50 protein-coding genes, 1 tRNA gene and 2 pseudogenes (1 of these 53 cut by a window edge) are annotated in these 57,671 nt (G+C 38.3%); 15 read left to right on the top strand and 38 right to left on the bottom strand.

Features of this window, described 5'->3' with window-relative positions; genetic code table 11:
- From V7121_RS06410 to V7121_RS06390, 5 genes are all read right to left on the bottom strand, one after another.
- Positions 1–870: the 5' portion of an MFS transporter gene (locus V7121_RS06410; protein WP_335495185.1), read on the bottom strand. The gene continues 402 nt to the left of window position 1, outside the view; 870 of the gene's 1,272 nt are visible here — the first part of the coding sequence; it begins with the start codon at positions 868–870; its stop codon lies off the left edge, out of view.
- Between the two features lie 142 nt (positions 871–1,012).
- Positions 1,013–2,917, bottom strand: a complete 1,905-nt coding sequence (locus tag V7121_RS06405) for an alkyl/aryl-sulfatase (RefSeq protein WP_335495187.1) — start codon at positions 2,915–2,917, stop codon at positions 1,013–1,015.
- 147 nt (positions 2,918–3,064) lie between these two features.
- Positions 3,065–4,273 (bottom strand): iron-containing alcohol dehydrogenase, encoded by a 1,209-nt coding sequence (locus V7121_RS06400; RefSeq protein WP_335495189.1) that lies wholly within the window; start codon positions 4,271–4,273, stop codon positions 3,065–3,067.
- A 36-nt stretch (positions 4,274–4,309) separates the two neighbouring features.
- On the bottom strand, positions 4,310–5,830 hold the full coding sequence (locus V7121_RS06395; RefSeq protein ID WP_335495190.1) for an aldehyde dehydrogenase family protein: 1,521 nt from the start codon (positions 5,828–5,830) through the stop codon (positions 4,310–4,312).
- 60 nt (positions 5,831–5,890) lie between these two features.
- Positions 5,891–7,402: a long-chain-fatty-acid--CoA ligase gene (locus V7121_RS06390; RefSeq protein WP_335495191.1), complete on the bottom strand. Its 1,512-nt coding sequence runs from the start codon at positions 7,400–7,402 to the stop codon at positions 5,891–5,893.
- Between the two features lie 145 nt (positions 7,403–7,547).
- On the opposite strand from V7121_RS06390, the gene V7121_RS06385 reads away from it, so the two are divergent.
- Complete coding sequence (locus V7121_RS06385; RefSeq protein ID WP_335546055.1) at positions 7,548–8,474, top strand: LysR family transcriptional regulator; 927 nt, start codon at positions 7,548–7,550, stop codon at positions 8,472–8,474.
- Positions 8,475–8,626: 152 nt separating this feature from the next.
- Here V7121_RS06385 and V7121_RS06380 read toward each other — a convergent pair.
- Positions 8,627–9,517, bottom strand: a pseudogene (locus V7121_RS06380) (FGGY-family carbohydrate kinase); the annotation flags it as partial.
- Between V7121_RS06380 and V7121_RS06375 the strand changes: the two are divergent.
- Positions 9,469–9,762: a substrate-binding domain-containing protein gene (locus V7121_RS06375; RefSeq protein WP_335546053.1), complete on the top strand. Its 294-nt coding sequence runs from the start codon at positions 9,469–9,471 to the stop codon at positions 9,760–9,762. The pseudogene V7121_RS06380 and the gene V7121_RS06375 overlap by 49 nt on opposite strands.
- Positions 9,763–10,029: 267 nt before the next feature.
- Here V7121_RS06375 and V7121_RS06370 read toward each other — a convergent pair whose 3' ends face one another.
- Both V7121_RS06370 and V7121_RS06365 read right to left on the bottom strand, forming a co-directional pair.
- Positions 10,030–10,215 (bottom strand): hypothetical protein, encoded by a 186-nt coding sequence (locus V7121_RS06370; RefSeq protein ID WP_335495195.1) that lies wholly within the window; start codon positions 10,213–10,215, stop codon positions 10,030–10,032.
- Positions 10,216–10,488: 273 nt separating this feature from the next.
- Positions 10,489–11,898, bottom strand: coding sequence for a PLP-dependent aminotransferase family protein (locus V7121_RS06365; protein ID WP_335495196.1), 1,410 nt, complete (start codon positions 11,896–11,898; stop codon positions 10,489–10,491).
- Positions 11,899–12,011: 113 nt separating this feature from the next.
- Here V7121_RS06365 and gabT (V7121_RS06360) point away from each other — a divergent pair, with 113 nt between their 5' ends.
- Both gabT (V7121_RS06360) and V7121_RS06355 read left to right on the top strand, forming a co-directional pair.
- A complete protein-coding gene (gene gabT / locus V7121_RS06360) occupies positions 12,012–13,313 on the top strand; it encodes a 4-aminobutyrate--2-oxoglutarate transaminase (RefSeq protein WP_335546051.1) in 1,302 nt (433 codons plus the stop codon).
- A 76-nt stretch (positions 13,314–13,389) separates the two neighbouring features.
- Entirely contained in the window at positions 13,390–14,781 is a 1,392-nt protein-coding gene (locus V7121_RS06355) for an NAD-dependent succinate-semialdehyde dehydrogenase (RefSeq protein ID WP_335546049.1), read from the top strand.
- 138 nt (positions 14,782–14,919) lie between these two features.
- Here V7121_RS06355 and gucD read toward each other — a convergent pair whose 3' ends face one another.
- Positions 14,920–16,371, bottom strand: coding sequence for an alpha-ketoglutaric semialdehyde dehydrogenase GucD (gene gucD / locus V7121_RS06350; protein WP_335546047.1), 1,452 nt, complete (start codon positions 16,369–16,371; stop codon positions 14,920–14,922).
- Between the two features lie 129 nt (positions 16,372–16,500).
- On the opposite strand from gucD, the gene V7121_RS06345 reads away from it, so the two are divergent.
- Positions 16,501–16,809 (top strand): DUF3870 domain-containing protein, encoded by a 309-nt coding sequence (locus V7121_RS06345; protein ID WP_335495202.1) that lies wholly within the window; start codon positions 16,501–16,503, stop codon positions 16,807–16,809.
- A 44-nt stretch (positions 16,810–16,853) separates the two neighbouring features.
- On the opposite strand, the gene V7121_RS06340 is transcribed toward V7121_RS06345, so the two are convergent.
- From V7121_RS06340 to V7121_RS06330, 3 genes are all read right to left on the bottom strand, one after another.
- The gene (locus V7121_RS06340) at positions 16,854–18,065 is read right to left on the bottom strand and encodes an acyl-CoA dehydrogenase family protein (RefSeq protein WP_335495203.1); all 1,212 of its coding nucleotides are present in this window, start codon (positions 18,063–18,065) and stop codon (positions 16,854–16,856) included.
- Between the two features lie 20 nt (positions 18,066–18,085).
- A complete protein-coding gene (locus V7121_RS06335; protein WP_335546045.1) occupies positions 18,086–19,273 on the bottom strand; it encodes a CaiB/BaiF CoA transferase family protein in 1,188 nt (395 codons plus the stop codon).
- Positions 19,274–19,556: 283 nt separating this feature from the next.
- A complete protein-coding gene (locus V7121_RS06330) occupies positions 19,557–21,404 on the bottom strand; it encodes a sigma-54 interaction domain-containing protein (RefSeq protein ID WP_335546043.1) in 1,848 nt (615 codons plus the stop codon).
- 316 nt (positions 21,405–21,720) lie between these two features.
- On the opposite strand from V7121_RS06330, the gene V7121_RS06325 reads away from it, so the two are divergent.
- The 5 genes from V7121_RS06325 (at position 21,721) to V7121_RS06305 (ending at position 27,522) form a co-directional block, all read left to right on the top strand.
- Positions 21,721–22,707: a heme-dependent oxidative N-demethylase family protein gene (locus tag V7121_RS06325; protein WP_335495207.1), complete on the top strand. Its 987-nt coding sequence runs from the start codon at positions 21,721–21,723 to the stop codon at positions 22,705–22,707.
- A gap of 25 nt (positions 22,708–22,732) precedes the next feature.
- Positions 22,733–23,251, top strand: a complete 519-nt coding sequence (locus tag V7121_RS06320) for a hypothetical protein (RefSeq protein ID WP_335546040.1) — start codon at positions 22,733–22,735, stop codon at positions 23,249–23,251.
- Positions 23,252–23,306: 55 nt separating this feature from the next.
- Positions 23,307–24,281 (top strand): PDR/VanB family oxidoreductase, encoded by a 975-nt coding sequence (locus tag V7121_RS06315; RefSeq protein ID WP_335495210.1) that lies wholly within the window; start codon positions 23,307–23,309, stop codon positions 24,279–24,281.
- Between the two features lie 88 nt (positions 24,282–24,369).
- On the top strand, positions 24,370–25,869 hold the full coding sequence (locus V7121_RS06310; RefSeq protein WP_335495211.1) for an aldehyde dehydrogenase family protein: 1,500 nt from the start codon (positions 24,370–24,372) through the stop codon (positions 25,867–25,869).
- 117 nt (positions 25,870–25,986) lie between these two features.
- Positions 25,987–27,522, top strand: a complete 1,536-nt coding sequence (locus V7121_RS06305; protein ID WP_335495212.1) for an APC family permease — start codon at positions 25,987–25,989, stop codon at positions 27,520–27,522.
- 353 nt (positions 27,523–27,875) lie between these two features.
- Here the strand turns inward: V7121_RS06305 and glaH are convergent, their stop codons facing one another.
- The 10 genes and pseudogenes from glaH to V7121_RS06250 form a co-directional block, all read right to left on the bottom strand.
- Complete coding sequence (glaH, locus tag V7121_RS06300; RefSeq protein ID WP_335546162.1) at positions 27,876–28,814, bottom strand: glutarate dioxygenase GlaH; 939 nt, start codon at positions 28,812–28,814, stop codon at positions 27,876–27,878.
- Positions 28,815–29,107: 293 nt separating this feature from the next.
- Positions 29,108–29,443 (bottom strand): DUF3870 domain-containing protein, encoded by a 336-nt coding sequence (locus tag V7121_RS06295; RefSeq protein WP_335495213.1) that lies wholly within the window; start codon positions 29,441–29,443, stop codon positions 29,108–29,110.
- Positions 29,444–29,493: 50 nt separating this feature from the next.
- Entirely contained in the window at positions 29,494–30,708 is a 1,215-nt protein-coding gene (lhgO, locus tag V7121_RS06290; RefSeq protein WP_335546038.1) for an L-2-hydroxyglutarate oxidase, read from the bottom strand.
- A gap of 137 nt (positions 30,709–30,845) precedes the next feature.
- Complete coding sequence (locus tag V7121_RS06285) at positions 30,846–32,195, bottom strand: amino acid permease (RefSeq protein ID WP_420490562.1); 1,350 nt, start codon at positions 32,193–32,195, stop codon at positions 30,846–30,848.
- Between the two features lie 283 nt (positions 32,196–32,478).
- Positions 32,479–32,748 (bottom strand): annotated as a pseudogene (locus tag V7121_RS24900) (aldehyde dehydrogenase family protein); the annotation flags it as partial.
- Between the two features lie 174 nt (positions 32,749–32,922).
- Positions 32,923–34,269: a 4-aminobutyrate--2-oxoglutarate transaminase gene (gene gabT, locus V7121_RS06270; protein ID WP_335495217.1), complete on the bottom strand. Its 1,347-nt coding sequence runs from the start codon at positions 34,267–34,269 to the stop codon at positions 32,923–32,925.
- A gap of 734 nt (positions 34,270–35,003) precedes the next feature.
- Positions 35,004–35,441: a GNAT family N-acetyltransferase gene (locus tag V7121_RS06265; RefSeq protein WP_335546037.1), complete on the bottom strand. Its 438-nt coding sequence runs from the start codon at positions 35,439–35,441 to the stop codon at positions 35,004–35,006.
- 56 nt (positions 35,442–35,497) lie between these two features.
- On the bottom strand, positions 35,498–35,740 hold the full coding sequence (locus V7121_RS06260; RefSeq protein ID WP_335546036.1) for a hypothetical protein: 243 nt from the start codon (positions 35,738–35,740) through the stop codon (positions 35,498–35,500).
- A gap of 112 nt (positions 35,741–35,852) precedes the next feature.
- Positions 35,853–36,563: an ABC transporter ATP-binding protein gene (locus V7121_RS06255; protein WP_335546034.1), complete on the bottom strand. Its 711-nt coding sequence runs from the start codon at positions 36,561–36,563 to the stop codon at positions 35,853–35,855.
- 153 nt (positions 36,564–36,716) lie between these two features.
- Positions 36,717–36,813, bottom strand: a tRNA-Sec gene (locus V7121_RS06250).
- Positions 36,814–37,136: 323 nt separating this feature from the next.
- Here V7121_RS06250 and V7121_RS06245 point away from each other — a divergent pair.
- Positions 37,137–37,562: a DUF2621 domain-containing protein gene (locus V7121_RS06245; protein WP_335495219.1), complete on the top strand. Its 426-nt coding sequence runs from the start codon at positions 37,137–37,139 to the stop codon at positions 37,560–37,562.
- A gap of 369 nt (positions 37,563–37,931) precedes the next feature.
- Here V7121_RS06245 and V7121_RS06240 read toward each other — a convergent pair whose 3' ends face one another.
- Together V7121_RS06240 and V7121_RS06235 are read right to left on the bottom strand one after the other, a co-directional pair.
- Positions 37,932–38,411 (bottom strand): CcdC family protein, encoded by a 480-nt coding sequence (locus tag V7121_RS06240; RefSeq protein WP_335546032.1) that lies wholly within the window; start codon positions 38,409–38,411, stop codon positions 37,932–37,934.
- Between the two features lie 171 nt (positions 38,412–38,582).
- Complete coding sequence (locus V7121_RS06235; RefSeq protein WP_335495222.1) at positions 38,583–39,290, bottom strand: cytochrome c biogenesis CcdA family protein; 708 nt, start codon at positions 39,288–39,290, stop codon at positions 38,583–38,585.
- A gap of 277 nt (positions 39,291–39,567) precedes the next feature.
- Here V7121_RS06235 and V7121_RS06230 point away from each other — a divergent pair, with 277 nt between their 5' ends.
- On the top strand, positions 39,568–39,744 hold the full coding sequence (locus V7121_RS06230) for an aspartyl-phosphate phosphatase Spo0E family protein (RefSeq protein ID WP_335495223.1): 177 nt from the start codon (positions 39,568–39,570) through the stop codon (positions 39,742–39,744).
- Positions 39,745–39,787: 43 nt separating this feature from the next.
- Here V7121_RS06230 and V7121_RS06225 read toward each other — a convergent pair whose 3' ends face one another.
- From V7121_RS06225 to yneA, 8 genes are all read right to left on the bottom strand, one after another.
- Positions 39,788–41,581: an ABC transporter ATP-binding protein gene (locus tag V7121_RS06225; RefSeq protein ID WP_335546030.1), complete on the bottom strand. Its 1,794-nt coding sequence runs from the start codon at positions 41,579–41,581 to the stop codon at positions 39,788–39,790.
- Position 41,582: 1 nt separating this feature from the next.
- Positions 41,583–43,334 (bottom strand): ABC transporter transmembrane domain-containing protein, encoded by a 1,752-nt coding sequence (locus V7121_RS06220; protein ID WP_335495226.1) that lies wholly within the window; start codon positions 43,332–43,334, stop codon positions 41,583–41,585.
- 181 nt (positions 43,335–43,515) lie between these two features.
- Entirely contained in the window at positions 43,516–43,728 is a 213-nt protein-coding gene (locus V7121_RS06215) for a YneF family protein (RefSeq protein ID WP_373561664.1), read from the bottom strand.
- Positions 43,729–43,799: 71 nt separating this feature from the next.
- Positions 43,800–44,240, bottom strand: a complete 441-nt coding sequence (sirA, locus tag V7121_RS06210; protein WP_335495227.1) for a sporulation inhibitor of replication protein SirA — start codon at positions 44,238–44,240, stop codon at positions 43,800–43,802.
- Positions 44,241–44,494: 254 nt separating this feature from the next.
- Positions 44,495–46,501 carry a transketolase gene (gene tkt / locus V7121_RS06205; protein WP_335495228.1) on the bottom strand — a complete coding sequence of 669 codons (2,007 nt, stop codon included), beginning with the start codon at positions 46,499–46,501 and terminating at the stop codon, positions 44,495–44,497.
- Between the two features lie 181 nt (positions 46,502–46,682).
- The gene (locus V7121_RS06200; protein WP_335495229.1) at positions 46,683–46,913 is read right to left on the bottom strand and encodes a DUF896 domain-containing protein; all 231 of its coding nucleotides are present in this window, start codon (positions 46,911–46,913) and stop codon (positions 46,683–46,685) included.
- 79 nt (positions 46,914–46,992) lie between these two features.
- Positions 46,993–47,640: a YneB family resolvase-like protein gene (locus V7121_RS06195; protein WP_335495230.1), complete on the bottom strand. Its 648-nt coding sequence runs from the start codon at positions 47,638–47,640 to the stop codon at positions 46,993–46,995.
- Positions 47,641–47,653: 13 nt separating this feature from the next.
- The gene (gene yneA, locus V7121_RS06190; protein WP_335495232.1) at positions 47,654–47,980 is read right to left on the bottom strand and encodes a cell division suppressor protein YneA; all 327 of its coding nucleotides are present in this window, start codon (positions 47,978–47,980) and stop codon (positions 47,654–47,656) included.
- 156 nt (positions 47,981–48,136) lie between these two features.
- Here yneA and lexA point away from each other — a divergent pair, with 156 nt between their 5' ends.
- Positions 48,137–48,760, top strand: coding sequence for a transcriptional repressor LexA (gene lexA / locus V7121_RS06185; RefSeq protein ID WP_335495233.1), 624 nt, complete (start codon positions 48,137–48,139; stop codon positions 48,758–48,760).
- 102 nt (positions 48,761–48,862) lie between these two features.
- Here lexA and V7121_RS06180 read toward each other — a convergent pair whose 3' ends face one another.
- From V7121_RS06180 to hflX, 5 genes are all read right to left on the bottom strand, one after another.
- Positions 48,863–49,123 (bottom strand): hypothetical protein, encoded by a 261-nt coding sequence (locus tag V7121_RS06180; RefSeq protein ID WP_335546027.1) that lies wholly within the window; start codon positions 49,121–49,123, stop codon positions 48,863–48,865.
- A gap of 275 nt (positions 49,124–49,398) precedes the next feature.
- Entirely contained in the window at positions 49,399–50,733 is a 1,335-nt protein-coding gene (gene glnA, locus V7121_RS06175; RefSeq protein ID WP_335495236.1) for a type I glutamate--ammonia ligase, read from the bottom strand.
- A gap of 37 nt (positions 50,734–50,770) precedes the next feature.
- Positions 50,771–51,172 (bottom strand): MerR family transcriptional regulator, encoded by a 402-nt coding sequence (locus V7121_RS06170; protein ID WP_335495238.1) that lies wholly within the window; start codon positions 51,170–51,172, stop codon positions 50,771–50,773.
- Between the two features lie 137 nt (positions 51,173–51,309).
- The gene (locus V7121_RS06165; RefSeq protein ID WP_335495240.1) at positions 51,310–52,581 is read right to left on the bottom strand and encodes an aminotransferase class I/II-fold pyridoxal phosphate-dependent enzyme; all 1,272 of its coding nucleotides are present in this window, start codon (positions 52,579–52,581) and stop codon (positions 51,310–51,312) included.
- Between the two features lie 15 nt (positions 52,582–52,596).
- The gene (gene hflX, locus V7121_RS06160; RefSeq protein ID WP_335495241.1) at positions 52,597–53,856 is read right to left on the bottom strand and encodes a GTPase HflX; all 1,260 of its coding nucleotides are present in this window, start codon (positions 53,854–53,856) and stop codon (positions 52,597–52,599) included.
- Between the two features lie 197 nt (positions 53,857–54,053).
- Here hflX and V7121_RS06155 point away from each other — a divergent pair, with 197 nt between their 5' ends.
- Positions 54,054–54,662, top strand: a complete 609-nt coding sequence (locus V7121_RS06155; protein ID WP_335495242.1) for a trimeric intracellular cation channel family protein — start codon at positions 54,054–54,056, stop codon at positions 54,660–54,662.
- Positions 54,663–54,708: 46 nt separating this feature from the next.
- Positions 54,709–56,460, top strand: coding sequence for a M14 family zinc carboxypeptidase (locus tag V7121_RS06150; RefSeq protein ID WP_335546025.1), 1,752 nt, complete (start codon positions 54,709–54,711; stop codon positions 56,458–56,460).
- 45 nt (positions 56,461–56,505) lie between these two features.
- Here V7121_RS06150 and spoVK read toward each other — a convergent pair whose 3' ends face one another.
- Entirely contained in the window at positions 56,506–57,459 is a 954-nt protein-coding gene (gene spoVK, locus V7121_RS06145) for a stage V sporulation protein K (protein WP_335495245.1), read from the bottom strand.
- Positions 57,460–57,671 lie beyond the last annotated feature (212 nt).

Below are 57,671 nucleotides of genomic sequence, written 5' to 3'. Positions count from 1 at the left end.
TCGTGACTTCCATAAATTTAGAGTTTTTTTGTATATTCGATCTGAAATTATTGCCAGTACTAATGAAGATAAAGCGCCAATTAATCCGGAAATAGCAATAATTTTTCCAGCTTGTTGTTCAGTGTACCCCTTAACTTTTATTAAATAGGCGGGATTAAAGGTAAGTCCAAAAACAATAAAAGAAAAGCCGATACATGCCGCTAAGGATGTAAAAATAAAAATAGGAGATCGTAACGCTTTCCAGATGTCTTTCCTATTTGTCTCTTGTTTGTTTTCCTGTTTACATCCCTCTTCTTCAAACCGAACATCTGATTTCAGCCGTCCGAGCCAAAGCCAACCAATTAACCAGACAAAGCTAAGAATGCCTGAAATAAAAAACGTTTGTTTCCAACCATAATTTGACATTAGAAAAACCACTATCGGGGCTGTAACAGCCATGCCCACAACATTGCCAAAATTTAAGATTGATATGGCTAATCCACGTGATGCCGGTTTAAACCATTTACTAATATGACTGACAGCAGTTGCTTGAAAAGGACCTTCTCCAACACCTAGTAATACTCTTGTAAATAAAAGTAATGGAAGGCCTGAAACAAACATCACTATTGATTGTGAAATGGTCCAAATAATCGCCATAACAACCAATAACTTTCCAGTTCCATAACGGTCTGATAAAGAAGCCCCTATTATTCCTGCTAATGAGAATAACCAAAAAAAACTGCTTCCAACTATTCCAAATTGAGAGAAAGTTAGATTCAAATCCTTCATAATATGAATTCCGGCTAAACCTGTAATGGATTTATCGGCAAAATTAACTATAGACATAATAAAAATTGCAAGTAAAATAATCCATTTCGTCCAACTTTTCATTTAAAATCCTGCCTCTCACCAAATATATTCATATTTTTAAATAACAATCGCTTTCTTAGCTTAAGAGGTGAAACACCTGCCTTGTTCCTTTGTACTGAATAAGGCAGGTGAATTTTATTGAATTATTTCTATTGTTTGTTAATTAAGGTGTTACGATATTTGGAAAGGGGTTGAACTCATCCATAAGTGCTAAAAATTCATCCAATCTTGTTTGGTCACCGGAAACAATTAATTTACCTGCTGCAACTGCTTGTTCAGGTGAATGAAGGCCAAGACCAATTCCAAATAGTGTTAGTCGATCAAGAGTTAAAGTAACATCTGCGTTGGCTTCTACCTTACCCGCTTTATAAGTCAAAACAGAATTTTCTAAATAAATTGCATAATTTTGATTAGAATCTGATAGGTTTACATTCAACGTTATTTCTTCACCATCAGCTTTTGGCCCGTTTAGTTTAATCGCGATCAACTTTAAGAAATCCTCTACTGGCATATAGTTAATAATTCCGGAAACATCTAACGGGGTATTCGCTTGATTCAGACCATTTCTTAGTTCGGCAGCACCAACAAGATAAATATTACGCCAATTGGCTGATTCGGCTTGGTAACCCAATTGTTCGTATGCATCTGCTAATAAACTCTTGGCTTCCGTATTTTCCGGGTCGGCCATTACAACATTTTTTAATACTTGAGCTACCCAGCGATATTCCCCATTATCAAAGTCGGCTTTTGCTTTTTCCAAAATAATGGTTGCACCGCCCATGTATTCTACATACTTATGACCGGTTTCCACTTGTGGTAATGGATCTAAATCTGAAGGATGTGCACTATAATAGCCTAAATAATAATTGTATATCCCCTTTGAATTATGCTTTAACGTACCGTAATACCCGCGATTCCCCCAATACGTATCTAATGATTTGGGAAGTTTGATCGTTTCAGCTATTTCCTCCATCGTATATCCATGGTTGGCTAAACGTACGGTCTGGTCATGCATATATTTATACAGATCACGCTGCAATTTTAAATGTCCTAAAGCACGATCTTTTCCCCAAACAGGCCACGCATGAATCATAAGCAAGGCATCAATTTCTTCAGTTTCAAATAAATCAATGGTTTTATTGAGTGAATTAGCCCAATGCAGGGCATCCCGTGTTTTTGCCCCTCTAACCGTATAAATTTGATGCATCAATTGATTGGCGTTCTCTGAGACAAACAACGCTTTGTAATCCCTTATATAAAAATGCATTTCAGCAGGTGCTTCCGTGTTCGGGGTTAACAAGAATTGAAAGGTTACCCCATCGATTTCCAGCGTTTCGATTTCATCTTCTATTTCAACCGTAGGGAGCGCAAAACTCATCGTACCGGAACTCATCGTATTCCCTATACCGATTGAAACCGAGCCTTCCCTGCCATCTGGAATATTTTTACCAAACTGATACTCAGCCCTGCGCGCCATAATGGTACCTAAAAGTACATTTTCACTTAAGGCTTCTTTTGTAAAATGTTGCGGAACAATAATAGGAATAGCTGGATTTTCTGCATATTTTAAAACGGCTTGAATGCCGCCAAAGTGGTCCGCATGACTTTGACTAATAATGATGGCTGATACCTTTCTTCTTGGACGATGTTTATAATATAATTCCATTGCAGCTTCAGCCGTTTCCGTACTTCCTAATGCATCACAGACAATGACTCCTTGTTTCCCTTCAAAAAAGAACGTGGTGGCGATGGATTGCCCACGCACTTGATAAACTCCTTCTACCACTTCAAACAAACCGGATATTGCCTGTAATTGGGCATTTCTCCATAGGCTTGGGTTCACTGTTTCTGGAGCAGCGTCGGTAAGATAATCTAACTTATCGATGTCCCAAACGACTTCCCCAGAATGATCTTTTAGGAACTTAGATTCCAAGGGTGCAATAAAACCGCGTTTCGCGTCCTCGAAATCCTGTAGATCATTGAAATTTAATGAATCATATACTGCTAAATTTGCCTTTTTTGTAAATGAAGTGGCAGACTTCGATGGATTTAATACTTTGCTTTTCATACAAACCTCCAAGGATAGTTGTTTTTTAACTGCTACAAAAAAAAGGAAAACACTTTTGACTTCCCGGCACTAATGTCAGTCTTTTGACCATACATCAACAGGAGGCTTTCAAGTGTTTTCCGTTTGACAAGATTGCCAATGGCCGTGTTAAGCCTCTATTGCTTTAAGCTCGAACACTTCATTTATCACTTTGATGATAATAGGGGCTGGGATCTTAAAGAAAACTCCTGCAGGGTCATGATGTACAGCCGGCACCAAAAGGTGAAGCTTGTCTTCATTACATTCAAATTCAGCAAACGTGTCAGGTAAATTCACCGCTTTGCGGAGATCTCTAATAAATTGAATAACATCCTCTAAACATTGTTCCGGTTGTTCTGATATTTTTGCGATTCCTAATGCTTGAGCAAATCCAGTGACTCGCGGCAAATAGTATTCAGGCAAAGATTCCATAACATTTGGTAAAAGCACAGCATTAGCCATTCCGTGCGGGATATTGAATTTTGCCCCGATTGCGTGTGCCATATTGTGAATTGGAACGGCATTCAGGCATAAACAGAAAGCAGAAATCGCCATCGAACTTGCCATCAGCATATTCGCTCTTGCTGAAAGATCGTCCCCTTTGTGAACCGCAGTCTGTAAATTATCAACAATCATCCGAATCGATTTTAGTGCATAGGCATCTGTCATCGGATTGGCGTTCGGTGAAAAATAGGCTTCCACTGCATGCGTCAAGGCGTCAAATCCTGTAAAGGCAGTGATTTTAGGAGGAAGACCTACTGTTAGATCCGGGTCCAAAATCGCCATATCCGCATTGATAAAAGGATGAAGCAGGTTTGATTTTATCCCGTGCTTTTCATTAAGGATAACGGCTACAGGTGAAACTTCCGCTCCAGTTCCCGCTGTTGTTGCAATGGCTACATGCGGAATCGGAATATATTGCGCCTCCGGCCACCATTCCATCACATTTCCGGTAACCAGGGAATCACGAATATCATCCAGACCTTTATGGAGCAACCACTTGATCCCTTTTACTGTATCCAGGACGCTGCCGCCGCCCAGAGCAATTAAGGAGTCACCATTGCACTCTTTAAAGAAACGTGCACCAAGGTTAATGATTCCGCCTTTTGCATCCTGTTCGATATCATCAAATACTCCGACCAGCTCCGGTGTTCCTGGCATGATTTCAAATAATTCTTTTATTTGAGCTGTAATTCCCGCCTGGGTTAACCCTTTATCCGTGTAGAGTACTGCACGTTTACCGCCAAGTCCTTTAATCATCTCTGGAAGCAACGTTCTTGATCCTGCCCCGCTATTTACAACCGTTCGTACAGAAAATTGAAAAAATGATGTCGACATACAATCACCTGCTCTATTAGATTTGTATAACTAAAATTATCCCAAAAGAATTTGATACCAAGGTCGCATGCGTACTTCAGGCACTAAGGAGCAGTGGACATGCTTGACCTGAGAATATTCGTCCAACGCATGTCGTCCTAATTCCCGGCCAAAACCGCTTTGCTTGTATCCTCCAAATGGTGCATCACTACGGAGCATATGCCAATCATTAATCCATATCGTACCAGCCTTTAATTCACGAGCAATTTGCATGGCTTTGGTTACATCCTTAGACCAAACGCCGCCTGCTAGTCCATATATCGAGTCATTCGCAATTTCAATTGCCTCCTCAACTGTCGAGTAACGGATGACGGAGAGCACAGGACCGAAAATTTCTTCTCTCGCAATCTTCATGTCATTATGAACATCTGCAAAAATGGTAGGTTCAACATAATAGCCATTTTCAAATCCTTCTACGATTCTACGCTTTCCGCCACAAACCAATCGCGCCCCTTCTTGATGACCGGATTCAATATATGAAAGGACGGTTTCCAATTGCTGCTGTGATACAAGCGGACCCATGCCTGTTGCGATATCCAATGGATTACCAATTGTAATCGTGCTTGCAAGGTCAGATAATTGTTCAATGACTTGTTCATAAATGGAATCATGGACGAGAACACGTGTGCCTGATTCACAAACTTGCCCGGAGTGTGATAAGAATCCGAATAAAATCCCTGGAATGGTAATACTCAGGTCGGCGTCCGGCAATACGATCGCTGGTGATTTCCCGCCTAACTCAAGGGTGACGCGTTTTACTGTTCCTGCTGCCATTTGCATAATGCGGCTCCCGACTTCTGTCGATCCGGTAAAAGCGACTTTGTCTACACTTGGATGTGTTACAAGTGCTTCGCCAATGCTTGCTCCTGGGCCAGACACGACATTGAATACACCAGATGGAATTCCTGCTTCAGCAGCCAATTCCGCTAATTTCAAGGTAGACAATGGCGTATTGGAAGCTGGTTTGACCACAATTGAGTTCCCCATAGCCAAGGCAGGAGCCAATTTCCACATTGCCAGAATCATTGGAAAATTCCACGCGGTAATGGCCGCTACAACACCTATCGGTTCCCGCCATACCTGGTTATTGCTTGGTCCAGGGAATGGTAAAGTAGGAAGGGCTTCGACATACGGATACTCTACAGCGAACTTTGCCGTTTGCTGTAAGAGATCTACGATAGATAGGATGTCTAAGTTTGAGATACGTCGAACGGTAGCTCCCGAACTGATCGACTCTAGGTAACCTAATTCATCAGCATGTTCAATAATCTTGTTTCCAAATTGGATAAGTACATTCGCACGTTCTTGTGGAGATTTTTTTGACCATACTCCGGAATCAAAGGCCCGTCGAGCGGATGAAACAGCAGACTCTACATCTTCTTTCCCCGCTTTCGCTACCCGTGCTACGACTTCACCCGTTGCTGGGTTTACTACCTCAAACGTTTCTCCGCTTACCGCTGGTTTCCATTCCCCGTTTATAAAGAGTGGAAATTCCAATGTTTGCACAGCTGCTTTCATAGCTATTCCTCCTTATTTTTTAAAAACTGACCATTTATTTATTAATTTCTTCCTATCAAACTAATTAACTTCCACTTTTTCCATACGCAATGCTCTTCTCAAAATTTTACCTGTGCTGTTCTTAGGTAATTCCTCCATAAATTCCACTTGTTTTGGCAGCTTGTACTTTGCAAGCTTGTCTTCGCAGAAATACAGGATGTCATCCATCGTGATTCCTTCACCATTAGTAACCACAAAAGCCTTCACGATTTCTCCGTATTCTTTATCCGGAATTCCAATCACGGCCGTTTCTAAAATGGCAGGATGTTGATATAAAACCTCTTCCACTTCTCTCGGATAGACATTGTATCCGCCAACGAGGATCATATCTTTTTTACGATCGACGATATAGATGTATCCTTCTTCATCCATTCGGGCCAAATCACCTGTGTAAAACCAACCTTCTTTTAAAGCGGAAGATGTAGCTTCCGGCATTCCAAGATAGCCCATCATCACATTGGGACCTTTTACAATTAATTCGCCTATTTCTCCTCTTGATACTTCCATTCCATTCGGATCTACCACTTTATTCTTCACTTCTGGTATATCTACTCCGACAGAACCTGGTTTACGAATTCCCCGCAATGGATTGAATGCTGTTACAGGCGCCGTTTCAGAAAGGCCATACCCCTCTAAAACGTGGACCTTATACTTCTCTTCGAATCTATTTAATAATTCAACTGGTATCGAAGCACCTCCTGAAAAACAAGCCCGTATTGTTGAAAAGTCTCCTGCCGTCGCTCCCGGCACCTGTAACAAAAAACTAAACATGGTGGGAACTCCGGCAAAAATCGTCGCCTTCTCTCTACGGATTGTGTTTATCACTTCTGTTGGGCTAAATTTCGGTACAATTACAATAGCTGCCCCGCAAGAAATAGGAATGTTGATGCAAGTCGCCATACAAAATACATGGAACATTGGCAGAACCGCAATGATACGATCTTCTTCCGTGAACTCAGCGAGCTGGGACATCGAAGCAATATTGGATGCCATATTTCGATGGGATAGCATGGCGCCTTTTGGCTTACCAGTGGTGCCGGAAGTATAAAGAATGACCGCCAAATCATCCTCATTTATAGAAGTGCTTTCAAAAGTATCTTCTGTTTCTTGAATTAGTTGCTCCCATGTCCATTCTGAATCGATTGAATCTGTGTAGAAAATCAGCTTCAAATGTTCTAGTTTTTCTCGTAAAGTAGATATGGTAGGTTCTAAAGAAGAATGAGCAATAACAGCTTTAGCTTGACTATTTGATAAAATATAGGAAATTTCTCCGGAAGTGTAGGCAGGATTTATCGGAACAACCACTGCACCTGCCCTAAGGATCCCATAATAAGCAATAACAAATTCAGGACAATTTCCAAGCAGTAAAGCGACTCTATCCCCCTTTCTGATGCCTTTAGCAGATAACCCTGATGCAGCACAATCTACTAATTTATTAAGTTCTTCATACGTTTTACTTTGACTCAGAAATGTATAGGCAGTGCGATTGGGAAATCTTGTTGCAGTGTTCTTTAAATTCTCGTTTAAATTCATCCTTTTCCTTTCCTCCTCCTTTTTAATTATTTTTTTAGAAGATTATTAATTGCTTGAATTTATTATATATATAATTTACACTTAATTAAATCAACCATTAATGAAGTCTATAGAAGCTAGACTTCTATATTAAAAGGAGAAAACTATGCATATCGAGCAACTAGAATACATTGTAAAAGTTGCGGAAACAGGATCTATTTCTATTGCAGCAGAGAGCCTGCATGTTTCTCAATCGGGAATCAGTCAATCGATTACTAGATTAGAAGAGGAGTTGGGCGTTAAAATATTTAAACGCCACCGACGACTTGGTGCCGTTCTAACTAACGAAGGCAAAAATTTAATTAAAAAGGCATACGAGGTATTAGTAAGACTTCAAGAATTTAAAGAGGAAGCCCAATCTTTCAACACGGTGATTTCAGGAAATTTAAAGTTATCATCTATCCCCGGCTTTATGCTGTTTCTGTTAGAACCGTTAGCTTCTTTTAAAAATGCATATCCAAATGTAAATATAGAAGTCTCAGAAAAAAGCACTCAGCATATTATTGAGCATGTTGAAAAAAATCAGATTGACATAGGCTTAATCACGATTTATGAGGATTTATTAAAAACGAGAGAAGATTTAGTATTTGAAGTAATACTTGAAGGAAAGATGAAGGTGTACGTCAGCAAATCGTCTCCTTTAGCGTTAAGTAAGTCGATAACTCCCCAACAATTAATGAATCAAAACGTTATTTTATATAATGGTGATTATGTCAAACGCTTTGCAAATGATTTAATGAGTGAATTTGGGCCAATGAATATCTTGTTTACCTCTGATAATACAGAAGTAATAAAGAAAGCGATTTTGGAGGGATTAGGTATTAGCTTCGGGCCGGACTTCTCTAACAAAAATGATCCTTATGTACTAAGCGGCGATATCGTTTCTATCGAATTAATAAAATACGAACAAGAAAAGATAGGAGTGGGCTGGGTACGCTCCGAGAATAATCATTTTTCTATTAACACCAAGAAATTTTTGGAGCAATTTAAATTCCACTCCCGAATCCTGACACATTCATCTCAAAATAATTAGTTAAAAATGAATTGAACCATTAAATTAAATCAAGAAAAGCACCATCTTTTCTTTTTCAAAGGTGGTGCTCCGGTAAAATCATTTGTAAAAATACGTAAAATTGGTTTACTCCAGGAGAATTCCTTCCCCTGCTGTACAAGATTCGTAGGTATTTATTTTAAATAGTCTATTGCTGCTCTTTGTATTGCAAGCCCCTTAATATAACGTTCAATAAATTGCTCAAAACCCTCTTCATCCTTAGGATTAGGTAAAATGGTAATACCTAGTTTATCCTTAAATACTTTTTGGCTTAAATACTCTTCTAGTGTTTCATTATCGGCTTTGTTAATCATAAAGGATGCAAGTAGGGCGATCCCCCATGCTCCGCCATCTCCTACCGTTTCCATTACAGAAACAGGAACATTAAGAGCAGCAGCCATAATACTCTGCCCCACACCTTTGGTTTTAAACAAGCCACCGTGACCTAGAATTTCATCCAAATTCACTTTTTCTTGTTTTAGAAGAATATCCATACCCATTTTCAGAGCACCCAAAGCAGTAAATAAATGTACACGCATGAAATTAGCCAGGCTGAAATGGCTATCTGCTGAACGAACAAATAAGGGACGGCCTTCATCAAAGTTTGTAATATGTTCGCCGGAAAGATAGCCATAAGCGAGCAAGCTCCCGCAATCCGAATCTCCTCTTAAAGCCAAGTTATATAAAGTTCCATACAACTTATCCCTGTCAACTTCCATACCCATTGCTCTAGAAAATTCGTCAAACAACTCAATCCATGCATTCAGATCAGAAGAACAGTTGTTGGAATGAGCCATAGCTACCAAGTTACCAGTAGGTGTGGTGACAAGGTCAATCTCGGAATATACTTTGGACAATTCCCTTTCTAGGACAACCATAGCAAATACAGAGGTTCCGGCAGAAACATTACCCGTTCGTTTCGCTACGCTATTTGTTGCAACCATGCCAGTACCTGCAACACCTTCTGGCGGACAAAGTGGAATACCTGCCTGCAGCTCCCCGGTCACATCTAAAAGCTTCGCACCGACGACTTGGACTAAGTGTATCTGAGGATGTTTCCATCGTGGGCTTTGATGATTTTTCTTTGGCAGTGGCAACAGAAGTCAAACTAACTTCTGTAAACCATCCAAAGATGGAAATGGGGATCGAAGCAGCTAAATGGATTGTTTCTGCTGTTGAAAATAAAAATAATCGTCGTCCATCGATTGTATATGAGCCTGAACTTGTCGTTAGAAATTCTACGGCTCCATTTGTGAAGGTACAAAGTTAGTATGTTTTCAAATGAGAAATGGACCATCAGACTTGTCTAAAGTCTATGGTCCATTTATTTAAAACATTTTGAGTAGTGAAAGGAGATCTGGCACCTTTCTGTAATTTCAATAGACTAATTACGTCTTCGGTCTGAGAAGATTCAATCCTTTTTACCGTTCGTTTCAAACAGATTATCTATTGAAAATAATAATAATTAATTAACCATCATATGTTAATTATTATAAAGAGTGATATGGAATCTATTTTAGATATCGATAGCAAATCTCTAAGTAATTCGAATTTTACCCACTCTTCTATTTCGATTTCGATCATTATCCGGTGTTCTTTGTGATTTCGTAGTTACTTGAAATGATATAAGACCAGCCTTAAACAAGGTATATCCGATAAATGTAGCAAAGATCGTACTTCCGATTAGATACAAGATGAATCTTCTGCCAACATTACGTAACATATTTTCACCTCTTTAACATCTCATTACTGATAAGTATGATGAAATTATCATTTTTATGTCGTCTTTAGTAAGCAGAGGACTACTGAACATACAAGACCGCCAAAAGGTTCAGCACCAACTTGCATTAACATAACCATATGCTAGATCTTAATGCCCAAACTTATTAAATAAATAGGTTTCTTTAGACCTATTTAATTGATTCTTTAAATATTCTTCTATTAACTCTATAAATAAGTTTATAGAAATTAAGAAAAATCTTTACATAGTATTATCCTAATGAAAGATATCATACAATCTCTCCACCGCTCCAGCTACATTTTCTTCTCTAAGATTAGCAAATCCCAAAACTAAACTAATCCTGTTTTCGTAATCAACGTTCTTTTCTAACATAAACCGCCGCATCGAATAAATTTCAAGCTTTAACCGTAAGGCGGTCTCTTCTATTTCCTGATATCCCTTCTCCGTATGAAAATGGGCGAGGAAATGAAGGCCAGCCGAAACATCTTCAATATCGACCTCCTCCCGAAAACGCTGTTGAAGCTCCGCGATTAACAATTTTCTTCGAGTATCATACTGATGGTTCATCCGTTTTACGTGTCTTGCATATTCACCGCTTTCAATGAAAAACTGCAACGTAAATAACATAAGAGAGTTACTGTATTGGATGAAGCTAGAAAAATGCTCCCTGTAATCCCTTATGAGCTTATGTGGCAAAACCATATAACTAATCCGCAATCCTGGCAGTACTGTTTTTGAAAAAGTCCCCATGTAGATGACTCTTTGATTTCGGTCTAAACTTTGCAATGACGGAATATTATCTGTTCCATATTTAAATTCGCTGTCATAGTCATCTTCAACAATGTATCTGTTTTCGCATTGAGCTGCCCAGTTTAACAGTTCGATTCGTCGGGAGATTGGCATAATAATACCTGTTGGAAATTGATGGGACGGGGTGACAAACACCACATTTGCCTTTACTGACTCAATCTCGGTCATATTAATACCTTGATCATCTAATGAAACTGGGTGAACAGTTACATTCATCTTTTTCAGGAGCTGGTAAAAGCGGGCATACCCTGGGTTTTCGATTGCAACAACTATTCCTTTGCTGTTCATTTCCATCAATTGACCTACCAATAACTGTGTTCCTGCCCCAATGATGATTTGCTCCGGCTCGCAATTGACTCCTCGAGTCAAAGCAATCATGCGGCAAATCGTCTCTCTAACAACATAAGGACCTTGAGAATAAGACATTTCCGAGAGCTCTCTTTTATACGTTTTAATGGCTTTCTCCTGACACTTCAGCCATTCCTTAAAAGGAAATAAAGAAGTATCCGATGCCATATGGGATAGTGAAAGCCACCCATCTCTGTCGACAGGTACCTCCTTTAGTTCACTTGGCAGCTTTTGTTTCCAATGTTTCTCTTGTTCAATAAACTCAGTAATATTTTCAACAAAGTATCCGCTTCGTTCAATCGTATAAATATACCCCTCAGCAAGCAGCTGTTCATAGCCAGAACTGACGGAATTAATACTGACATTTAATTGTTCGGCTAATGACCTTTTGGAAGGAAGCTTTTCATTCGCTTTTAGCTTTCCTGTTAAAATGTTTTCTTTGATCCCTTCGTATATTTGTTGGTAAATATAATTAGAATCTCTCTGTTTATCGATTAGTATGAACATTCTATTTCTCCCAATCTGGTACCTAATTTTTTTCGATTTTGGTACTTTTTATTATACCAGATTCATGCAATACTTTTCCTATAATTCAGAAAATTAATGAAGGGGCGATCAGAATGCTAGTTTCTTATTCACAAAGTGCAGAATTACAGGAGAAGAGAAAAAAATATGTCCCGAAGGGTGTAAGTAACGGCAATTTAAACCTTGCCCAGCATGCCTCTGGGGCAACCGTAATAGATATTGATAACAATGAATGGATTGACTTTGCAGGTGCAATTGGTACGTTAAATGTTGGCCACAGTCATCCGAAAGTAACCGAAGCAGTCAAGAACCAAGTAGATAAGTTTTTACACCCTGGATTCAACGTTATCATGTATGAAAGTTATCTTAATCTTGCTGAAAGGTTATGCCAAATCACTCCTGGGGACTTTGACAAACAAGCGATCTTCTTTAACTCGGGTGCAGAAGCAGTGGAAAATGCGATTAAAATTTCCCGCCGCTACACAAAAAGACCCGCAGTTGTTTCGTTTGTTCGTGGCTACCATGGACGAACCAACTTAACAATGGGAATGACAAGCAAGGTAAAGCCTTATAAATTTGGGTTTGGTCCCTTTGCTCCAGAAATCTACCAAGCACCATTTCCGTACATGTACCATAAACCAGCCGGGATGACAGAAGATGAATATGTGGATCAGGTCATTTCAGACTTTGAAGATTTCTTTATCTCAACAGTTGCTCCAGAAATGGTTGCTTGTGTAGTCATGGAGCCTGTTCAAGGCGAAGGTGGTTTTATTATTCCACCGAAAAAGTTTATCCAAGCTGTGAGCCGATTCTGTAAGGACAATGGAATTGTGTTTGTAGCCGATGAAATTCAAACTGGATTTGGTCGGACTGGCAAATTATTTGCCATCGAACATTTTGATATCATTCCTGATTTAATCACGGTTTCAAAATCGTTGGCGGCTGGTTTACCGTTAAGTGGGGTTGTCGGAAAAACAGAAATCTTAAATGTTGCGGATTCCGGTGAGCTTGGCGGGACTTATTCAGGGAGTCCTGTCGCCTGTGCTGCAGCTTTAGCCGTAATTGATGTTGTGGAAGAAGAAAATTTAGTGGAGAAAGCAGAAATCCTTGGGCAAAAAATTGAAGCGAAATTACAAGACCTCAGCACAAAACATGACTTTGTAGGAGATATTCGCCGTTTGGGTGCGATGGTTGCTTGCGAGATAGTGGAAGACCGCTCCAGCAAAAAACCAAACAAGACGAAAACATTACAGATTGTCAAATATGCAAACGAAAATGGATTATTACTCCTTTCTGCCGGCATAAAGAGCAATGTCATTCGTTTCTTAGCCCCATTAGTGATTACAGATGAAGAATTAGCAAAAGGATTAGCGATTTTAGAGAAGGCTTTTGAATAAGAATTAGATACACCCGGTCCGATCCGATATTGGAAGGATCGGGCTATCCTCATAAAAACATTGGGTGGTGTATATAATGGCAGCTCTATTACAAGTGAAGAATCCGGCAACAGGTCAAGTTATTAAAGAAATCCGGATTAATACAGAAGAAGAAATCAAGCTAGCACTAAAAGCCGGGCATGACAACTTTAAAAAATGGGCAAAGGTTAATGCCCATGAGCGTTCCCGATTATTAAGAAATTGGTCACAAATTATTCAAGAGCATAAAGCAGAAATCGCTGAAATCATGACATTGGAAAATGGCAAGCCGTTGAATGAATCCCTCGGTGAAGTAGATTATGCCACAAGCTACATTGACTGGTATGCTGAAGAAGCAAAACGCATCTACGGGAGAACGGTCCCTGCAGCTTCTGACACCAAAAGAATCACTGTTACCAAACAGCCGATTGGTTTAGTGGCGGCGATTACGCCGTGGAATTTCCCGGCGGCGATGATGACAAGAAAAGCAGCACCTGCTTTGGCTGCAGGCTGCCCCTTTATTGTAAAACCAGCAGTCGAAACACCTTTAACATCGATCAGATTAATTGAACTTGCCCACGAGGCAGGAATTCCTACCGATGTCATCCAATATGTAAATGGTTCTGGCTCGGTGGTAGGTGATCTTTTTACAAGCAGTGAATACGTCCGCAAAATTACCTTTACTGGGTCCACTCCTGTTGGAAAGCAAATAATTAAAAACAGCGCTAATACGGTGAAACATGTGACGATGGAATTAGGCGGGCACGCTCCACTTATCGTTGCCGAAGATGCGGACCTGGATTTTGCTGTCCAGCAAACGCTCCTCACCAAGTTTCGGAATGCCGGACAAACTTGTGTGTGTGCAAACCGGATCATTGTCCATGAAACGATAGTTGAGGCTTTCTCTGCTAAATTAGCAGAAGCAGCGAAAAAATTAAAAGTTGGTAATGGGCTTGATATTGATACACAAGTAGGCCCTATTATTAATGAAAAGGGCTTCAACAAAATCGTAGACCAAATTAATGATGCGATTGAAAAAGGGGCAATAGTCCTGGCAGGAAATCAATTCAACACCGATAAGGAACAAGGTTACTTCTTCGTCTCCCCTACTGTTTTATCAAATGTTACACTTGATATGAACATTATGCAGGAAGAAACATTTGGTCCAGTCGCTCCAATTATTACCTTTAAACATTTAGAGGAAGCAGTAGAGATCGCCAATAGTACTCCATATGGTTTAGCTGCCTACTTCTTCACCAATAACTATAAAACCGGAACATATTTGAGTGAGAATCTAGACTTCGGAATTGTCGGCTGGAATGACGGGGCACCATCCGGAGCTCACATTCCATTCGGTGGCATGAAGGAAAGTGGAATTGGCCGCGAAGGAGGGCTCGAAGGGATTGAACCCTACTTGGAAACTAAATATTTATCTATAGGTAATCTTTAGAGTCTCTCAACAAAAAGATAGAATACATTTTTTAAGAATTTTTTTAACATAAAATACAAATAAGGCTCCTACAATGTGTTCATATACACACCGTAGGAGCCTTGTATTTCTATATTTTAATTATTCTCGTCTTATCATTCAAGGAGTAATCGTGATTGTTTTTATCGTTGTAAAAAATTCCTTTGCCGCCTGCCCTTGTTCCCTTGAATGTGAGCTGGATGCCTTCATTCCGCCAAATGGCGCCTGTGGTTCCGCACCGCCTGTTTCACCATTGATTTGAACAAGGCCTGCTTCAATTTGATCCGCAAAGATGAACGCTTTAGCTAAATCTTTCGTGAACAGTGATGCACTAAGCCCATACATATTATCATTTGCTAGCTCGATGGCTTCATCCAAGCTTTCCACTTTTATTAAACATAAAACAGGTCCAAAGATTTCCTCTTTTGCAATAACCATGTTATTAGTTACATTCCCAAAAACAGTAGGTTCTATGAAAAAGCCATTTTTACATTCACTTCCCATAGGAATCCTGCCCCCTGCCAAAAGGGTAGCTCCTTCTGTTAATCCTTTATCAATATAGTCAACTACTGAGTCAAGTTGATTTTTAGATGCTAATGGACCCATGTCTATTCCGTTAAACAGACCAGGTCCTACCTTCAATGATTGAACTTTTTCTATTACTCTTTCTTTAAATCGATCATAAACAGATCTTTGAACAAATGCTTTACTGGTAGCTGTACATCTTTGCCCTGTTTGTTTCATAGCTCCTAACACTGTAAGATTCGCAGCTAGATCCAAATCAGCATCTTCTAGAACAATGACAGGGTTTTTCCCTCCCATTTCCAGCTGGTATTTTGCTCCGCGGGCTGCCATACCGATCGCAATCTGTTTACCAACTTCATTCGAACCAGTAAAAGAAATGGCGTGAATATCGTTATGCTCTACCATTCCTTGGCCAATAACGGATCCTTTTCCGTTTATAAAGTTTATGACCCCTCCCGGTATGCCTGCCTGATTGAAGACTTCAACCAATTTCGCAGCAGTTATTCCTGTTTCTGATGCTGACTTAAATACTACCGTATTTCCATAAATAAGAGCTGGGGCTATTTTCCATAGTGGAATCGCAACAGGAAAATTCCAAGGCGTAATGATCCCAACAACCCCAATCGGTACCCTCTTTGTATAGAGGAAATTATTACTTTGAGCAGATGGCAATACTTCACCGGTTTGCCGCATTCCTTCCTGCGCAAAGTACCTTAAAATGGCAACTCCCCTTTTCACTTCCCCTTTCATTTCGTGTAAAACTTTCCCCATTTCTCTAGTAGCAATTTCCGCAATTTCATCCACATTGTTTTCCAATATATCAGCAGCTTTATGTAGAAAGTTTCCTCTGTCAACTGCTGATAATTTCCTCCAGCTTACTCCCGCTCTCTTTGCCGCTTGAACTGCATCGTCTAAATCCTCGATAGTTGAATCAGCAATGGTTCCAACTACTTCATTTAAATCACTAGGGTTAATACTCCTTATGAAACTACCATTTTGTGCAGAAACCCATTCTCCATTAATAAAGTTCAAAGTTGTTAATGTCATTTTTCGGTTTCTCCCTTCCATTAATGACTCTATCAAAAGCTTTAATTAATTGATTATTTTCATTTAAGTCTACCTATTTTACTTTTTTTATATTATTCTAAAAATAAATGCTATTTAGGAGGTGGATGAGTGAATACAATTTTTATCGCCGGACATGCCAAACTGCCAACAGGGATGGCTGCCAAAAATGTTTACGAAACGTTAACCATTACTGCAGAAATCGATAAACATTATGGTGTAATTGTTGATGCCTCTTGTACCTTGGCTACTGAACATGGCAGGGATTTTATCAACAGGCTTCTAAAAGGTCATAGCTTACGGAATGGAATTGAACTTCCTCTCGATCAGTTAAAAACAGGCTATTTAGGAAAGGCAAATAATGCCCTGATTGCTGCCTTAAAAGACTTATATAAACAATATGAATTACTTACTAAATGAATCATCGTTTCGAAGTAAGGGCTCCAATCAAGGAGCCCTACTTTTTAACTGTTATTTACGGTTTCTTTTTCAAATGGCCATGCTGGCATCATGTTGTTTAAGACTTTATCTTCACGGTAACCAAGTACATATTCTGCCTGCATAATCGTATGAATTTCCCTCGTTCCTTCGTAAATAACAGGTGCTTTTGAGTTTCTTAGGAATCGCTCAACAGGGTATTCACTTGAATAACCGTATGCCCCATGAATTTGTACGGCATCATCAGCTGCCTTATTCGCAAAATCACATGACTGCCATTTTGCAAGAGAGGTTTCCCTTGTATTCCGCTTCCCTTGATTTTTAAGTTCACCCGCACGATATACCAATAAACGGCTCATTTGTAATCCCGCCTCCATATTGGCAATCATTTGCTGAACCAGCTGGTGTTTTCCAATTTCTTTACCAAATGTTTTTCGTTCATGACAATACTTTACACTTTCCTCTAAGCTCGCCATTATCAGACCAACAGCTCCTGCGGCAACCGTAAAACGGCCATTATCAAGTGCGGCCATGGCAATTTTGAATCCTTCCCCCTCTTTGCCAAGTAAATTTTCCTTTGGAACTCTTACCTGGTCAAAGAACAATTCACCAGTATTGCCAGATCGGATTCCTAATTTCCCTTTTATTGCTTTAGAAGAAAAGCCAAGCATGGTGCGCTCCACGATAAATGCGGAAATCCCATGATGTTTTTTGTCTTTATCTGTATAGGCAAATACGATAAAATGATCGGCAATGTCACATAAGGATATCCATGTTTTCGAGCCATTTAGAATGTAATCATCACCGTCCCTAATGGCCGTTGTCGAGAGGGATGCCACGTCTGAACCAGCCCCTGGTTCTGTTAATCCAAAGGCAGCTATTTTTTCGCCTTTGGCCTGTGGAACGAGATATTTTTGCTTTTGTTCCTCAGTTCCCCATTGTAATAGTGTTAGGCTATTTAACCCGATATGAACGGATACGGCCGTACGAAAGGCTGTGTCGCCTCTTTCCAGTTCTTCACAAACAATGGCAAGGGAATTATAATCCATACCGCTTCCGCCATATTGTTCAGGGATACAAACCCCCATCAGATCTAATTCACTTAAACGCTTCCAAATAATAGGATCAAAATGTCCTTGTTCATCCCATTTCTTCATATTTGGGATAATTTCCTTATCGACAAAACTTCTCACCATTTTTCTTAACATCTTTTGCTCTTCTGTGAAATCAAAATTCATAGCTAATACCTCCTGGTTTTTTAAATGATTTTATTTTCTTTTAATTGTGCAATCTCCTCTAAAGAGAACCCAGCTTGTTGAAGAACCTCACTGTTATGTTCCCCCGCCATCGGAGGGTGTCGTTCCATTTTCACCTTTGTTCTTGATAGTTTAATAGGTGAACCGACTAGTTTTACTAACCCTGCTTCCGGGTGATCAACTTGAACGACCATTTCACGAGCGGTAACCTGTGGATTTTCGAACACTTGATCCATGGAATGAATCGGACCACATGGGATGTTTTTTTCCGAAAATAGCTCCATCCACTCATCAGCAGATTTCACTTGCAACAGATTTTCCAAAACTCTTGTCAGTTCTTCTTTATTTTTAACTCTAGCCTCATTGGTACGAAATTTTTCATCCTCTGCTAGTTCCCTATATCCCAGCACATCACATAATGTCGCAAACTGCCGGTTATTCCCTACAGCGATAATGAGCTCACCGTCAAGTGCTTTAAATGTTGAATAAGGAACGATATTAGGGTGATCATTTCCAATTCTCCGTGGAACATTTCCTGAAATGAGATAATTGCTGGCTACATTCGCAAGCGAGCTAACGGCTGTATCCATCAGTGACATGTCTATTTTTTGACCTTGACCGGACTTTTCCCTTTCATACAACGCTGCTTCAATTGAAATGGCAGAATACAGACCTGTCAAAAGATCAACCATTGCCACACCTATTTTTATAGGCCCAGTCTCTTCACTCCCGGTGATGCTCATAAGCCCGCTCATACCTTGGATAATATAGTCATAACCGGGTAAATGCCGGAAGGGTCCCGTTTCCCCAAATCCAGTGATGGAACAATATACGAGCTGCGGGTTGATTTTTTTCAAAGAGTCATAGTCTAGCAGCCATTTTTCCATCGATCCCGTTTTAAAATTGTGAATGAGAACATCCGCCTCTTTAGCCAATGTCCGAATAATTTCCCTTCCTTCTTCTGTTTTCAGGTTGACAGTAATGCTACGCTTATTACGATTAGCGCATAAATAATAGGCACTAACACCATTTTGAAACGGAGGGCCCCAGCTTCTCGTCTCATCGCTGCCTCCAGGGCCTTCTACTTTAATAACATCTGCGCCGAGGTCTGCTAAAATCATCGTACAATGAGGACCAGCCAGCACCCTTGTTAAATCTAATACTTTTACACCTTCTAACGCTCCTCCCATACTGCCTCCTCCACTTAGTAAAAATTTCATTACAAAAAGATAAAAAGCCAGCCCAAATACACAAAATTGTGTTTTGGACTGGCTTACGCTCCATTTAAACCAACCTGCTAAGGTCGGGAGTGGAAACTTTTCAGTCTATATGATGAATGTTTCAATCTGTTCTTCACTCGCCTTCAGCTGTTTAAGCGGATCGGATGAAGTTAATTATCATTTTATACTAGTTTTCTGAATAGAGCAAGTATTTTAAAAAAACAAAATTTCTTTCTTAACAGCTATGATCTCCTTATATCATATTCCCTATTTTCTTTAACTCGGTTTCGATATACGATTTGGTATGGTCAAACCCAATTATGGCCAAAACATTTCCGTTATGATCCGTTAAGGGAGCAAAACTTGTTTTCCATTCACCATAAATATCTTCATATAAAGGTGTGACTCCTGCTTTCCCATCCATCGCCTCAAATGCAACTTCCATCATTTCAGGAGGTCCTTCATAGATATGCCCATGTGGAAGCACGAAATCCTCACTTGCTACAATCGTTAGCATTTTATTATTATCTAAAACTTTAAAAATATAGACCCACTCAATGATTCCTTCTTGTTCACGAATTTTCGTTAATTTTTTCTGAACATTTTTATACGTCAGGTTTGATGGTGACATACTAGGATTCACTAATTCAAGGATTTCTTCTGGAAGAATGACAGTAGACGTCACAATCGCCATCGATCGTAATTGTTTATTTAGATGTTCTTCCAGTATTTTTCTTTTATTTAGAGGGGAAAGAGTTTTGTGTTGCATTTTCTCACGAATTTTTTTATATTTTCTACTCATTGTAGGTTGACTAACATCCAGTACTTTTGCTGCAAGTTTAACTGACTTATATTTATCGATTGCCATTTTAATCAATTGTTCTTCTATCATATCCACTGCTTCTTGCAGCGGCATAATGTGATGAATCATAGGAGGTTCCTTAACAGCAGCCTTTTTCGGAATATATTTGTAAACTAAACTTGAGTCTACATTCAATTCTTTACTCGTCACAACGATTCGTTCAATCGTATTTTCTAATTGCCGGACATTTCCCGGCCAATCGTATATAGATAATAAATCAATTGCATCTGGTAAAACATTGATGTTTCTATGATATAACGTATTATATTTTCCTACGAAATGATAGATTAAGTAAGGAATCTCCTCTGTTCTTTCCCTTAATGAAGGGATTTCAATTGGTACTACATTTAAACGATAATATAAATCTTCTCTAAATCGTCCCTCTCCGACCATTTTTTCTAATGATTGATTCGTTGCAGCTATTATTTGGACATCAATTTGAATCGGTTTTGAACTTCCTAATGGTGTGACTTCTTTTTCCTGTAAAATCCGAAGGAGCTTTACTTGCAAGTTCAGTGGTAATTCTGCAATTTCATCGAGGAAAATGATTCCTTCATTTGCTAATTCAAATTTTCCGGGAGCACCATTTTTGTTTGCACCACTAAATGCCCCACCCACATACCCGAATAATTCACTTTCTAATAAATTTTCCGGTATGGCACCACAGTTTACCGCAATAAAAGGTTTAGACCTCCTATTTCCTAATTGATGAATGGTTTTAGCAAACATTTCTTTCCCTACACCAGATTCCCCTAATAAGAGAACTGTGGTTGAAACTTTTGAAACCATTTCTATTGTGTGAAATACATCTTTCATTTTCTGACTATGGACGACCATTGAGGGGGTATGTTTTATATCCGGCTCAGCAGTTATTTCTATGGAATCCATTAAACGATCGGAGATACTTTTTAATCCCCATACCATTAACTCTTCATTAATACCATTTGATTGGAACACGGTTATGAGAATCGTGTTGCCATTCCAAGCCTTTAATTGAAGAGAGTTTGCCTCTTTATTTAATAATTGTAAAATGGGATCACCAAAAAATGAAATCTCCTCTAATTCAGTAAATGTTCTACCAATCATTAAGGTTGTGTTTGTTGACCAAAAGTTTTTCAGTTTTCCACCTAGAAATAAAATTGTTCCCTTTCCATTGGTTACAATTATTTCATCGTAAATGGATAGAAGACTAGATTGAAAAGCTTGAAGTAGTTGATCATTAGTCAAAATCATAGACATCACACATTTAACCCTTCATTCAATAGATTTTAAAATTTTAGATTATTCAAAATAAATTATTTCATATTTGAATAAAGAATTCAAATTTGAATTTAACAAATACTATCAAATTTTTTAAAATATTAGATTGTGGCTATTTTGTGAACGTTTTCAATTTGGCATAAAACTTGCTAATAGTTATAACAGAGACTTAGAAAAGAGGAGGTCAATAGAACTGGCAATATATATTACCTGAACGGCAAGTAAAATAATCTCATTTTCTTCTATTCAATCTGAAAATGAGATTATTTTTTAAAAATTAAAGGGGGAATTTTTCATGTACAAATCTACTAAACTGGATTTATTTCCATATCCTTTTCGGAACATTAAAGAAGGTACCAACTATCGGTATTCAAATGACTTAAAAAAACTTGAAAAGCATGAACAAAATTGTGTTGTTATAACACCAGAATATGTAAAACAAATAAAAAGAAAAAGGGAATTACTGAATGAACAACCTGAAGTAAGATTCCAATCCTATCCACATACAATGGAAATGCAATGGGAAGTAGCAGAGATGCTGATTAATATGGCGGTTGAACGCTACCCAGAGCATTTCCAAGTAGAAAAGAATGGGAATCACTGGACTTTTCATAATTTAATCTTAAATGAAACGGAATCTTTTATATTTGGTGATGCATCTAGCATTAAACTTGAGCCGCTGGATTTAATTGGCCGTCATTTCGCCACTGACTTTGTATTAATGGTTCTTCGGGATGACAATCTTTATTTAGAAGTTGCTCAAGAATCTTATGCAGCATTATTCTCCCCTCACTGGAATAAAGGGATGTCCTTTGACGAGATTCATGGACCTGTACCATTTGTGTCACGCACAGGTGTACCACTGGCTGAAAGAGTTCGTAATTTCTTAATGCGCAATGTTTTACCAGGTGAGCCATGGACCAGAATCAACTGGAATTTGATGGCAAACCGTTGGGATGTAAATTATGAAACATTTGATACATGGGGACCAACACGCTCCCTAGTCACTCCAGAAAATGCCGGTAAACTAGTAAGACTTCGTGTAGAAGAACAATTTTTCTATCGTATGCCAAGGAGTAATGCGATTTTGTTCGTACTAAATACTCAATTCCTGCCAATGGAAGATTTGGCATTAAAACCAGAATGGCTTGAGCAAACATACTCTATTCTCTCAGATATTCCGAAACCAATGGCTGATTATAAAGGATTTACCCCGTTTATCGAACCTACAGTAGAATATTTGAAAAACTTGGTTGAAAAAGTAAAATTACAAACAAACTAGGGTGCAATGATTGGAGGTATGTAAAGTGGTATACAACAGCCCGGTATTATTCGATCAATCAAAAACAATTGTAGATAGATTCACAGTAAGACATGATAGGAGAAAATTACTGATTATTTCTGCTGAACCAAGAGAAGCAGGAACAATTCAACAATTTACGAATGAAATAAATGACCAAATAGAATATGAACTTATCAAAATCAATGATGAATTACAAATAAAAAATATTAACGAAGACTTAGATCGTCAAAAAATGGGAACACAGCTTTATATTTCAGCTAAATGGGATGATGCGGTTGCTATTTTTTCAGCAGCGATTGAGGCTGGGTTTTCAGAAGAAGGAATTCAAACACTTATTTTTGGCGAGAAGAAGCGTTATGTATATTGTATGAAATGCTATCATTTACAGGAAGTTGAGCCTAAAGAAACAGATACCATTTGTTACCATTGCCAAATCAGTTTAGAAATTGGACCATTCTTCTCCATAGAACGAAAAGGATATATCGGATATCCTTACAACCCTGCTTTCGTAACATTAACTTAAAAGTTACGTGAGAAGTAAAAAATAGAATTATAGTCATAGGATGGGAGTGATGTTTATGAGAGCATTCGGAAAGATTAAAGTTTATGTAGGAAAAATAGTAGAGGAAACAAAAACGGTAAAGCGCTTCCACTTGCATCCGGTTGATATTGATTTACTGCCTTCATTTACTGGTGGTTCTCATATCGCTACATATGTAACTAGTGGCCATGGCGTAATTGAAAGAAATTACTCACTTGTCAGCCATCCAACTGACCGTACTCAATATGCAATTGCAATTCGGAAGGATGACTCTTCAAGAGGTGGTTCCGTTTATTGGCATGAACAGATCAAAGTGGGCGATCATTTAGAAATCAGTTGGCCTAAAAATCATTTCCCGTTAGCTTTTAAATCGGCTAAACATCATGTATTTTATGCAGCTGGAATCGGTATTACTCCATTTATGACCATGATGGAGGATTTAACAGCAGAATGTAAATCATTTGAATTACATTATTCTGCAAGAACGAAAGAAGATTGTGCTTTTTATGATGAGTTGCAGGCAAAATATCCTGGTAAATGTCACTTCTATTTTTCAAGAACAGAAAAACCTACTAAAATGACACCTGTAACCTTGGCGGAACATCGGATTGGCACACATGTGTATTTCTGTGGACCCAATTCAATGGTGAAAGAATACAAGGAAGCAGCGGACTCATACGGTTACCCAAGTCATTCCATTCACTTTGAATTATTTGCCACAACTGATGAGGGAATGAAAAATCCTTTTGTCGTAAAATTAGCGAACAGCGGTTATCAGGTGGAAGTTTCTGAAGAAGAAACGTTATTAGAAGCATTATTAAAAGCTGGGGTAGAAGCTCCCTATTCTTGTAAGGTAGGTGGATGTGGTAGCTGCGAAGTACAAGTAGTTGAAGGTGAAGTTGATCATCGAGATCACTTCTACAAAGATGAAGAAAGACATACGAAGAACGTTATTTTAACATGTTGCTCGAGAGCAAAAGAACTTGAAAAAGAGCTCATTTTAGAACTATAATAGTGACTTTTTTTCTGTAATAGATTCATAATTTTTCAGCTTTGGGATCTAAAAAACGCTGAGGCGTAAAAAATAGGAGGCAATTCTTATGACAACAACCACTCAAGTTTTAGAATTAAAGATGCTTATCAATGGTGAATGGAGACTTTCTAGTAATCCAGATACCAATAAGGTAATTAATCCAGCAAATGGTGAATTAATTGCGATCGCTCCTAGAGCAACAATTGAAGAAACCAAAGAAGCCATTAAAGCGGCAAAAGAAACGTTTGAAAGTGGGGTATGGTCTAAGCTAAGTGCCCAAGAACGTGCGGATTACCTATTGAAAATTGCAGATAAAATTGATGAAAAACACGATGAACTAGTAGAACTTGAGGTAAAAGATAATGGAAAAATTAAAGCCGAGGCTGATATTGATATAAGTGATGCTGCCTCTTGTTTCCGTTATTATGCAGGCCTAATTAGGACTCCTGATGGACAAACATATCATGTTGCCGATCCAATGCAAGCGATGGTCGTACGTGAACCAGTAGGGGTTACAGGGTTAATTGTTCCTTGGAATTTCCCGTTCCTAATGAGTGTTTGGAAATTTGCTCCTGCGTTAGCTGCTGGAAATACGATAGTGTATAAGCCAGCTGAAGTAACTCCAATAACTGCGACGAAATTAGTTGAAATTATTGAAGAGGTTGGTGTCCCGAAAGGTGTAGTCAATTTGGTATTAGGAAAAGGCTCTGTAATTGGCGAGGTAATAGCAGCAAGCCATGATGTAGATATGGTTTCATTTACAGGTAGCACTGAGGTAGGAAGAAGCATTATGCGTAACGCTGCAGGCAATTTGAAAAAAATCTCCCTTGAATTAGGTGGAAAGTCACCGAATATCATATTTGCTGATGCTGATTTTGAAGCTGCTGTTGATCATGCATTACTTGGCATTTTCTATGGCTCAGGGCAAGTATGTTCTGCCGGAAGCCGAATTATTGTCGAAGAAAGCATTTACAATCAATTCGTTAAAGAGTTCGTTAGACGCGCCAAAAATATCAAAGTTGGGCCTGGATTAGAAGAAGGTTCCGAAATGGGTGCTATTGTAAGTGAAGCACAGCTCAATACTATTCTAGAATATATCGAAATTGGCAAAAAGGAAGGCGCAACATTAGCATGCGGTGGAAATCGTCTTACGGAAAATGGTTTAGATAAAGGATTCTTTGTTGAACCAACCGTATTCATTGATGTATCTTCAGAGATGAGGATCGTGAAAGAAGAAATCTTCGGACCTGTTGCAGTTATTCAAAAATTCAAGGATGAGGAGGAAGCAATTAAACTGGCAAATGACACAATCTATGGTCTTGCCGGCGGCGTATTCACTTCAGATGGGGCAAAAGCACTGCGTGTGATTAAACAAGTACGTGCTGGTATTACTTGGATTAACGCTTATGGACCAACCTACAATGAAGCGCCATGGCATGGCTATAAACAAAGCGGCATCGGTTCAAGCCTTGGAACATTTGGATTAGATGAATTCCAAGAAGTGAAACAAATTAACATAAATCTTGCTGTTGGACCAACAGGCTGGTTTTCAGACAACGGTAAATAACTATTAAAATTAAATAACTTTCTAACTAAGTAAAGGTTTATGAATATTTGTATAATTATAAATTAGTACAGTACTGGCAAATAGAATTTAACTACTATTTAAAGGAGGCTCAAAAACATGCAAGAAAATCAGAACAAAACAATTGGTGGATCCGTAATAGAACATCATGATAGTGATGCTGCTCAGCTGGCATCGCTTGGATATAAATCTGAATTTCGCCGCGATATGAGTCCATGGGCAAACTTTTCGCTTGGGTTCACTTATCTATCTCCTGTAGTAGGTGTGTACACACTATTTGCATACGCACTTGCGGTTGGTGGACCGCCAATGATTTGGAGTTTTGTTGTTGTTGGACTCGGACAATTACTTGTCGCACTTATCTTTAGTGAGATTGTTGCGCAATACCCTGTTTCAGGTGGAGTTTATCCTTGGGCCCGAAGATTATGGGGACGAAAGTGGGCTTGGATGACTGGCTGGGTATATTTAATAGCTTTGCTTGTGACGATTGCCAGTGTTGTTTACGGAGCTGGACCTTTTCTAGGACAAATTTTAGGTTTTCAAGCATCTGTGAACTCCACGATAATATGTGCTTTAATCATTCTTGTACTTGCGACTATCATCAATTTTCTTGGAACAAAGGTTCTTGCAACTGCAGCCATTATTGGTTTTGCTGCTGAGATTATTGGTGCGCTTGTAGTTGGTGGCTGGTTGCTATTAACAGAAAGACATCACGGTCTTAACGTGCTCTTTGATGCTTTTGGTACTCAGGGTAGTGGCAGCTATTTTATTGCATTTGCAGCAGCTTCATTAATTGGAATTTTTCAATATTATGGGTTCGAAGCTTGTGGAGATGTAGCTGAAGAAGTACCGAATCCGGGTGTTCTTATCCCGAAGGCAATGCGTCGGACGATTTACATTGGCGGTGCTGCGGCAACTTTTGTTTGCGTTTCTTTAATCCTTGCCGTTGCTGATATCCCAGCAGTTATAGCTGGTGAGGACATCAACCCTGTTGATACAATACTAAACGATGCATTTGGCCCTATTGGAGCAAAAATTGTATTGGGTATTGTAGTTATTTCTTTCCTATCATGTGCAATGAGTTTACAGGCGGCAGCAAGCAGACTTGCTTATTCGTATGGACGTGATGATATGATCGTAGGAAGCCAATTGTTAAAGAAGTTTTCCGCTACTCGTCACATCCCACCATATGCACTTCTTCTTGCGGCATTTGCTCCTGCCATCATTGTGCTTGGATCAAAAGTGTCTACAGATGCGATCACTAAGATAGTAAGTTTTGCAGCATTTGGAATTTATCTTGGATTCCAAATGGTTGTCCTTGCTGCACTTCGAGCTAGACTTAAAGGATGGAAGCCAAGTGGTAAGTATCAGTTAGGCAAGTGGGGACTGCCTATCAATATTGGTGCACTTGTTTACGGTATTATCGCTATGATTAACATGTGCTGGCCAAGAACACCAGATGCACCGTGGTATGATAACTATATCGTGCTCATTTCAGGCGTGGTAGTTGTTGTTACTGGATTAATGTATATGATGATTCATCGCAGCTATGGACATAGCAGTATGCCGTATAATGATGCAATACCGAAAAGATATATCTCGGAGCAAAACGAGCCCAAAGACATATCAATGTAGGATTTATGGTAACTCAATTTTGAATAGGTTACTGAAAAATCCAAAGTGTTTAAACTTTATAGATTATACTAAACAAGGTCGACGGTAGACTACTCCGATTTTCGGATTGGTCTACTGTCTAAAAGGTTCCTTCCCCTGACCTTAAGTGCTAAAAAGTAAACACCGCACGCGTGAAGGATTCACCGTGCGGTTAATCATGAAAGTAATGAAAAAGCCCCTTGAATTCAAAGAAGGCAACTCAAGTTAGTTGCCTTCTTTGTTATTGAGTTCCGAGATAAATTTTCCCTTACCCCAAGTATGAGGCAAAATGTGAATAACCGTGTCCAGAAAGTAAACCAGCTACAGTTAGATAATTATTGGTTAAATCGGCCACGTTGGCGAAGTAACTCCCGGTATAAGTTCGGATCTTTTTCAAATGCAGCACGCCCATGAAGCCAGAAAATATTATTGATCGCGACAAGATTTCCAACTGGTAGTTCCAATTCAATTACATGTTCATCATTTTCCAGTGAACTAGAAAGATCACGAAGATATTTTGCTTGCTCAATGGTATCAGGATAAACAAATTGATCGATAAAACAAATACCAGGCTTGTTATTATGATTGAAGAAAGTTAATCTTTCAATCTCTTGATCAATGTTTTTACTTTTTGGGGCTTTATACTTAAATTTATGATTCGCTAACGGATTTTTGACATATTTGTCAATATCATTCCAGTCATCAAGATGCAATAAACGTGATTCACCACCACGGGCATTTTGTTCCACCATCTTCATCATTATAAGCCAATCTGTCGGCTCATCCACAAACGTACCATCTGTATGAAGTGTAAATAACCGATATGCCTGACGAAGGTAAGAGTCGCTGCTATCCGTATCTTTTACAGTGAAGCGTGCATAATACTTTCCCGACATTGCATCATGATTTGGAGATCCCAACAAATAAGAAATAGCAGTTGAAAAAATTACATAATCGTCAGTATTTTCAGTAACATCTTCTAAGCCAATAGTAAAACCCCCGGATTGTCGGTCATGTAAAATGCTCCGAAGAAGTTCAGCAAACTCTTCACCTACTTGATTCAATAGATAAGAAGCAATAATATGGCGAGCATATGGTGTGTATTCCAAATGCTGAACAGATATATCGTCCTGTTTTACTGCTTCCAAAAAATTAGAAAGTGCATTTGTTGAAATATTAATGTGATATAATCGGTCACTTTGTGGATGCGCTTTAATCTCATAAGCTTGTGTTTTTTTAACAAATTTTAATGATTTCTTTTCGAGAACATTCATCAATAAAACCTCCTGAATAATGATTAATTTGTCTGTTATCCACTTGAAAACAAAAATAGCCAGTTATTCTGCTCAATAAAGACGCAGTATAACTGGCTATTATCTACCTTATTGCCCTACATTAATAGAGTCATAGTAAATTTCACAGTTTTTTATTAAATTAATTTCCAAGTTTATAACGAACATTATCCACGTTTTTGAAAGGTTGACTATTCAAAAGGCGAATATACATTTTATTATCTATTAAAATATTAATCTAATATTTCAATTATGTCAATATTTATAATACTTAATTATTTAACTGATTTGATCTCATTTTTTTGCTGGTGATAGTAGAGAGAAAGGTCTTTAAGAGCAGCAATCAGCGCATTTGTTGCTTTCCCGCGGTAATAATATTGAATATACTCAACATGTTTGTCAATTTCCTCATTCAAACTGATTCCCTTCAGTAAATTGCCAATGAATTCTCTCCCATGCTCCGTTGCAAGTGTACATGATGCTTCTAATATAACTCCATATTTAGTATCTACTTCTGCTGTAATCGTTAATGTATCAAATACACTTTTCGCTGCCATCCCCTGGGGCAATCTTGCATGGCCAGCAATAAACATGACATTTGGATTTACCATAAATTTCTCCCTAAATTAAAATTTTTATTTGGCCTTACAAACACCTGCTTTTAAAATGCAACAGACATTTTTAAATGAGATTGAACCGGAATTCGATTGACGACTTCCTTTCCAATTTCAATCGAAGCCGTTGCGGCAGGAGAAGGCGCATTACATACATGAACACTGCTCTCACCTAGTATAATATGGAAGTCATCAACCATGACCCCATTATTTTTCAAGGCTTGTGCACGTACCCCCGCTGGTGCAGGAACTAAATCATCTGCTCGAATTTCAGGAATTAATTGCTGAAGGCTTTCAACAAATTTCGCTTTGCTTACAGAACGAACCATTTCATCAATGCCCTCTTTCATAAATCCACTTGCAAGCTTCCAAAAGCCAGGATACCCCATTACTTCTGCAAAATCCTTTAGATTGAAATCAGTCTTTTTGTAACCTTCGCGTTTAAAACTTAAGACTGCATTCGGCCCTGCATCTACTTCTCCGCTAATCATTCGTGTAAAGTGAACTCCAAGGAAAGGAAACTTAGGGTTAGGGACCGGATAGATTAAGTGCTTAACAAGGTATCTTTTTTCTGGTTTTAATTTAAAATATTCGCCGCGAAAAGGTACAATTTTCATATCTGTTTTGTATCCAGCAGCTTTTGCTACGCGATCACTTTGTAAACCTGCACAGTTGATAACTAGACGGGCTTTATACGTTTGCTTATTCGTTTCAATCAACACTTCGCCTTTTTTCTCATTTATTTTTTCCACTCTCGTTCCTAGCTTGATTTCACCTCCATGTTGCAATATAATTTCGGAGAATTTTTCGCTCACTTGACGATAATTAACTATTCCTGCCATCGGAACACGAATCGCACCCACCCCATTGACATGAGGTTCAATTTCCTTTAACTGTCCATCGCTGATCTTTTGAATGGCCAATTCATTTTCAAGACCACGTGAAAATAAGTTATCAAGAAGCGACAATTCTTCTTGCTTAGTGGCTACAATTACTTTACCGCAGATATCATGTTCTATATCATGCTTTCGGCAAAATTCTATCATCGAACGGCTTCCCGCTTTAGCAAAACGCGCTTTAAAACTCCCTGGCTTATAATAAATCCCTGAATGGATAACACCGCTGTTATGGCCCGTTTGATGATCCGCTAACACATTTTCCTTCTCTAGCACTAGGACTTTCGCATTCGGATAACGATCATAAAGTGCCATTCCCGTTGACAATCCCACAATTCCTCCACCAATTATTGCAAAATCATACATACTTTTCTCCTCAATTGTTGATTATTTTTTCTTTTTTCAATATTTTTAAAAATAGCTTTTCCATCTGAGAGATACAGCAGATAGAAAAGCCAAATATTCTTCAATACAAATTTTAATTAAAATGACAAAGTAATTTGCTATTCCCCTGAAGCATGAAAAGTTGTTTTCGAGGCAACGGCAGCCTTGTTTCTCCGCAATAAAAAGAATGTAATAATAACAAACGCTGTAATTGCAAAGGTTGAGATAGTTGCATGCGCCAAATCTTTTCCAGCGAAAAACATTGCAACTAATGTTACGACTAAAAGTAAGATTACCGCATAAGAAAGATATGGGAATAGCCACATTTTAATCGGATAGTACTTATCTTTATCACGATTACGCAGGCGGATCTGTGACATTGCAATTATCAAATAGACTAGCAGGCAAATTGCACCTGCAGCATTCGCAATAAAACCAAATAAATCAATTTTAATATCCACAAATTTTAGGATTACTGCAATATATGCAAACAATGTACTAGCCCACACCGCTCGTACTGGTACACCACTTTTATTCAATTTTGCAAAATATCTTGGGGCATCTCCTTCTAACGCAAGAGAAAATAACATCCTTGAATTTGTGTAAAGAGCTGAATTTAAACATGAAAGCACTGAAGTTAACACAACAATCTGAACGATTGTACCTGCATATGGAATGCCAAGAGTGTCAAATATAGATGCAAAGGGGTTTTGTAATTTAGCGGCATCAGATGCCGGAATCAGCATTGAGATAACCAATATCGACCCTATATAAAAAACTAAAATTCTCCAAACAACACTGTTAATTACTGTATGAACTGCCTTTTTAGGGTTTTCGGACTCATTGACAGCAATTACGCCGATTTCTGTGCCGAAGAAGGCAAACATGATAAATAACATACCTAGTAAGATAGAGTTTATGCCTTTTGGCATAAAGCCACCGTTAGCTTCATTTAGAAGATTCGTAAACCCAGGAGAATCAACACTCGGAAAAATTCCTATTATCACCATTATGCCTAAAACTAGGAAAACAATAATAGCCGCTACTTTAATAATCGCAAACCAATATTCAAATTCTCCATAGGATTTAACTGACACTAAATTTGTAAGTGTGAGCAGCAATGTTAACACTAAACTGGTTAGCCATTCAGCGGACATACTTGGAATCAAACTATGCAAAAGACTAGCTCCAACCGAAGCCTCTAACGCTATAATATACATCCAGAAAAAATAATACAGCCAACCTATTGAATAACCAGCAGCGGGTCCAAATGCTTCAGTTGCATACGCCTTGAAAGACCCAGGTACTCCGACACGTACACTTGCCATTTCTCCCAACATTCTCATTACCAAAACAACTAGAATTCCAGCAGTTAAGTAAGATATTATTACAGCCGGACCATATTTATTAATATCTAGACCACTGCCAATAAAAAGTCCAGCCCCAATGACACCACCAATTGATATCATTGTAATATGCCTTTGCTTAAGACTACCTTGTAACTTTGTTGGATTCCCCAAACATACCAACTCCTTTAAATTGCTAAATTTATTTTTCTGAACAGTTAGATTCTTGCATTAAGAAATCATTGTTACATATCTGGTCTTGAGAAAATATTTTAGTTCATTTAGCTGATATGCTACTTTTGGCACAGAGAGATTATCAGATATTTTTGTTTGTTTCTGTAATTTTAAAAGATTCAGAAATTTAACGAAGCAGACATGTAAAGATTTAATCCTTCACCTTCCTGGACTACATTTTTGTGGTAATTGCCACTGTTTTATAAGATGTAAAAAACTCAATTGCAGCTTGTCCTTGTTCACGGGTACCGGAGCTGGATTCTTTCATTCCACCAAATGGTGCTTGCATAGATTGCTTCCTCAACATAAACTCTCTAGTTGAAGTGCATCGCTGCCCTGTCTGTTTCATACTTGCTTCAACTGTCAGCTTTGCTGCTAAATCAATGTCCGCATCCTTCAAAACAACCACAGGATTCTTCCCGCCAAGCTCCAGTTGGTATTTTTGCTTGTTGCACTGCTTCTTTTACATCTTCAATTGAAGAGTCTAGAGTAAATCCAATACTTTCATAAGGTTTAGCTGGATTGAAATGTTAATGTTTCTCTCCTGTTGACGATTCCGTCCAGCGACCACCAATATAATTTAAATAATTTCTCATCATTATCGTCTCTTCTATAATCAGGGCTGTTTTTTCTCCACTTCTTGAGCAATGACATTTTCCAAAATAGATAAGCCTTTCTCCAATTGTTCTTCTGTAATTGTCACAGGTGGTAAAAAGCGAAGAACATTTCCATAAACTCCAGCACTTAGGGAAATTAGCCCTTGCTTCCATGAAGCTTCAACAATATTTCCCGTCAACGCCTTATTTGGAGTTTTTGTCTCATGGTCTGTGACTAATTCAATTGCACACATTGCTCCTAAAGCACGTACTTCACCAACAACCGGGAACTTTTCCTGAAACTCACGCAATTTCGATTGAATTTTTTCGCCAATCCACGCGCTTCTTTCTACTAAATTTTCTTCTTCAATAACATTTAATACAGCTAAGCCAGCGGCACATGCTAACGGGCTTCCTGCAAAAGTTCCACCTAGTTGGCCTATTCCAGGAGCATTCATGATTTCTTTTTTTCCTGTCACTGCGCTTAATGGCATGCCGGCAGCCAGTGACTTGGACATCGTGATTAAATCAGGTTCTACGCCAAAATGTTCAATCGCAAAAAGTTTTCCAGTACGGCAAAAACCTGTTTGTATTTCATCTGCAATGAAAAGAATATTATTTTCTTCACAAATCCGTTTCAGTCCTTGAACGAAACGAGCAGAAGGAACAATAAAACCACCTTCTCCTTGTACCGGTTCCATGATAATGGCTCCAATTGCTTCTGGTGAAGCTTCGGCTAGGAAGAAATCTTTAAACTTGTTAAGAATTTGATCATCTATTTGCTCATTAGTCATGCTATCTTCACTGCGGTAATAGTAAGGGTAAGGCATACGATAGGTTTCGTTTGCGAAAGGACCGAAGCCTTTTTTATATGGTTCAACTTTACTTGTCAAGCTTAATGTTAATAATGTGCGGCCGTGATATGCACGGTCAAATGATACCACCCCTGGTTTTCCAGTATATTTCCTTGCGATTTTAATAGCGTTTTCTACAGCCTCAGATCCGCTATTTACAAACATTGTCTGCTTTTCAAATTTCCCTGGTGTCACTTTATTTAACTTTTCTGCTAACTCAACATAGCTTTCATAAGGAGCTACATGGAAACAGGTGTGAATAAATTTAGATAATTGGTTTTGAATAGCTTCTACTACTTTCGGATGATTGTGTCCAATGTTTTGAATACCGATTCCACCGGCAAAATCAATGTATTCTTTTCCATCAACATCTTTAATAATCGCGCCTTTAGCAGAATCGACATAAATTCCTGTCACATGATACGGACCTCTTGGAACCGCTTTCTCTCGCCTTCGCTTTAATTCAGCTGATTTATTAGCTTCTACATTCGTTACTTCTTTTACATTTACCAATGTTATCCCTCCTATTAAATATGACACTTTAACTGCAAAAAAAGAACCAATCACATTAATGAATAGAACACCTAAAAAAAGGTCTCTCATTTCATTAATCTAACTGGTTCTTAATCTAAGTTTTGCTTCGTTTCTCAACAAAGTCAATTAGATTTGGCAGTTACTTTTTAAATTTCCCAAAACTTACTTTACTCAAAATTAAAGCATATAAAACGCATTAATTTATTTTTAATTTTACAAACATTCCGAATAGTTGTCAATAATATTTTTAAATCGTCCATAATGTATCTTTCCTATACTAAAATTTTAATCATAGATATGTGCACCAGTTACAAGCCAGTGGTTAGTTATTTCGTTTGGGATTTTCATTTGTGATTCCTTTAATAGTTTATTTAATTACTTTTGATACGACGGCAAACATAATCTCAAGAAAAATGTGAATGATCATTTTGCTCCTCCTTTTTTTATAGCTATCCTAATTATGATAAAAGGATGATTTATATTTATTATCAGATTGATTTCAGACCGTACAATCTTATCGTGGTTTAGGAATCTGTTACCGTGATATCTGTCACTTTGAAAATGCTATCAATATGAAGGTTTTAAGACAAAAGAAAAAGGCTGCACATTGGCAACCTCACGTATACTTCTATTTAAGCGTAATTTCATTTTTTCGGTTTCCACCACTGGAGAGCAATAAAAAAACTCACCTTATTGATTGAATGGCACGGGTATTATTCTAACCAGTAACAACCTCTCACAATTACATCTATTTCCTCATATCCAGCTTTTTTATATACTTTTATTGCATTAGGATTATGAGCATATAAATAACTTATTGTTTTTAGTATCTTATCATTAAAATCAGTAATAAAATAAATTAATTGGCTACCATAACCCTTACCTCTTTTATCTTTTTTCGTAAATACATCATTTATCCTTGAAATATCCTCATTCTTGTACAAGGAAGCGATACAAACTAATTCTTCATCAACGTATCCACCAAACAAATAAAAATTTTCGTTATCTATCGATATTAACAGAGATTTATAACCCCACTCACCTTGTTCTTTATCCGAGCTGAGTAATTCAACTACTAATTCATCTATATTATGTAACCTTTTAAAATGCAGGGTCTGATGAATATCTATTCTTTTTTTATCTTTTTGCACAAAGAAACAAATTTCTTCTAATGATTTAATAAATCCTTTACTTTCAAAATATTGACCTACTTTACTTCATTTCTTGTGAATGTGTACACTCGTGGAGTGAAAGCTATCGATTGATAAAAACTCACAATATCCTTAATCGCGAATTCATAAACAGAATCCTCATAAAGGAATGCATGATTACTATCATAAGAAAAAGGATTATTTTTATCATAAAAGATTTTCCCATAAGGTTTTTCGATTACTTTTGATTGAATCTCTGCAAAATTATTTTCGAATTTTATTATTTTGTCTATTAACATTTTTATATTCTCCGAATTGATAAAGGTTTTATCTTCCTAAACTGTCCTAAATTATATCTTTTATCCGAGAATTTTTTCTATTCCAACAATAGACACTTGCAATTCTATTCTATCATTTCCACTGTTCCGTTAAGGTAAGTTCTTGCCCCCCGCTTAACTCTAAAACAACTTTACGATTGGAACCGACAAAAATCATTTCTTTCACCGTTCCTCTTAAAAATGCTTCATCTTCAGAAACGACTAAGGTTTCTGGACGGATCGAAACAATAACCTCCCCATTCAGACTAAACTCTTGTTTATGATCAACAGCAAATTTATGACCAAATAAATCAATAGTGGCCTTATTACCCTGTATATCAGATACCTTACCTTTCAACATATTAGTTTCTCCAATAAAATCAGCAACAAATTCCGTTTTCGGCTGATAATAGATTTCTTCAGGAGTATCTAATTGAGCTATACGGCCATCATACATGACTGCAATTCGATCACTCATCGTTAATGCTTCTTCCTGGTCATGTGTGACATAAATAAAAATAATACCTAAGGACTGTTGTAGATGCTTCAATTCCAACTGCATTTCTTTACGTAATTTCAGATATAATGCTCCAAGTGACTCATCTAACAAAACAGAAGGATTGTTTACGATTGCTCTCGCCACTGCGATACGCTGTTCCTGACCGCCAGACATTTCCCTTGGTTTTCTTGCCGAAAAGTTCTCCATTTGCACCAATTTTAGAATTTTATTAACCCGGCTTTCTCGATCATCTTTTGGGATACCTTTCATTTTCAGTCCATCCCCAACGTTTTGGCGGACAGTCATATGAGTTTAAGCATATAAAAAAACCTCCAAATATTATTATTTGGAGGCTCTGGACATAAATTTTCATTATTTCTTGGTCTCGCCCTGTTTTGTTTATAATAAGCAAAAGGTTGTGTATGTAAGAAGTCTTGTAATTTATTGAAAATGCTAATTTGGCGGGACTGCGTGGGAATCGAACCCACCAGACCTGGCACGCAGGTCTCAAGCAGTTTTGAAGACTGTGGAGGACACCAGTACCCCATTCAGCCCCATTGATGTTAATATATCAAGATGGTAAGGACTATTGAAACACAGTCTTTTCGTGACCATACATGTATTTTAGATTTTATCACTTGTCATCATATTACAATGGAATATGGTAATAATCAATAGAACTAGCGTATTTGTCACTTTTTCGACATGCTTTGCACCTGCCATTGACCTTTTTTAGTGGAACTGAGCGCCTACCTAAAAATCGGTTTTTCCATGCAAGGTATTCGTATTAGTCCATTCAATTATGTCCAATACTTGTCTAAACTAATAAAAACAGACTATAATAAGATGATAAAATTGTTATTAATGTAGGTGAATAGAATGCTTCATGGTTGGTTTTTATGGTTTATCCTATTTTGGGTATTTTTCCTAGTTGGTTCTTTTGCCATTGGTGGATTTTTTATGTTCCGGAAATTTTTAAAAAAAATGCCGAAAGAAGACGGCAAGTCTGTGATGGATTGGGAAGAACATTTTGTTAATGAATCCCGTCACTTGTGGGGTCCTGAAGAGAAAGAGCTCCTAGAGGATTTAGTTAGCCCGGTTCCTGAGCTTTTCCGTGATGTGGCCAGACATAAGATTGCTGGAAAGATTGGCGAAATCGCATTAAAAGAACAGGCAGCTAAAATTACTCAAGATCTCGTTATTCGCGGTTATATTCAAGCCACACCAAAAAGAGATCATAAATTTCTACGCAAAAAGCTCTTTGAAAATCGAATCGATGTCGCTCCTTTTGAGCATTTATTTTAAACCGTCTAACTCTAGACGGTTTTTTGTTGCTATAAAATGGATAATATCATGAACCTGAGCCTCTCATTTTCCATCAACTCTCTTTTTATATATTCACCGGTAAATGACCGGAACTTTCAATTACCACAAGCCTTCTTTTTTCTCCTCTTCGGTCAATGAAACACGCTTTCATTTACCACAAGCCCTCTTTTTCCCCCTCATCGGTCAATGAAACAGGCTCTCATTGACCGCAAGCTCCATTTATTCCTCTCTTCGGTCAATGAACCGTTTTTCCTCAAAATAGCCACTCACTAAACCATCTAAAATGGCACCCCCACCTAACAAATAAAAAAACTGGCCCCCAAAAAGGACCAGTCTCACACATCAAATTTATACCTGTTTACCACCATGGAGCTGCTTAAACAGTTTCTTGTAATCCACATACATCGCTACACGCCAAGGTACGATCATGCAATAGGCAAGGAAGAAGAACATGCCGCTTAATTCACCAAAGTCTATCGTTGCACTTAAGACGGATTTCATCACGAGACGAACTACTAATAGACCCACTAATATAAAGAAAAATGCTTTAGATCGCTTTAGATAAATATCGTTATCGCGAATCTCAAATTTCGAGGTTTTAATGAGTAAGATAGAAAACAACATCCCCACGACCGCTGCCTCGAGCATTTCAGCCCCAGTTAGTCGAAACTGCGGTTCTATATACATAAGTGCCCCGCTGGACATGAACAGTGGTGGAAGAATAATCTTAAGCGCATTGGTGGGTTTCTTGGCAGCTTTCATACGGACCACCAAGGCTAGGGTGCCCATAAAAACCGCTCCAATCGAAGAAGCAACAACTAAGTTCATTAGATTCATTCCTTATCTAATTTATTTTCTAACTCATTATATCTCAAATAAATTGATTTGAAAAAAATTAACTCATGTTAAATGTCCCATTTTTTAACCAAAAAGATGAAAAAAGGAAAAATTCTACTTAGAAGTTTCCCTTTTCATAAAAATAATATATTTCGAGTTTAATTAGAACCCTGTAAATCCGCCAAACATCTCTGAAAAGATTGTAATGATTTTTGTCATCCAGTCAAAGAATAAGACAATACCCATGACAATCATTATGTAACCGCCAACTTTAACAATTTTTGCACTGTTCTTCTTGATCCAATTCATGCGGCCAAGGAAGAAGGAGAGGATGAAGAATGGGATCGCAAAACCTAGTGAATAAGCAATCATATACAACATGCCAGAACCTGGGTTTGTCGCAGCCAAAGATATAACAAAGGATAAAATTGGGCCAGTACATGGTGTCCAACCAGCTGCAAACGCCATTCCAATTAAGACCGAGCCAAAGTATCCTGAAGGACGATTCTTAAATTCTATGCGGCGGTCCTTCATCATAAACTTCGGATTTAAAATCCCGACGATGACCAAACCAAAAAAGACAATAAAAATTCCGCCCAACTGTCGAATCAGATCTTTATACTGAAGAAAAAAACTTCCGAGAAACGAAGTTCCAAATCCAATTGCAATAAATATGATTGAAAAACCTAAGAGAAAAAATAAAGTGTGGAGTAGACTCCGCTTTTGAAGCATGGCATTTTCACTTTTTAACTCCCCAACAGACATTCCAGTAATATACGAGAGAAATGCAGGATAAAGCGGTAAACAACAGGGTGAAATAAAACTTAAAAAACCTGCCCCTAATGCTAAAAATATATTTACATCTGACATATTAACACTCCCACTATAGTCGATACGTTTATATTCTAACAAATGTTTGTTATAAAAGATAATGGTTAACTTGAATATTTTGTGTCGCTGTTAGTTTTTCTATTGATTACAAATAGGACTTCCCAAAATTTATGCATAAATTGGATGGATATTTATTGACAATTGTCTTTGAAAAAATTTACATCATAGGTTATACTAGTAAAATCAATCCAAATTTGATATATTAGTATTCTATTTCAACCAAAATTTAGGAGTTACTCCGGAAAGGACATCAGCCGTGACAAAAAAAGATTTAGTAAACCTAATTGAAAAAAAACGTGCTGAATTAATTCAAGTCGCAACTACTAACGGCTTGACATCCTCCGTTGCAATTCGCTACAGTCAAGAACTCGATCATCTATTAAATGAATATCATCGAATATATATAAAGAAGATTCCCTCCTCAGCGTGTTAGAAACGAGTTAAAAGCCTGGCATATAATTGCCAGGCTTTTTCTATTAATTAACAACATCCTCCAGTCGTTCGACCGCTCCGTTTTGTAAAAGGAACATTTTATGGTACAACCCTCCTAAAGCAAGCAACTCTTGGTGGGTTCCTCTCTCGACAATTTTTCCTTGATGCAATACTAAGATTAAATCCGCATCCTGAATGGTGGAGAGGCGATGCGCAATTGCAATTGTTGTTCGTCCTTTTCGCATTTTAGCAAGTGCAGTTTGAATTGCTTCCTCTGTTTCTGTATCAATATTGGCAGTTGCTTCATCAAGCACCAAGATTTTAGGGTTCGTCGCAATCGTTCTGGCAAAAGCAATTAATTGCCGTTGACCACTTGAGAAGGTAGTCCCCCGTTCAACTACTTTATGGTCAAACCCATCTTCCAACTTTCCTATAAATGTATGAGCCTGAACAAACCTTGCCGCCTCTTCTACCTGTTCATCCGTCATTTCACTCGAATGGAGGCGGATATTGTCTTTAACCGTCCCATAAAATAGGAAAGGATCCTGTAAAACCAAGCTCATTTTATCGCGAAGTTCTGACTTTGTATAATGACGAATCGATTGACCATCTATTAGGATGTCACCCCGTTCATATTCATAGAATCGCATCAGCAAGTTGATAATCGAGCTTTTCCCACTTCCAGTATGACCGACTAGTGCCACTGTTTCACCTGGATTTGCCGTGAATGAAATATGTTTTAAGACATCCTGTTTCCCGTTATAGGAAAAACTTAAATCCTTAAATTCAATTTTACCTTGCTGGATGGATAGCCTTTCCTCCTCCTGTTGCAGTGGTGCTAGTTCTTCCTCATCTAACAATTTGAAGACACGAGAACCAGCGACGATTGCTTGTTGGTATAAGGAGAGCCTCATCATCATCTGATTGACCGGTTCAAAGAAACGATCCAAATAATTGATGAAGGCATATAATACACCGATTTCCACCACATGGTTAAAAGAAGATATCCCAAAATAACTTAATACAATCATAAGGCCAACAATATAAATTAAATCAATCGCTGGTCTTAACAAAAGCCCATCGATTTTAATATTTTTCATACCTGCGTTAAAGTGTTGGTCATTAATCGCACCAAATTCAGCGCGAAGTCGTTGTTCCTGACGAAACACTTGGATAATACTCATTCCTGATAAAGACTCGCTGAGCTTGGCATTCAATTGGCTTAGGCGTTCACGCATATCAAGGTAAAAACGGGAACTTAATTTTCTGTATAGGTTCATAACAAACAATAATAACGGTATTAACACGACACAGAATAACCCAAGTTTGATATTCAGAATAAACATCGCAATGAAAATACCAATTAATAAAAAGCCGCCCTGGATAAAGGTTGCAATCACAGTCACAAACATGTCTTTAATAGCTTCCGTATCATTCGTTACCCTTGAGACGATGCTACCTGCAGGGGTTTGGTCAAAATACCTAAGTCCCAGTGACTGAACCTTCGAAAAGACATCAATCCGCAGCTGTTGGATAATTTTCAAAGCTAATTCTTGGAATTTCACAAATTGGAAGAACATGAGAAATGCTTTAATAATTTGGATGGCCATGTAGGTCGATCCTAAAAGGACCAAGGGCTGATACGCTAACTTGCCAGGTGTTAAATAATCATCTATAAATATTTTTACAATAATCGGCAAAACAATATCACCAATCGTAGTTAAAAGTAGCAAAATAAAAGCAAGCGCAATGTTTTTTTTATGTGGTTTGGTGTAGGACAGTAACCGGAATAAAATTGTTCGTTGTTCACGTTCTGAAAGCTGAATTTTTTCATCCATATTAATGTCCTCCATGCTCGACCAGCTCTTCTAGCTGCTGGCGTAAATACATTTCTTTATACCAACCATCAGACTGCATTAACACCTCATGGTCTCCACTTTCCACAATTCTGCCTTCCTCGAGGACGATAATGAGATTTGCATGTTGGATAGCACTTAATCGGTGTGAAGTAATGATAGTTGTTTTTCCTGCCCTTTCCTGTCTTAAAGCAGAAAGGATGGCCTCTTCAGTTTTTGCATCTACTGCCGACAGGGAATCGTCGAGGACCAATACTTCTGGATTCATTAGAATTGCCCGAGCAATCGAAATTCTTTGCTTCTGCCCACCTGATAAGGACACTCCCCTTTCTCCCACAACTGTATGATAACCGTCACTAAACTGGAGAATGTCATCATGAATATTCGCTATCTTTGCTGCAGACTCTACATCCTTTGTTGATGCGTTAGGGTTCGTAAAGGCAATATTTTCTCCGACGGAGGCTGAAAATAAAAAGTGGTCTTGTGGGACATAACCGATTGCTTCCCGTAATTTTTCTAACCTGTATTCTTGAATAGTCTTCCCGCCAAAGGTAATTTCCCCGTGATAACTATCAAACTCACGAATCAGCAGCTTTAATAGTGTTGTTTTTCCTGCTCCTGTTTTACCAACAATTCCAAGTGTTTCTCCTTGGTGAAGGGAAAAGTGAATATCCTTTAATACGGGTTCAGTTTCGCCTGGGTAAGTAAAATCAGCGAGGTTAAATTCAATATCCCCTGCTGGCACAACGTTTAAGGCATCCTTATTGTCTGTTATCTCTACTTTTTCCTGTAGGAGCAGGGAAACACGGTCATAGGAAGCCCTGCCACGCTCTACGATGTTAAATAACCATCCAAAAGCAAGCATGGGCCAGATAAGTAAACCTAAATATGTAGTAAACGATAGTAATTCCCCGATCGTTAATTCACCACTAAGGACGTACTTTGCCCCAAACACAATCGATAAAAAGAAGGAAATTCCAACAATAATCGAAATTGTTGGGTCAAATAGGGAGTCAATTTTCGCGACAGTGATATTTTTTTGGACGACATCCTCTGATTGCTTGCGAAAATCCTCAATGTCTTCCATTTCCTGACCAAACGTCTTAATGACTTTGATTCCGGTAATACTCTCCTGTGTTTTATCATTTAACGAAGAAAATGCTTCTTGAGCCTGATAAAAGGTTCGGTGAAGCATCGTCCCAAACCAACTTGTCAGCATAACCATAAACGGCATAGGAATCAAACAAATTAATGTTAATTTCCAGCTGATTGTAAAGGCCATCGCCAAAATAACAAAGCCCCCAGTTGAAAGTGAATCAACAAGCGTTAAGACACCCATACCAGCGGTTTGCTGAATCGCTTGCAGGTCGTTGGTTGCATGGGCCATTAAATCCCCAATTCGACGTTTTTGGTAGAATGAGGGAGACATCATGGTGAAATGGTGATACAGTCGATTTCGTAGCAGTTTACTTAGCTTTACCGAGGAACCAAAAATCATAATTCTCCAATAGTACCGTAAGGAATACATAGCCAAGCCCACAACAGCAAGGACACCCATCCATCTCAGAAGGTTACCTTTTGTTATTGTTCTTTCCTTGATTTCGTCAGCGATAATTCCAATCACTTTAGGCGGCACTAACTGCAAAAGGGCAACCAACAATAAGATTAAAATGCCACTAAGATATGCTTTTTTCTCTTTTTTAAAGTACCAGCCCAAATCTAAGAATACTTTCATTAACACGCCCCCCAAAACAAAAGAAAGCAAACCATCGATGATTTTCTTTCTAAATTTTTGTTTTCTCGTAAAAGAAACATTAGCCGAGGTTCTATTTTACCAAATTTTTATAAAATAATAAACATTAAGAATTATTCAACGAACACGAAAAAAGCACCCATTGCTATGAGTGCTTGTTCGTTTATTTTGATTGTTGCTTGTTCATTGCAGCCATCATTTGGTTGATTTTCTTTTGTGATGGCTTTTGTCCCATCTGCATCATCATCATTTTCAACATTTGTTCGTTGATAGGCGGATTTTTCTTTAAGTAGCTCATCATATACTTACGAGCAATGAAAAATCCTAGTGCTACACCAGCTGCTAATGCTAGTATACCAACTAGAACGTAATACATATTCAACTTCCTCCTTCGTGTTGTCTACCATACAGTGTACTAAATAAAACACGATTAGACAATATCTGCACTCAGATAAATTTTCTTTCTTTTATCGGCTTTAACCAGCCGTAACGTTGATGTTCCAAGTCAAGTGCTAAAAAGGAGGACTCACATTTTCTAAGCACTTCAAAAAAAGCAGTCTCCGCCTCATAGCTTCCTTGAGCATCAATAGTAATTAAATCTTGGAAAACTTCTAACTTTGCCGTACTTAGTTTTCCGCTTAATTCAATTGAATATGCACCATTCTCAGCTTTAAACCCCTTAATTTTTCCCAGTTGCTTTTGAATGAGTTGGTGAATCTTCAAAACCTCGACCTTTTTGGTTATATAGGAAATTTGTCTTTGAGTAATAAATTTAAGCTCACCGTTTGCTTTATGATTTTCTTGAAAAAGCTGAAAAAATAATCGCTCTCTTCCGAAGTAATGGGTAGCAAATTCATCTTCTATTAAATATAGCTGATATTTTCTCACCACTGTCCTCTCCTTCGTTGGTAACCCTTTTTACTATTATAAAAAAAGACAAGCGAAACATTTGTCTTACGGCGGCAAAAACTTTCACTACTTTTGTCGATTGAAAGAATTGCAAGCTTTTTTTTCATTAAATTCGGTATATTTATTGAATTTTCCTGTAAGATTAAACATTGTTCACAATATTGTAGAATTCCCGATTGCTAAAAAGCAAAAAAGAGAGCGGATGAACTCCGCTCTCCTAATACATTAATATTTTATTTTTGTAATAGTGCCTTCACTCGTGCAACTACATTGTTTACAGTGAAGCCGAACTCTTCCATAATCTTTTCACCTGGTGCTGAAGCACCGAAATGATCGATAGCAAGTACATCGCCTTCGTCACCTGTATACTTGTGCCAGCCAAATGAAGCCCCAACTTCAATTCCAAGACGTTTTTTCACACTTTTTGGCAAGACAGAGTCTTTATATTCTTGGGATTGTTGCTCAAAGCGATCCCATGAAGGCATACTTACCACCGAAACATGGACACCTTCTCCAGCTAGAGCTTTTTGTGCTTCAACTGCCAAGCTAACCTCTGAACCAGTTGCTAGTAACAACGCATCTGGAGTTTCTCTTTCTGAAGGTGAAACGACATAAGCACCTTTTGAAACTCCTTCGTAGGCATTTGTATCGGTTCCTTTTAATGTAGGTAAATCTTGACGAGTTAAAATAAGTGCAGTTGGTTTGTTTGTAGACTCTACTGCTAGCTTCCAAGCTGCTGCTGTTTCATTGCCGTCTGCAGGACGAATGATTGATAAGCCAGACATGGCACGTAATGCTGCCAACTGTTCAACCGGTTCGTGTGTTGGGCCGTCTTCCCCAACTGCAATACTATCATGGGTAAACACATAGGTAACAGGTAAGCCCATCAATGCCGCAAGACGAATCGCTGGACGTAAGTAATCAGAGAAGACAAAGAATGTTCCGCCAAAGACTTTTACGCCGCCATGAAGAGCAATCCCGTTCATAGCTGCACCCATTGCAAATTCACGTACTCCAAACCAGATATTGCGGCCTTCATATGAGCCAGGCATGAAGTCATTCGTACCTTTAATCATTGTTTTATTCGATCCGGCAAGGTCTGCAGACCCACCGATAAATATTGGTAGATTCTTGGCAATCCCATTGATTACTTCACCTGATGAAGCTCGGCTTGCTAAACTTTTCCCTTCACTGTACACTGGAATATCTTTATCCCATCCTTCAGGAAGGTCATGATTTAATGCTTGTTCAAGCTGTGTAGCTAATTCTGGGTACTCTTTTTTATATTGAGCGAAAAGGTCATTCCACTCTTTTTCTTTTTTCTCACCGTTTTCAACAATGAGTTTTTGGAAGTTATCGTATACTTCTTGTGGTACATGAAAATCTTCTTCAAAGGTCCATTTATAAGCTTCTTTTGTTAGTTTTAACTCATTTGCTCCAAGTGGTGACCCATGAACACCAGAAGTTCCAGCGCGGTTAGGTGAACCATAACCAATTACTGTTCTCACTTCAATCATTGTAGGTCTGTCTAAATCACTTCTAGCTTCTTCCAAAGCCTTCGCAATTTCTTCAAGATTGTTGCCATCCTCAACACGAAGATATTGCCATCCGTAAGATTGATAACGCTCCTTAATACTTTCAGAGAAAGACTTGTTTAAGTCGCCATCAAGAGAGATATCGTTTGAATCATATAGAACAACCAAGCGACCAAGTTTCAAGTGACCTGCAAGTGAGGAGGCTTCCGCAGATACCCCTTCCATCAAATCGCCATCACCGCAAATGCTGTATGTAAAATGGTTCACAAGTTCATAATTATCTTTATTATAAACACTTGCGACGTGACGTTCTGCCATCGCCATTCCAACTGCCATTGCAATTCCTTGTCCAAGTGGACCAGTTGTTGCTTCAACGCCCTCAGTATGACCGTATTCTGGATGTCCAGGTGTTTTTGAACCCCATTGGCGGAATTGTTTAAGATCATCCATTGTTAAATTGAAACCTGACAAGTGAAGCATGCTGTATAACAATGCTGAACCATGTCCTGCTGATAGAACAAAACGATCTCGGTTAAACCAGTGTGGATTCTTTGGATTTTGGTTCATGAACCTTGTCCATAATGTATAGGCCATTGGCGCTGCACCCATCGGCATTCCTGGGTGGCCGGAGTTTGCTTTCTCAATCGCATCAATTGCAAGCGTGCGAATGGAGGTAACAGATAAATCATCAATAGTATTAAACATGAATTACATCCTTTCCTAATCACTAGGTTACTAAATACATTTTCAATTTTATATTGCTGCCATGTTTTATTCAACAAATAGCACAATAATAACAATTAAAAATATCTTTGTTTGTTATTATTGTGCCATTTAAGTAGGCACTCTATGTAAAATAGGAATACAAAAATGTATTCCTGGATTATCAATGCAGTGTATTTTTTTTCCTAGCTTTAATTTTTTCTGGTGTTACGTCGTTTCCTTCAGGGTCAATAAACTTTGTGTTGGTTAGGGTATCAAGCATATTCGAACGGAAAGTAGCCAAATATTCGCTTCTTAATTTAGATTGCTCTTTTGCCTCTGTTTCAGTCAAGCCTGTTGATTTTGCTTTCCTTGCCAATTCATTAATTCTAACCATTTTCTCTTTGGATAGCACCCGAGTGCACCTACCTTTCTGCCGGTTTACATGACACCTGATTTTACTAAAAAAAGAACCTAATGACAAGGCACAAGGTCTACTCTTCTTGGGATTCTATAAATTCTTGATATCTTCTATGTACCGTAGCTTTAGAAATGTTATACCCAAAACCTCTCAACGTGGCAGCTATTTCAGAGAATATCAAGCCATTTTTCCTTAACCGAACAATTTCTTCCACTGGCACTTCAATTTTGTCCCGCCCAGAGGCCTCTCCTAGGTTTTTTAAGTTTTTTTCGGGTTTATAGCCATTTTGGACTGCTCGTCTCATACCACGCTTAATTTTGGCATTATGAAGCTTTCGTTGATATTCCTCGACCATACCAACAATTTTTAAAACCATGGAATCCGATTCAGACAGTTGTAATTCGCCACTATGAGAGATACTGTACAGTTTAATATTTTCTTTTAGGATACAATGTAATATTGCAATCTTTGCATTCCCTCTTCCCAGTCGGGTTTCGTCCTGAATCAAAACTGCATCCACTTTCTCATCCTTAATTCGTTCCAATAATTGAAAAATGCCTTCCCGGTCGTAATCGTAGCCGCTTGCCTTTTCTTTAATCACCGTATCAATTTCAAATTGATACGATTTTGCCAGTTGTAGTAATTCCTCTTCTTGACGTTTTATTGAAGTTTCTTGCGTTTCTTTGTTTGTACTGACTCGGCAGTATATGATTGCTTTCATAAAAAATTCCTTTCTATTCTCCAACGGCACTCGCTAATTCCTTTGTAGATGAGACCTTTTCGTTGCTGACAGGGATAATTATTTCTTCACCTGGAAAAATTTGATCATCATCAATTCGATTATGCTTTTTTGTCCATGCAACAAATTCTTTGTTTGATAATGAATGTTGTTCGGAAAATTGCTCTGAAATTCCCCACAAGGAATCGCCTTCTGTAATTGTAATCTTTAAATATTTATCTTGATCGTTTGCTTGATGTTGGCAAGACACTATGATTGAAAGAGAACAACTCAAAATAATAAGAGTGATAGCATAAGAGTATTTGTTCCATAATTTTTTCATTATTAACACCTCTACAAGAATGTATGTTCGTCTAACTAACTTGATTATAAATCGAACATTTGTTTGTTGTCAACTATTTTTCGAACTTATGTTTGTATAAAAAATGCGAACATGGTATAATAAACACAACATTAACCAGGCGAGGTGGATTTTATCATGGCTAAAATATCAAAGCGACAGCAGGATATCTTAGACTTCATTAAAAGTGAGGTTAAGAGTAAAGGTTATCCCCCTTCAGTAAGGGAAATTGGAGAAGCGGTTGGACTAGCTTCCAGTTCAACAGTTCACGGTCATTTAGCAAGGTTGGAAAGCAAAGGACTGATTAGACGGGATCCAACTAAACCAAGAGCAATAGAAATATTAGAAGCAGATGCAGCAGCCCATATACCTAGAAATGCAGTCGTAAATGTGCCAGTGGTTGGTAAAGTAACAGCAGGAATACCAATAACAGCGATTGAAAATGTGGAGGAATATTTCCCTCTACCAGAAAGCCTTGCCCCTGCAGACGAACAGGTTTTCATGCTAGAAATTATGGGTGAGAGTATGATAGAAGCAGGAATACTAGATGGAGACTATGTCATTGTAAAACAACAGCCTACTGCAAATAACGGGGATATTGTTGTAGCGATGACCGAGGAAGATGAAGCCACCTGTAAGAGATTTTTCAAGGAAAAAGATTACATACGCCTGCAGCCGGAAAATTCTACAATGGACCCTATTATATTACGGAATGTTTCTATTTTAGGTAAGGTCATTGGTGTTTACCGACATATACATTAAAGATTAAAAGAGTTGGCCATTTTTTGTGGCCAACTCTTTTTTATGTTTATTCAACTCATAAAATGAAATTTCATAAAAAGGGAGCGGCATGCTTCCCCCTTCTTATGCTAATTTTGCTATCCGTGCCTGTATTTCAGATAATTTAACTTTAAAAAGTACTTTATATACCTGTGTATCCGCTTCCATTAAAGTGGAATGGCTCACATATTCCCCTTTTAACGTTCTTCGTTGCTCATCAAATAGAAAACATTCCTGACCTTTGGCTGCTGAATCTAGTAAACTTAGAATAAGATCCGGTTTCTTATACGTCTTTTCACGAAGTATTTCTTGGGTTAGAGCATTACAAATTTGCAGTTTATACAATTAGAGCACCTCCCAAATGTTTTCAAGTTAAGCATATACTATATATAAGTGGAAGAACAAAGATAAATGTGAATTATTCAAGAAAATTAAGGAAATAATTTAGTCATATACTGGGATTGACGACCATTCTTTGTTAATTTGAGCCATTCGGGTCGTCAATGAGGGCTATTGACTACCGCTCTTTGATATTTTCAGCCATTCGGGTCGTCAAGCACGTAATTTCCAACTAAAAATTAAAACCCTGCCACAAGAGCGACAGGGTTGGTTTGATAATATTAATACATGCTCATATATTGATCGCGTTCCCATTGGTGAACGACTGTACGGAACATATCCCACTCAATTTCTTTAGCTTCAACAAAGTGTTCCATAATGTGCTCACCTAGACCAGATACGATTACTTCGTCAGCTTTTAATTGATCTAGTGCTTGAGCTAATGTTGCAGGAAGATCGATGATACCCTCTTCGATTCTTTCTTCTTTGCTCATTACATAGATGTTTCTGTCAACTGGAGCCGGCGGAGTTAATTGGTTTTTAATTCCGTCTAAACCTGCTTTTAGAAGCACAGCCATTGCTAAGTATGGGTTTGCCGCAGGGTCTACACTTCTTACTTCAACACGTGTACTTAAGCCACGAGAAGCAGGAATACGAATTAATGGCGAACGATTTCTTGCTGACCAAGCGACATAACATGGTGCTTCATAGCCAGGAACTAGACGCTTATATGAGTTTACAGTTGGGTTTGTTACAGCTGTAAAGGCTGGAGCGTGCTTAAGGATACCTGCAATGAATTGACGAGCTGTATCACTCATGTCTAAGTCGCTGCCCGGCTGATAGAATGCATTTTCTCCGTTTTTAAATAATGAAAGGTTCATGTGCATTCCAGAGCCATTTACGCCGTATAATGGTTTAGGCATGAAGGTTGCGTGCAAGCCATGTTTACGAGCAATTGTTTTAACTACAAGTTTAAAGGTTTGAATTTGGTCACATGCTGTAAGGGCATCAGCATATTTAAAGTCGATTTCATGCTGACCTGGTGCTACTTCATGGTGAGAAGCTTCAATTTCAAAGCCCATTTCTTCTAATTCAAGAACGATATCACGGCGGCAGTTTTCACCTAAATCTGTTGGTGCTAAATCAAAATAACCACCTTGGTCGTTTAATTCTAAACTTGGTTCACCTTTTTCATCTAATTTAAATAAGAAAAATTCAGGCTCAGGTCCAAGGTTAAAGTTAGTGAATCCTAACTCTTCCATTTCTTTTAATACTCTTCTCAAGTTATTACGAGGATCACCTTCAAATGGTTTTCCCTCAGGAGTGTAAATATCACAAATTAAGCGTGCAACCTTCCCTTTTTCAGCTGTCCACGGGAATACCACCCATGTGCTAAGATCTGGATATAGTAACATATCGGACTCTTCAATACGTACAAACCCTTCGATGGAAGAACCGTCAAACATCATTTTGTTATCCAGTGCTTTTTCTAATTGACTGATTGGAATCTCCACGTTTTTGATGGTTCCAAGGATATCGGTGAATTGTAAACGGATAAATTTCACGTTTTCTTCCACTGCTAATCTTTTAATATCATCTCTTGAATACTTTGCCATTTTCTAACCCCCTATTTTTTAAAAAGATGCCTCCATTTTAATGAAAGAATCTTGACATATCACCTTGACGTAATGAGGGACGATTGTTTCGACCCGTATGCATCATTTCGTTGCGCAACAGTTTTCTCAGTTGTTCATCTGTTAATTCACGTTTAACTTTTTCAGTTTGTTGTTCAATGATGTTGGATTGTTGCTCCTTCACAAGGAACAATTGTTTAATGCCAGCCATATTCACACCTTGATCAATTAAATCCTTAATTTCTAGAAGCCTATCAATATCATTTAAACAATATAGGCGTCTATTCCCCTCGGTCCTAGCCGGAGAAATCAATTGGTGTTCTTCGTAGTAACGAATTTGCCTGGCTGTAAGTTCCGTTAATTGCATGACAGTTCCGATTGGAAACAGTGGCATAGAACGGCGAATTTCCTTTCCACTCACCAGATTACTCCTCCCTGTGGGTTATTTATATTGTTATTATATTTCGTGTTAGAAAAGTTGTCAATGGTATGTTAGGTTTTCTTACATGAAATTTTTAAAAAAATGGGACAACTTAAAAAGTTGCCCTTTAACCTATTTTATAGAAGTTCCATTAAACCTTTATCAATTAAATGATCAATTGCTAGGCATACGGCCATTTTTACATGTGCATACGTTAATCCACCCTGTACATAGGCAACATATGGCGGTCGAATTGGTCCGTCGGCTGTTAGTTCAATGCTTGCTCCCTGAATAAAGGTTCCTGCTGCCATGATTACGTCGTCTTCATAGCCAGGCATATAGCTCGCGTGGGGAGTAACGTATGAATTAATTGGAGAAGCAAATTGAATCGCCTGGCAAAAAGCAATCATTTTATCTGGGTCATCAAATTGTACGGATTGAATTAGGTCCGTACGATTAGCATTCCATTTGGGGGAGGAATTCATCCCTAATTTCTCCAGCATGGCGGCCGTAAATACTGCCCCTTTTAGAGCTTGCCCCACTACATGAGGCGCAAGGAAAAAGCCCTGGTACATTTCTTGAAGACTATAAAGGGAAGCACCGGCTTCTGCCCCAATTCCAGGTGAGGTCATCCGGTAAGAACAGGCATCGACCCATTGCTTTTTCCCAACAATATATCCACCCGTCTTCACAATCCCTCCACCAGGGTTTTTGATAAGAGAACCAGCCATTAAGTCCGCCCCAACATGACACGGCTCCATTTCTTCCACAAATTCCCCATAGCAGTTATCAACAAAGACGATGACATCCGGTTTAATTTCTTTCACAAACTTAATCATTTCGCCAATCTGAGCAACTGTAAAGGAAGGTCTAGGGTCATACCCCTTAGAGCGCTGAATCCCAATCACTTTTGTATTTGGTTTAATTTTACCAGCCACCTGGTCCCAGTTAATTTCTCCTTCATTAGTAAGAGGAACACTATCATATGAGATGCCAAATTCTTTTAGCGACCCCACCCCGTTACCACGAAGTCCGACGATTTCTTCCAAGGTATCATATGGTTTACCTGTGATATAAAGCAATTCATCCCCGGGCCGCAGAACACCGAATAAGGCAATCGAAATCGCATGAGTTCCAGAAATAATTTGAGAGCGAACCAGTCCTGCTTCACCGCCAAAGACATCGGCATAGACCGATTCCAGCGTATCTCTGCCGATGTCATCGTACCCATATCCGGTTGTAGGAATAAAATGAGAATCACTGACCCGATGTTTTTGAAAACTTTGTAGAACCCTAAATTGATTGGTTTCTATTCTTTTGTCGATTTCCTTATGTACTCCAGCGATTAGTTGTTCCATTTCCGTAACGATTGGCTGAAGTTTTCCCCCATTTTTTAACTGTTGAAACATGCCTGAATCTCCTATCTACATTTTGTATTTCTGTAATTGACCTGTTATTTGATGATCCTTTAAAGTATAGCCTTTACAGCGATAGAACTCTTCCTCATCATCAAATACCAGTTCTCTTAGTATGGTCTCATTTTTTAATAAAGAAAGTAATTTCCCTTCTGTGGAGGGAATGCTAACCTCGTAAGAATCCATCATTTCCATTACTGCCTTTTCCATTTGCTGTTTTAACGCCAAACGGTCCCCTTCATCAAATGCACTAATAAAAGCGGTAGGGGTGTCGGCGGTTGGGACAAAATCAGCATGTTGAATATCCTTCTTATTATATACCGTTATTTGTGGGATATCTTTAACATCCAGATCATCGAGCAGTTTTTTTACTGTTTTTTCGTGTTGAAAATAATCTGGGTTGGACATATCCACCACATGCAGTAGTAGATCTGCTTCCTTTACTTCCTCAAGGGTCGACCTGAAGGCAGCAATCAAGGCAGTCGGTAAATCTTGAATAAAGCCGACTGTGTCTGTGATCAGGGCTAAGAAACCACTAGGAAGAATTAATTTTCTAGTCATCGGATCAAGGGTCGCAAATAATTGATTTTCCTCATATGACTCCGCTTCAGATAATCGATTAAACAGGGTTGATTTTCCGGCATTGGTATAACCTACAATCGCGACCTGAAAAGCTTTATTTTTCTTCCGTCTTTCCCGGTACCGTTCCCTGTGTTGAACGATGACGGAAAGTTGACTTTTTATATCATCAATCCTGCGACGGATATGACGGCGGTCTGACTCTAACTTTGTTTCACCAGGTCCTCTTGTTCCAATCCCTGCCCCAAGTCGCGAAAGGGCTGTCCCTTGACCCGCTAACCGCGGGAGTATGTATTGCAGCTGGGCAAGTTCGACTTGGAGTTTTCCCTCTTTCGACCTTGCTCTTTGGGCAAAAATATCTAGAATAAGCTGGGTGCGGTCAATAACCCTGGCATTCAGTTCCGCGGCAAGATTTCTCTTTTGACTGGGTGAGAGTTCATCATTAAAAATAACAACATCCGGCTCAAGTTCTTCTACCAGTGCATTGAGTTCCTCTACTTTCCCTTTTCCGATATAAGTGGCTGGATGACGGCGTTCTCGTTTTTGAACGACAGATACCAATACTTCACCCTGGGCGGTTTTTGTTAATGCCTCCAACTCCTCCAAAGAATACTGGAAACGTAAATCATCGTCCCCGCTAGTTTGACAACCTACGAGGATTACTTTTTCTTTCGTTTCTTTTTGTTCCAAAAGGCATCCTTCCTTCCTAAACATCTACCTTTCATCATAACAAAAAAAGGTTATTATCACTAATTTCTCCAAATACCAAGAAAAACTTATTGTTTTTTTCCCACATCATGATAAAATTTTAATGTTTATTATCAGTTACTTTTTTACTATATAAATAGTGTATTTTAAAAATTAACTTCAAGGAGATATCAGAACAAATGACATGGGATGTATTAAGTATGATTGGAACGATTGCTTTCGCTGTCAGCGGTGCGTTTATAGCGATGGAAGAGGAATATGATATTTTTGGTGTTTACATTTTAGGGATTGTCACTGCTTTTGGCGGGGGGGCGATTCGAAACTTGTTAATCGGGGTTCCGGTATCTGCTCTTTGGGATCAGGGGATATTTTTTCAAATTGCCTTGTTATCGATAACAGCGGTGTTTTTATTCCCTAGCAATTTGCTCAAACATTGGCAAAAATGGGGGAACTTATTTGATGCCATTGGCCTATCGGCGTTTGCCATTCAGGGAGCTATGTACGCGGTGAACATGGACCGGCCACTAAGTGCGGTTATCGTTGCCTCAGTATTAACCGGAATTGGCGGCGGGATTATACGCGACCTATTAGCTGGCAGAAAGCCCATTGTTCTAAGAGCGGAAATCTATGCACTCTGGGCAATTCTTGCAGCTCTTTTTATCGGATTAAAGATTGCTACGCATTCTTGGGAATTATACTCACTATTTGTCCTTGTGACTGTTTTACGAGTTCTTTCGTACACTTATGATTGGAGACTGCCCATTAGAAAACTGGAGACCCATTCATAATTATTAATAGTTTAGTATGTTTGTTAGTAGAAAGGAAAGAACATCGTTGCGCAGATTAAAAGCTATTACTATGATTTTAATTTTATTATTTTCTGGACTATCATTTTCGGAATATGCTCAAGCCTCTTCCATCTTCGTCAATCCAAAGCAGGTATATAGCTACTCAAAAATGGCTGCAGATATTCAGAAATTAAAACGTGCCTACCCTAATTTAGTCACTGTTAAAGTAATTGGCAAATCGGAGTATGGACGGAATATTTATGCCATTTCATTGGGGAAAGGTCCTGCAACTATTTTCATTAACGGATCACATCATGCTCGTGAATGGATGACAACCACTTTAAATATGTACATGCTCAATCAATATGCTGATGCTTATATGAAAAACAAAAAAATAAACGGATATGACGCCAAGAAAGTCCTAGTATCAACAACTATTTGGTTTGTCCCAATGGTCAATCCAGATGGAGTAACCTTACAGCAATCTGGTTTAAAAGCATTTCCAAAAAACGTACATAAATCACTCATCAAAATGAATAACGGCAGCAAAAATTTTAAACGCTGGAAGGCAAACGGTAAAGGTATTGATCTCAACAGGCAATATGATGCCGGCTGGAATAATTTAAAAGGACCCGAAAAGCCTTCTTACAAAAACTATAAAGGGAAAGCTCCTGCAACAGCAGCCGAAGTGAAAGCAATCTTAAATTTCGTCAAAGGAATTGACCCTGAAGTAGCTGTTTCCTACCATAGTACAGGCAAAATTTTATATTGGAATTATAAACAAGATTCAACACGTTATAAAAGAGATCTTGCTTATGCAAAAAAGGTCCGGAAGATGACCGGATATTCCTTAATCTATAATAAAAAAGCTACAGGTGGAGGCGGTTTTACCGATTGGTTTATATCAGTTAAGAAACGACCTGCGTTTACACCGGAAATCTCGAAATCTGTCTATGAAAACAGTCCTCCTTTAAGTGAATTCCCAAAAGCCTGGAAGGAAAATCAGGCGGTTTCGCTATTTCTAGCAACGGAAGGTTCAAAACTCTATAATGAACGTAATTATAACTCACTGAAAACAAAATACACGATTCTACAAACACAAGCAACTAAGCTCCAACCCTATTACTCTAGTAATATTAAAAATTCGGACAGTTTAAAAATTGATAAAAACTTCACTAGTTTATACACATCAGTAAAATATGAAAGCAAAAGATTAGGCCAGCAAACGGCAAAGTTGTATTCTGTCAATCAAAAGAAACTTGAAGGCTATCAAAAAGCAATTAAATTACAATTAGGCTACTCAGAAAAATACTTCGCAGCCATAAATGCAGGTGAGAAATTAAAAACTTTCCAGAGTTCCTATATAAAAGCATTTGAAGCTGGGATATTAACGGATGCTACAGTCTTACAACAGCAGCAATTAAGCACACTCACTACCGCAGCAACAAAAACAATGAAAAGTCTCTTTGGTTCCAATGTAATAAAAATAGCTAATGAAAAATATATTAATCCAGCGATTATTACCAAAGAAAATACCATGTACGAAATGAAACGCTATCAATTGACCCTTCAAATTGAAAATCTGCTCAAAACTGGAAATATTTCCGAGGTTCAATCACAGCTGGGTGTGCTTGAAAAAACTGAAAAGGATGCAGTTATTTTCAAAGAGGATAAAATGAAACAATTTCCTGGTAAATACAAGTTTTTCGTAAAAACTGAAACCATGCTTGCCAACAAAAAGGCAGCAATCAAGGCTGAACTTGATAAATTAACAGCCATTCCGGAGAAAGATCTATAGTAATAAGCGGCAGAATCCAGGAATCTGCCGCTTTTTCAATGTTGCTTAATCTTCCTCAAAGACAAGGTCATTGCTTCTAAGGGTCATTAATTCGTGCCTGTCATAACTGTTTAACATGAGCAGTCTCATCGCCTGAGCGCGGATTGATTTTTCAATAATATTTCGGACATACCTTCCGTTTGAGAAACTATTGGGACTTAGTACTGCTTTCACCCATATTAAATGTTCCTTTAACTTTTTTTCAGCTTCATGGCTAAAGGTATATTCTCTTTCCTGTAACATCCTTGCTGAAATTTCGATTAATTGCTCAATATTATAATCAGGAAAATCAATCACTAATGGAAAGCGTGAATGAAGTCCGGGGTTTAGAGTCAAAAAATATTCCATTTCACGTGAATATCCCGCCAAGATAAGTATAAACTCATGCTGTTTATCCTCCATATGCTTAACAAGGGTATCAATCGCCTCTTTGCCGAAATCCTTTTCTCCGCCCCGTCCCAATGAGTACGCCTCATCGATAAACAAAATCCCCCCTTGGGCCTTCTTAATTAAATCCCTTGTCTTTTGTGCGGTATGACCGATATATTCACCTACGAGGTCAGCCCGCTCTGCTTCAATGAGATGACCTTTTGTGAGGACATTCATTTTTTGGAACAACTTTCCGATTAATCTTGCGACGGTCGTTTTGCCTGTCCCTGGATTTCCTTTAAACATCATATGGAGAGCCTGTTTTCTTGCCTTCAATCCAACTTCCTCACGTTTTTTATTCACATAAATCCAAGCATAAATTTCCTTGATCATCTTTTTCATTTCTTCCATGCCAACCAAAGCTCCAAGTTCCTCTTCAATTTCCTTTAATGCAGAATGCTCGGGAGGAATATCCTTTGGAACGACTTGAAAGTCTGGTAACTCTTTAGAAATGGTTTTTGTTATCCCTTTTTGTGAATTGAGAACAACACTTATTTGGCCATTACTTTTCATCCGAATGGGTTGGTCCAAAGCTTTCACCTCTCATTTTCGCCAACAGTTTACAGAATATGATTTGTATGGCCACTCGGAATTCATGCTAATAAATTCCGAATAATATTTGCGTAAAGGAATGCATAATCCCTCAAACTATATGTATTCAAACACTGTGAATTTCATTAAAGAAGTTTTTTAATAAATAAAAAAAGCGGAAGCGCCCTGGTCAGCGGCGTATGGCCTGGAGC

Origin of the sequence: Neobacillus drentensis, from assembly GCF_036962125.1 — a bacterium.
GTDB classification, from domain to species: domain Bacteria; phylum Bacillota; class Bacilli; order Bacillales; family Cytobacillaceae; genus Neobacillus; species Neobacillus drentensis_B.
This window is presented reverse-complemented; position numbering and strand designations above follow the sequence as displayed.

Coding starts and splice junctions, on each gene's coding strand:
- V7121_RS06405 (WP_335495187.1), bottom strand. CDS start 2,917: ATGAAAAGCAAAGTATTAAATCCATCGAAGTCTGCCACTTCATTTACA.
- V7121_RS06400 (WP_335495189.1), bottom strand. CDS start 4,273: ATGTCGACATCATTTTTTCAATTTTCTGTACGAACGGTTGTAAATAGC.
- V7121_RS06395 (WP_335495190.1), bottom strand. CDS start 5,830: ATGAAAGCAGCTGTGCAAACATTGGAATTTCCACTCTTTATAAACGGG.
- V7121_RS06390 (WP_335495191.1), bottom strand. CDS start 7,402: ATGAATTTAAACGAGAATTTAAAGAACACTGCAACAAGATTTCCCAAT.
- V7121_RS06385 (WP_335546055.1), top strand. CDS start 7,548: ATGCATATCGAGCAACTAGAATACATTGTAAAAGTTGCGGAAACAGGA.
- V7121_RS06370 (WP_335495195.1), bottom strand. CDS start 10,215: ATGTTACGTAATGTTGGCAGAAGATTCATCTTGTATCTAATCGGAAGT.
- V7121_RS06365 (WP_335495196.1), bottom strand. CDS start 11,898: ATGTTCATACTAATCGATAAACAGAGAGATTCTAATTATATTTACCAA.
- gabT (WP_335546051.1), top strand. CDS start 12,012: ATGCTAGTTTCTTATTCACAAAGTGCAGAATTACAGGAGAAGAGAAAA.
- V7121_RS06355 (WP_335546049.1), top strand. CDS start 13,390: ATGGCAGCTCTATTACAAGTGAAGAATCCGGCAACAGGTCAAGTTATT.
- gucD (WP_335546047.1), bottom strand. CDS start 16,371: ATGACATTAACAACTTTGAACTTTATTAATGGAGAATGGGTTTCTGCA.
- V7121_RS06340 (WP_335495203.1), bottom strand. CDS start 18,065: ATGAATTTTGATTTCACAGAAGAGCAAAAGATGTTAAGAAAAATGGTG.
- V7121_RS06335 (WP_335546045.1), bottom strand. CDS start 19,273: ATGGGAGGAGCGTTAGAAGGTGTAAAAGTATTAGATTTAACAAGGGTG.
- V7121_RS06330 (WP_335546043.1), bottom strand. CDS start 21,404: ATGTCTATGATTTTGACTAATGATCAACTACTTCAAGCTTTTCAATCT.
- V7121_RS06325 (WP_335495207.1), top strand. CDS start 21,721: ATGTACAAATCTACTAAACTGGATTTATTTCCATATCCTTTTCGGAAC.
- V7121_RS06315 (WP_335495210.1), top strand. CDS start 23,307: ATGAGAGCATTCGGAAAGATTAAAGTTTATGTAGGAAAAATAGTAGAG.
- V7121_RS06310 (WP_335495211.1), top strand. CDS start 24,370: ATGACAACAACCACTCAAGTTTTAGAATTAAAGATGCTTATCAATGGT.
- V7121_RS06305 (WP_335495212.1), top strand. CDS start 25,987: ATGCAAGAAAATCAGAACAAAACAATTGGTGGATCCGTAATAGAACAT.
- glaH (WP_335546162.1), bottom strand. CDS start 28,814: ATGAATGTTCTCGAAAAGAAATCATTAAAATTTGTTAAAAAAACACAA.
- V7121_RS06295 (WP_335495213.1), bottom strand. CDS start 29,443: ATGGTAAATCCAAATGTCATGTTTATTGCTGGCCATGCAAGATTGCCC.
- lhgO (WP_335546038.1), bottom strand. CDS start 30,708: ATGTATGATTTTGCAATAATTGGTGGAGGAATTGTGGGATTGTCAACG.
- V7121_RS06285 (WP_420490562.1), bottom strand. CDS start 32,195: ATGATATCAATTGGTGGTGTCATTGGGGCTGGACTTTTTATTGGCAGT.
- V7121_RS06260 (WP_335546036.1), bottom strand. CDS start 35,740: ATGTTAATAGACAAAATAATAAAATTCGAAAATAATTTTGCAGAGATT.
- V7121_RS06255 (WP_335546034.1), bottom strand. CDS start 36,563: ATGACTGTCCGCCAAAACGTTGGGGATGGACTGAAAATGAAAGGTATC.
- V7121_RS06245 (WP_335495219.1), top strand. CDS start 37,137: ATGCTTCATGGTTGGTTTTTATGGTTTATCCTATTTTGGGTATTTTTC.
- V7121_RS06240 (WP_335546032.1), bottom strand. CDS start 38,411: ATGAACTTAGTTGTTGCTTCTTCGATTGGAGCGGTTTTTATGGGCACC.
- V7121_RS06235 (WP_335495222.1), bottom strand. CDS start 39,290: ATGTCAGATGTAAATATATTTTTAGCATTAGGGGCAGGTTTTTTAAGT.
- V7121_RS06225 (WP_335546030.1), bottom strand. CDS start 41,581: ATGGATGAAAAAATTCAGCTTTCAGAACGTGAACAACGAACAATTTTA.
- V7121_RS06220 (WP_335495226.1), bottom strand. CDS start 43,334: ATGAAAGTATTCTTAGATTTGGGCTGGTACTTTAAAAAAGAGAAAAAA.
- V7121_RS06215 (WP_373561664.1), bottom strand. CDS start 43,728: ATGTATTACGTTCTAGTTGGTATACTAGCATTAGCAGCTGGTGTAGCA.
- tkt (WP_335495228.1), bottom strand. CDS start 46,501: ATGTTTAATACTATTGATGATTTATCTGTTACCTCCATTCGCACGCTT.
- V7121_RS06195 (WP_335495230.1), bottom strand. CDS start 47,640: ATGAAAGCAATCATATACTGCCGAGTCAGTACAAACAAAGAAACGCAA.
- yneA (WP_335495232.1), bottom strand. CDS start 47,980: ATGAAAAAATTATGGAACAAATACTCTTATGCTATCACTCTTATTATT.
- lexA (WP_335495233.1), top strand. CDS start 48,137: ATGGCTAAAATATCAAAGCGACAGCAGGATATCTTAGACTTCATTAAA.
- glnA (WP_335495236.1), bottom strand. CDS start 50,733: ATGGCAAAGTATTCAAGAGATGATATTAAAAGATTAGCAGTGGAAGAA.
- V7121_RS06165 (WP_335495240.1), bottom strand. CDS start 52,581: ATGTTTCAACAGTTAAAAAATGGGGGAAAACTTCAGCCAATCGTTACG.
- V7121_RS06155 (WP_335495242.1), top strand. CDS start 54,054: ATGACATGGGATGTATTAAGTATGATTGGAACGATTGCTTTCGCTGTC.